This is a genomic window from Nocardia sp. NPDC052566 (assembly GCF_044547285.1).
GTDB lineage: Bacteria > Actinomycetota > Actinomycetes > Mycobacteriales > Mycobacteriaceae > Nocardia.
Genome location: NZ_JBIUAF010000002.1, coordinates 1,204,366 through 1,259,803 on the forward strand (window position 1 = coordinate 1,204,366; position 55,438 = coordinate 1,259,803).

57 protein-coding genes and 1 tRNA gene (2 of these 58 running past the window's edge) are annotated in these 55,438 nt (G+C 67.3%); 29 read left to right on the top strand and 29 right to left on the bottom strand.

Annotated elements, in window-relative coordinates:
• On the bottom strand, window positions 1–954 hold the 5' portion of the coding sequence (locus ACIG5A_RS12495) for a cellulase family glycosylhydrolase (RefSeq protein WP_397240266.1). The gene continues 552 nt to the left of window position 1, outside the view; the window shows 954 of its 1,506 coding nt (coding positions 1–954); the start codon lies at window positions 952–954; the stop codon falls past the left edge of the window.
• A gap of 367 nt (window positions 955–1,321) precedes the next feature.
• Between ACIG5A_RS12495 and ACIG5A_RS12500 the strand changes: the two genes are divergently transcribed.
• Complete coding sequence (locus tag ACIG5A_RS12500; RefSeq protein WP_397240267.1) at window positions 1,322–2,053, top strand: class I SAM-dependent methyltransferase; 732 nt, start codon at window positions 1,322–1,324, stop codon at window positions 2,051–2,053.
• A 4-nt stretch (window positions 2,054–2,057) separates the two neighbouring features.
• Here ACIG5A_RS12500 and ACIG5A_RS12505 read toward each other — a convergent pair whose 3' ends face one another.
• Window positions 2,058–3,320: an MFS transporter gene (locus ACIG5A_RS12505; RefSeq protein WP_397240611.1), complete on the bottom strand. Its 1,263-nt coding sequence runs from the start codon at window positions 3,318–3,320 to the stop codon at window positions 2,058–2,060.
• A 655-nt stretch (window positions 3,321–3,975) separates the two neighbouring features.
• Here ACIG5A_RS12505 and ACIG5A_RS12510 point away from each other — a divergent pair.
• The 4 genes from ACIG5A_RS12510 (at window position 3,976) to ACIG5A_RS12525 (ending at window position 7,099) form a co-directional block, all read left to right on the top strand.
• Window positions 3,976–5,343, top strand: a complete 1,368-nt coding sequence (locus ACIG5A_RS12510; protein ID WP_397240268.1) for an MMPL family transporter — start codon at window positions 3,976–3,978, stop codon at window positions 5,341–5,343.
• Window positions 5,331–6,107, top strand: a complete 777-nt coding sequence (locus ACIG5A_RS12515; RefSeq protein ID WP_397240269.1) for an MMPL family transporter — start codon at window positions 5,331–5,333, stop codon at window positions 6,105–6,107. Before ACIG5A_RS12510 ends, ACIG5A_RS12515 begins: the two co-directional genes overlap by 13 nt.
• A complete protein-coding gene (locus ACIG5A_RS12520; RefSeq protein ID WP_397240270.1) occupies window positions 6,104–6,559 on the top strand; it encodes a nitroreductase family deazaflavin-dependent oxidoreductase in 456 nt (151 codons plus the stop codon). Before ACIG5A_RS12515 ends, ACIG5A_RS12520 begins: the two co-directional genes overlap by 4 nt.
• A 75-nt stretch (window positions 6,560–6,634) precedes the next feature.
• On the top strand, window positions 6,635–7,099 hold the full coding sequence (locus ACIG5A_RS12525) for a GNAT family N-acetyltransferase (protein ID WP_397240271.1): 465 nt from the start codon (window positions 6,635–6,637) through the stop codon (window positions 7,097–7,099).
• A 1-nt stretch (window position 7,100) separates the two neighbouring features.
• Here the strand turns inward: ACIG5A_RS12525 and ACIG5A_RS12530 are convergent, their stop codons facing one another.
• Entirely contained in the window at window positions 7,101–8,159 is a 1,059-nt protein-coding gene (locus tag ACIG5A_RS12530) for an NAD(P)-dependent alcohol dehydrogenase (protein WP_397240272.1), read from the bottom strand.
• Window positions 8,160–8,204: 45 nt separating this feature from the next.
• Window positions 8,205–9,134, bottom strand: coding sequence for a carbon-nitrogen hydrolase family protein (locus ACIG5A_RS12535; RefSeq protein WP_397240273.1), 930 nt, complete (start codon window positions 9,132–9,134; stop codon window positions 8,205–8,207).
• A gap of 100 nt (window positions 9,135–9,234) precedes the next feature.
• On the opposite strand from ACIG5A_RS12535, the gene ACIG5A_RS12540 reads away from it, so the two are divergent.
• Both ACIG5A_RS12540 and crcB read left to right on the top strand, forming a co-directional pair.
• Complete coding sequence (locus ACIG5A_RS12540; RefSeq protein ID WP_397240274.1) at window positions 9,235–9,576, top strand: DUF190 domain-containing protein; 342 nt, start codon at window positions 9,235–9,237, stop codon at window positions 9,574–9,576.
• Window positions 9,577–9,706: 130 nt separating this feature from the next.
• Window positions 9,707–10,156, top strand: a complete 450-nt coding sequence (gene crcB, locus ACIG5A_RS12545; protein ID WP_397240275.1) for a fluoride efflux transporter CrcB — start codon at window positions 9,707–9,709, stop codon at window positions 10,154–10,156.
• A 117-nt stretch (window positions 10,157–10,273) separates the two neighbouring features.
• On the opposite strand, the gene ACIG5A_RS12550 is transcribed toward crcB, so the two are convergent.
• On the bottom strand, window positions 10,274–11,104 hold the full coding sequence (locus ACIG5A_RS12550) for an esterase/lipase family protein (RefSeq protein WP_397240276.1): 831 nt from the start codon (window positions 11,102–11,104) through the stop codon (window positions 10,274–10,276).
• A gap of 41 nt (window positions 11,105–11,145) precedes the next feature.
• The gene (locus ACIG5A_RS12555; protein ID WP_397240277.1) at window positions 11,146–11,430 is read right to left on the bottom strand and encodes a hypothetical protein; all 285 of its coding nucleotides are present in this window, start codon (window positions 11,428–11,430) and stop codon (window positions 11,146–11,148) included.
• Window positions 11,431–11,608: 178 nt separating this feature from the next.
• On the opposite strand from ACIG5A_RS12555, the gene ACIG5A_RS12560 reads away from it, so the two are divergent.
• Window positions 11,609–12,790, top strand: a complete 1,182-nt coding sequence (locus ACIG5A_RS12560) for a low temperature requirement protein A (RefSeq protein ID WP_397240278.1) — start codon at window positions 11,609–11,611, stop codon at window positions 12,788–12,790.
• A gap of 103 nt (window positions 12,791–12,893) precedes the next feature.
• Complete coding sequence (locus ACIG5A_RS12565) at window positions 12,894–14,756, top strand: amino acid transporter (protein WP_397240612.1); 1,863 nt, start codon at window positions 12,894–12,896, stop codon at window positions 14,754–14,756.
• On the opposite strand, the gene lexA is transcribed toward ACIG5A_RS12565, so the two are convergent.
• Window positions 14,753–15,415 carry a transcriptional repressor LexA gene (gene lexA, locus ACIG5A_RS12570; RefSeq protein ID WP_397240279.1) on the bottom strand — a complete coding sequence of 221 codons (663 nt, stop codon included), beginning with the start codon at window positions 15,413–15,415 and terminating at the stop codon, window positions 14,753–14,755. The genes ACIG5A_RS12565 and lexA overlap by 4 nt on opposite strands.
• 29 nt (window positions 15,416–15,444) lie before the next feature.
• Window positions 15,445–16,317 carry a LysR family transcriptional regulator ArgP gene (locus tag ACIG5A_RS12575; RefSeq protein WP_397240280.1) on the bottom strand — a complete coding sequence of 291 codons (873 nt, stop codon included), beginning with the start codon at window positions 16,315–16,317 and terminating at the stop codon, window positions 15,445–15,447.
• Between the two features lie 72 nt (window positions 16,318–16,389).
• Here ACIG5A_RS12575 and ACIG5A_RS12580 point away from each other — a divergent pair, with 72 nt between their 5' ends.
• Window positions 16,390–17,013: a LysE/ArgO family amino acid transporter gene (locus ACIG5A_RS12580; RefSeq protein ID WP_397240281.1), complete on the top strand. Its 624-nt coding sequence runs from the start codon at window positions 16,390–16,392 to the stop codon at window positions 17,011–17,013.
• Here ACIG5A_RS12580 and ACIG5A_RS12585 read toward each other — a convergent pair.
• Together ACIG5A_RS12585 and ACIG5A_RS12590 are read right to left on the bottom strand one after the other, a co-directional pair.
• Window positions 17,003–18,034, bottom strand: coding sequence for an FAD-dependent oxidoreductase (locus tag ACIG5A_RS12585; protein WP_397240282.1), 1,032 nt, complete (start codon window positions 18,032–18,034; stop codon window positions 17,003–17,005). The two genes, ACIG5A_RS12580 and ACIG5A_RS12585, sit on opposite strands and share 11 nt — an antisense overlap.
• Window positions 18,034–18,450, bottom strand: coding sequence for an MmcQ/YjbR family DNA-binding protein (locus ACIG5A_RS12590; protein WP_397240283.1), 417 nt, complete (start codon window positions 18,448–18,450; stop codon window positions 18,034–18,036). The genes ACIG5A_RS12585 and ACIG5A_RS12590 overlap by 1 nt, the downstream gene beginning before the upstream one ends.
• Before the next feature lie 137 nt (window positions 18,451–18,587).
• Between ACIG5A_RS12590 and ACIG5A_RS12595 the strand changes: the two genes are divergently transcribed.
• On the top strand, window positions 18,588–19,421 hold the full coding sequence (locus ACIG5A_RS12595; protein WP_397240284.1) for an IclR family transcriptional regulator: 834 nt from the start codon (window positions 18,588–18,590) through the stop codon (window positions 19,419–19,421).
• A gap of 11 nt (window positions 19,422–19,432) precedes the next feature.
• Here the strand turns inward: ACIG5A_RS12595 and ACIG5A_RS12600 are convergent, their stop codons facing one another.
• Window positions 19,433–19,852: a pyridoxamine 5'-phosphate oxidase family protein gene (locus ACIG5A_RS12600; protein ID WP_397240285.1), complete on the bottom strand. Its 420-nt coding sequence runs from the start codon at window positions 19,850–19,852 to the stop codon at window positions 19,433–19,435.
• A 60-nt stretch (window positions 19,853–19,912) separates the two neighbouring features.
• On the bottom strand, window positions 19,913–21,448 hold the full coding sequence (locus ACIG5A_RS12605) for an AMP-binding protein (RefSeq protein ID WP_397240286.1): 1,536 nt from the start codon (window positions 21,446–21,448) through the stop codon (window positions 19,913–19,915).
• Window positions 21,449–21,512: 64 nt separating this feature from the next.
• Here ACIG5A_RS12605 and ACIG5A_RS12610 point away from each other — a divergent pair, with 64 nt between their 5' ends.
• The 4 genes from ACIG5A_RS12610 to ACIG5A_RS12625 all read left to right on the top strand — a co-directional run bounded on the left by ACIG5A_RS12610 (window position 21,513) and on the right by ACIG5A_RS12625 (window position 24,916).
• Complete coding sequence (locus ACIG5A_RS12610; RefSeq protein WP_397240287.1) at window positions 21,513–22,091, top strand: TetR/AcrR family transcriptional regulator; 579 nt, start codon at window positions 21,513–21,515, stop codon at window positions 22,089–22,091.
• An 83-nt stretch (window positions 22,092–22,174) separates the two neighbouring features.
• Window positions 22,175–23,113 carry an alpha/beta fold hydrolase gene (locus ACIG5A_RS12615; protein ID WP_397240288.1) on the top strand — a complete coding sequence of 313 codons (939 nt, stop codon included), beginning with the start codon at window positions 22,175–22,177 and terminating at the stop codon, window positions 23,111–23,113.
• 103 nt (window positions 23,114–23,216) lie between these two features.
• Window positions 23,217–23,888, top strand: a complete 672-nt coding sequence (locus ACIG5A_RS12620) for a response regulator transcription factor (RefSeq protein WP_397240613.1) — start codon at window positions 23,217–23,219, stop codon at window positions 23,886–23,888.
• A 2-nt stretch (window positions 23,889–23,890) separates the two neighbouring features.
• Window positions 23,891–24,916 (top strand): sensor histidine kinase, encoded by a 1,026-nt coding sequence (locus tag ACIG5A_RS12625; RefSeq protein ID WP_397240289.1) that lies wholly within the window; start codon window positions 23,891–23,893, stop codon window positions 24,914–24,916.
• A gap of 21 nt (window positions 24,917–24,937) precedes the next feature.
• Here ACIG5A_RS12625 and ACIG5A_RS12630 read toward each other — a convergent pair whose 3' ends face one another.
• Window positions 24,938–26,113: a lipase family protein gene (locus ACIG5A_RS12630; RefSeq protein ID WP_397240614.1), complete on the bottom strand. Its 1,176-nt coding sequence runs from the start codon at window positions 26,111–26,113 to the stop codon at window positions 24,938–24,940.
• A gap of 199 nt (window positions 26,114–26,312) precedes the next feature.
• Window positions 26,313–27,272: an alpha/beta hydrolase gene (locus ACIG5A_RS12635; protein ID WP_397240615.1), complete on the bottom strand. Its 960-nt coding sequence runs from the start codon at window positions 27,270–27,272 to the stop codon at window positions 26,313–26,315.
• A gap of 212 nt (window positions 27,273–27,484) precedes the next feature.
• Here ACIG5A_RS12635 and ACIG5A_RS12640 point away from each other — a divergent pair, with 212 nt between their 5' ends.
• Window positions 27,485–28,501 carry a YdcF family protein gene (locus tag ACIG5A_RS12640; RefSeq protein WP_397240290.1) on the top strand — a complete coding sequence of 339 codons (1,017 nt, stop codon included), beginning with the start codon at window positions 27,485–27,487 and terminating at the stop codon, window positions 28,499–28,501.
• A 7-nt stretch (window positions 28,502–28,508) separates the two neighbouring features.
• Here the strand turns inward: ACIG5A_RS12640 and ACIG5A_RS12645 are convergent, their stop codons facing one another.
• A complete protein-coding gene (locus ACIG5A_RS12645; protein WP_397240291.1) occupies window positions 28,509–29,255 on the bottom strand; it encodes a glucose 1-dehydrogenase in 747 nt (248 codons plus the stop codon).
• Between the two features lie 114 nt (window positions 29,256–29,369).
• Here ACIG5A_RS12645 and ACIG5A_RS12650 point away from each other — a divergent pair, with 114 nt between their 5' ends.
• On the top strand, window positions 29,370–30,317 hold the full coding sequence (locus ACIG5A_RS12650) for an alpha/beta fold hydrolase (RefSeq protein WP_397240292.1): 948 nt from the start codon (window positions 29,370–29,372) through the stop codon (window positions 30,315–30,317).
• Between the two features lie 49 nt (window positions 30,318–30,366).
• Here ACIG5A_RS12650 and ACIG5A_RS12655 read toward each other — a convergent pair whose 3' ends face one another.
• Window positions 30,367–31,758, bottom strand: coding sequence for a wax ester/triacylglycerol synthase family O-acyltransferase (locus tag ACIG5A_RS12655; RefSeq protein ID WP_397240293.1), 1,392 nt, complete (start codon window positions 31,756–31,758; stop codon window positions 30,367–30,369).
• Between the two features lie 318 nt (window positions 31,759–32,076).
• On the opposite strand from ACIG5A_RS12655, the gene ACIG5A_RS12660 reads away from it, so the two are divergent.
• The 3 genes from ACIG5A_RS12660 to ACIG5A_RS12670 are packed head-to-tail and all read left to right on the top strand — an operon-like array spanning window position 32,077 to window position 35,871.
• Window positions 32,077–32,979 (top strand): metal-dependent hydrolase, encoded by a 903-nt coding sequence (locus ACIG5A_RS12660; RefSeq protein ID WP_397240294.1) that lies wholly within the window; start codon window positions 32,077–32,079, stop codon window positions 32,977–32,979.
• Complete coding sequence (locus tag ACIG5A_RS12665; RefSeq protein WP_397240295.1) at window positions 32,976–34,076, top strand: PDR/VanB family oxidoreductase; 1,101 nt, start codon at window positions 32,976–32,978, stop codon at window positions 34,074–34,076. The genes ACIG5A_RS12660 and ACIG5A_RS12665 overlap by 4 nt, the downstream gene beginning before the upstream one ends.
• A 13-nt stretch (window positions 34,077–34,089) precedes the next feature.
• Complete coding sequence (locus tag ACIG5A_RS12670) at window positions 34,090–35,871, top strand: SDR family oxidoreductase (RefSeq protein WP_397240296.1); 1,782 nt, start codon at window positions 34,090–34,092, stop codon at window positions 35,869–35,871.
• Here the strand turns inward: ACIG5A_RS12670 and ACIG5A_RS12675 are convergent.
• Entirely contained in the window at window positions 35,864–36,373 is a 510-nt protein-coding gene (locus ACIG5A_RS12675) for a hypothetical protein (RefSeq protein ID WP_397240297.1), read from the bottom strand. The genes ACIG5A_RS12670 and ACIG5A_RS12675 overlap by 8 nt on opposite strands.
• Before the next feature lie 61 nt (window positions 36,374–36,434).
• On the opposite strand from ACIG5A_RS12675, the gene ACIG5A_RS12680 reads away from it, so the two are divergent.
• Together ACIG5A_RS12680 and ACIG5A_RS12685 are read left to right on the top strand one after the other, a co-directional pair.
• The gene (locus ACIG5A_RS12680; protein WP_397240298.1) at window positions 36,435–36,842 is read left to right on the top strand and encodes a hypothetical protein; all 408 of its coding nucleotides are present in this window, start codon (window positions 36,435–36,437) and stop codon (window positions 36,840–36,842) included.
• Window positions 36,843–36,944: 102 nt separating this feature from the next.
• Window positions 36,945–37,940, top strand: a complete 996-nt coding sequence (locus ACIG5A_RS12685; RefSeq protein ID WP_397240299.1) for a zinc-binding dehydrogenase — start codon at window positions 36,945–36,947, stop codon at window positions 37,938–37,940.
• Between the two features lie 226 nt (window positions 37,941–38,166).
• On the opposite strand, the gene ACIG5A_RS12690 is transcribed toward ACIG5A_RS12685, so the two are convergent.
• Window positions 38,167–38,598, bottom strand: coding sequence for a nitroreductase family deazaflavin-dependent oxidoreductase (locus ACIG5A_RS12690; protein ID WP_397240300.1), 432 nt, complete (start codon window positions 38,596–38,598; stop codon window positions 38,167–38,169).
• Between the two features lie 159 nt (window positions 38,599–38,757).
• Between ACIG5A_RS12690 and ACIG5A_RS12695 the strand changes: the two genes are divergently transcribed.
• From ACIG5A_RS12695 to ACIG5A_RS12710, 4 genes are all read left to right on the top strand, one after another.
• Window positions 38,758–38,831, top strand: a tRNA-Ile gene (locus ACIG5A_RS12695).
• A 259-nt stretch (window positions 38,832–39,090) separates the two neighbouring features.
• Window positions 39,091–39,561: a hypothetical protein gene (locus ACIG5A_RS12700; RefSeq protein ID WP_397240301.1), complete on the top strand. Its 471-nt coding sequence runs from the start codon at window positions 39,091–39,093 to the stop codon at window positions 39,559–39,561.
• Between the two features lie 137 nt (window positions 39,562–39,698).
• Complete coding sequence (locus ACIG5A_RS12705; protein WP_397240302.1) at window positions 39,699–40,793, top strand: hypothetical protein; 1,095 nt, start codon at window positions 39,699–39,701, stop codon at window positions 40,791–40,793.
• Window positions 40,794–40,847: 54 nt separating this feature from the next.
• Window positions 40,848–41,192 (top strand): hypothetical protein, encoded by a 345-nt coding sequence (locus ACIG5A_RS12710; RefSeq protein ID WP_397240303.1) that lies wholly within the window; start codon window positions 40,848–40,850, stop codon window positions 41,190–41,192.
• A gap of 317 nt (window positions 41,193–41,509) precedes the next feature.
• Here the strand turns inward: ACIG5A_RS12710 and ACIG5A_RS12715 are convergent, their stop codons facing one another.
• Window positions 41,510–42,955 carry a DUF222 domain-containing protein gene (locus ACIG5A_RS12715; protein ID WP_397240304.1) on the bottom strand — a complete coding sequence of 482 codons (1,446 nt, stop codon included), beginning with the start codon at window positions 42,953–42,955 and terminating at the stop codon, window positions 41,510–41,512.
• A 1,397-nt stretch (window positions 42,956–44,352) separates the two neighbouring features.
• On the opposite strand from ACIG5A_RS12715, the gene ACIG5A_RS12720 reads away from it, so the two are divergent.
• Entirely contained in the window at window positions 44,353–45,609 is a 1,257-nt protein-coding gene (locus ACIG5A_RS12720) for an MFS transporter (protein ID WP_397240305.1), read from the top strand.
• Between the two features lie 145 nt (window positions 45,610–45,754).
• The gene (locus ACIG5A_RS12725) at window positions 45,755–46,225 is read left to right on the top strand and encodes a hypothetical protein (RefSeq protein ID WP_397240306.1); all 471 of its coding nucleotides are present in this window, start codon (window positions 45,755–45,757) and stop codon (window positions 46,223–46,225) included.
• Between the two features lie 258 nt (window positions 46,226–46,483).
• Here ACIG5A_RS12725 and ACIG5A_RS12730 read toward each other — a convergent pair whose 3' ends face one another.
• The 10 genes from ACIG5A_RS12730 to ACIG5A_RS12775 all read right to left on the bottom strand — a co-directional run bounded on the left by ACIG5A_RS12730 (window position 46,484) and on the right by ACIG5A_RS12775 (window position 55,271).
• Window positions 46,484–47,254 (bottom strand): hypothetical protein, encoded by a 771-nt coding sequence (locus tag ACIG5A_RS12730; RefSeq protein WP_397240307.1) that lies wholly within the window; start codon window positions 47,252–47,254, stop codon window positions 46,484–46,486.
• 172 nt (window positions 47,255–47,426) lie between these two features.
• Window positions 47,427–48,323, bottom strand: a complete 897-nt coding sequence (murQ, locus tag ACIG5A_RS12735) for an N-acetylmuramic acid 6-phosphate etherase (RefSeq protein WP_397240308.1) — start codon at window positions 48,321–48,323, stop codon at window positions 47,427–47,429.
• Window positions 48,324–48,339: 16 nt separating this feature from the next.
• Window positions 48,340–49,203, bottom strand: coding sequence for a MurR/RpiR family transcriptional regulator (locus ACIG5A_RS12740; protein ID WP_397240309.1), 864 nt, complete (start codon window positions 49,201–49,203; stop codon window positions 48,340–48,342).
• Window positions 49,204–49,206: 3 nt separating this feature from the next.
• Window positions 49,207–50,367 carry an anhydro-N-acetylmuramic acid kinase gene (locus tag ACIG5A_RS12745; protein ID WP_397240310.1) on the bottom strand — a complete coding sequence of 387 codons (1,161 nt, stop codon included), beginning with the start codon at window positions 50,365–50,367 and terminating at the stop codon, window positions 49,207–49,209.
• Window positions 50,367–51,896 carry a sodium:solute symporter gene (locus tag ACIG5A_RS12750; RefSeq protein WP_397240311.1) on the bottom strand — a complete coding sequence of 510 codons (1,530 nt, stop codon included), beginning with the start codon at window positions 51,894–51,896 and terminating at the stop codon, window positions 50,367–50,369. Before ACIG5A_RS12750 ends, ACIG5A_RS12745 begins: the two co-directional genes overlap by 1 nt.
• 89 nt (window positions 51,897–51,985) lie before the next feature.
• On the bottom strand, window positions 51,986–52,912 hold the full coding sequence (locus ACIG5A_RS12755; RefSeq protein ID WP_397240312.1) for an N-acetylglucosamine kinase: 927 nt from the start codon (window positions 52,910–52,912) through the stop codon (window positions 51,986–51,988).
• A gap of 46 nt (window positions 52,913–52,958) precedes the next feature.
• Window positions 52,959–53,198, bottom strand: a complete 240-nt coding sequence (locus tag ACIG5A_RS12760) for a glutaredoxin family protein (RefSeq protein WP_397240313.1) — start codon at window positions 53,196–53,198, stop codon at window positions 52,959–52,961.
• A gap of 40 nt (window positions 53,199–53,238) precedes the next feature.
• Window positions 53,239–54,198, bottom strand: coding sequence for a TolB family protein (locus ACIG5A_RS12765; protein WP_397240314.1), 960 nt, complete (start codon window positions 54,196–54,198; stop codon window positions 53,239–53,241).
• 85 nt (window positions 54,199–54,283) lie between these two features.
• Complete coding sequence (locus ACIG5A_RS12770; protein ID WP_397240315.1) at window positions 54,284–54,586, bottom strand: hypothetical protein; 303 nt, start codon at window positions 54,584–54,586, stop codon at window positions 54,284–54,286.
• Between the two features lie 133 nt (window positions 54,587–54,719).
• Complete coding sequence (locus tag ACIG5A_RS12775; RefSeq protein WP_397240316.1) at window positions 54,720–55,271, bottom strand: PadR family transcriptional regulator; 552 nt, start codon at window positions 55,269–55,271, stop codon at window positions 54,720–54,722.
• 91 nt (window positions 55,272–55,362) lie between these two features.
• Here ACIG5A_RS12775 and ACIG5A_RS12780 point away from each other — a divergent pair, with 91 nt between their 5' ends.
• Window positions 55,363–55,438: the start of a hypothetical protein gene (locus tag ACIG5A_RS12780; protein ID WP_397240317.1), read on the top strand. 482 nt of this gene lie beyond the right edge of the window; 76 of the gene's 558 nt are visible here — the first part of the coding sequence; its start codon is at window positions 55,363–55,365; its stop codon lies beyond the right edge, outside the window.

The following is a 55,438-nucleotide window of genomic DNA, read 5'->3' on the forward strand; positions in this document are numbered from 1 at the left end:
CAGTTCTTCGGGTAGGCCGAGGTAGATCGCCAGTTGGCTGGGGACGCAGTAGTCGTGTGGTGCGAAGACGATGTCGGGGGAGGCGATCGGCGGGTTCTTACCGAGGTTCGATGGCATGGTTTCGTTCCATGTCACGTTCGGCTCCCAGAAGACCGGGATATCGGCGTTGCGGGCACGGACCGCGTCGGTCAGCTTCTGCATTGCCGCTTGGTATTTGGTGTCGAAGCGCGGGCAGCCGTTGGGGAAGCAGGTGAGGAACGCGGAGCCGGGCCACGGCTCGTTCATCAGCTCGATGCCGAGTACTCCGGGGCGTCCGGCCGTTTTCGCGGCCAGCGCCGCGAGTGCTTCGCCGAGATAGTCGAGCACCTTGTTGCTGTTGTTCCACACCTCATCCCAGCCGCGGTTCATGCTCGGCATCAGGTAGTAGAGCGGGAATCCGGGATTCGGCTCTATGACGCTCGGTCGCGCGCGTATCGACCATTCCGGGAATCCGTTGCCGCCCCAGATCTTCGACAATCCGTCCTGATGGTGGTCGAGCAGGGTGTAGATGCCGTGTGCCGCAAGCGTATCGATCACCTTGCCGATGCGTTCGAGGTAGGCGTTGTCGATGGCGCCGCGGGTGGGCATGAGCCCGTCGAAGCTGACGCCGAGCCGCACGGTGTTGAACCCGTGTCGCGCAAGGAGAGTCGCATCCTCGTCGGTCAGGGTGAAGCCGTCGCCGGGTTCGACGTACGGTGCTTGCTTGTCGACGTTGTTGACCCCGTGCAGCAGCACCTTGCGACCCGTGGCGTCGACGAGGTAGCTACCCTCGGCTCGGATCCGGCTGATCGGCGCGTCGGTCGGCGCGGCTTGCGCCGGAAGTGCGATCAACGCGGAACACGCGATCGCGGCGACGGCGGCTCCGGCCAGCCATCGCCGGCTGCGCGCCAACGCCGCCGTCATCGTCGTTTTCATGGCTCTGTGCATCGGAATCCCCGCTCAGGTGGTCGCCAGGAGCTATATGGTCACACGTCCAATTCGCGGGGAAGTTCCCCAGTCGTCGACTGGGGACTGCCCTCAGTGGGCCGAAGGCACGCTTCCCATGGCGGATTCTCCGGGGCGACGAGCGATCGTTGGTATTGTCGTCCGTGCAGGTCACCGGCCATTTTAGGAATAAAGGGCAGGTCGAGAGGATTGCTGTGGACGACACCTACTCCGCCGACTACTCCTACTACTTGCACAAGGTGCGCCACAGCCCGAGCTGGAACCCCTTCGAGGGCATCTTCCGCGCGTAGCGAAAAACCCTGTGGCGAGGGCCTTTTGCTGCGGATATGGTCGCTGGGTGCCCGACACCGCTTTCGCTCATCCTCGCCTGGCGTCGATCTACGACCACTTCGAAGGAAGTCGCGGCGATCTGCCCGCCTACCTCGGCATCGCCGAGGAGCTGGATGTGTACCATGTGCTCGATATCGGTTGCGGGACAGGATCTTTGGCGATACTGCTTGCCGAATGCGGCCGCGCGGTCGTCGGTGTCGACCCGGCCGAGGCGTCGCTCGAGGTCGCGAAGTCCAAACCCACCACGGCGAAAGTCACCTGGATTCATGGTGATGCGACGACAGTGTCAGGGCTCGGCGCCGACCTGGCGATGATGACAGGCAATGTGGCGCAAGTCTTCCTCACCGACGACGACTGGGCACGGACACTGCGCGCCATCCACTCCGCGCTTCGTCCGAGTGGTCACCTGGTGTTCGAAACCAGGCGCCCCGAACGCCGGGCGTGGGAAGAATGGGCCGCCGATCCGGCCCATCTCACCCTCGACATCCCCGGCATCGGGCCGGTGGAGCAGCGTCGAATGGTCACCGATGTGCGCCTTCCGTACGTCTCCTTCCGCTACACCTACCGATTCCTGGCCGACGATGCCGTCGTCACCTCCGACTCGACTCTCCGTTTCCGCGACCGCGACGAGGTGGAATCCGGTCTGGCCGCCAACGGCTTTCGCGTGCTGGATGTGCGCGAAGCCCCGGACCGCCCAGGCCGCGAGTTCGTATTCGTCACGGAATCCGTAAACACATAACAACTTACGTTTTGGCCGCGGCGAAGACCGGTTGCTGAGCATCGGGAACTTCCGTCCCGCGCAACGACGTTCCCGCGGTTTCCCGGAGGAAGGCGCAGGCGATCAGGCCGATCACGGAGGCGGCGACCATGTACGCGGCGGGGAACAATGCCCAGTGGGTCGAATCGATCACCGCCTCGTTGATCAGTGGCGCGGTGCCGCCGAAAGCCGCGGTGGCCACGTTGTAGCCCAATGCGAAGCCCGCGTAGCGGACGTGGGTGGGGAAGATCGCGGGGAAGGTCGCGCTGATGGTCGACAACTGGGGTACGTACAGCAGTCCGAGCACGATGAATCCGATGATGGCCCAAGCGGTTCCGCGGCCCATCAGCCAGTACATCGGCAGGGCCAGCACGGTCAGGCCGGTCAGCGAGAACAACCACATGGGGCGGCGGCCGACCCGGTCCGACAGCCTGCCGAAGAACGGCAGCGCCACCATCATCACCAGCTGGCCGATCAGCATCATCGCGGTGGTGGCCGATTCGCCCATGCCGATGGTGTTCTGGAGATAGGTGGGCTGGTAGGTCAGCAGCGTGTAGTTCACCACGTTGAGCGCGATGACCAGGCCGCCGAGCGTGAGCAGTTCGCGGCGATAGGTCGTCACGAGTTCACGCAGGCCGCTCGGCGGATGATCGTGCTCGGCGACCTCTTGGAAGACGGGGGATTCGTCCAGCTTGGCGCGCAGATACCAGCCGGTCAGGCCGAGCGGCACCGCGAGCAGGAACGGGATGCGCCAGCCGCCGTCGTGCATCGCGTCCGAACCGAGCACGAGCTGGCAGGCGAGCACCACCGTCGAGCCGCCGACAAAGCCCGCGAGCGTGCCGAATTCGAGGAAGCTGCCGAGGAAGCCACGCCTGCGGTCGTTCGCACATTCGGCGAGATAGGTTGCGGCGCCGCCATATTCGCCGCCGGTGGAAAATCCCTGGATGACGCGCAACGTGATGAGCAGCACCGGTGCGAGTGCACCGGCCGTCGCGTGCGTCGGCAGCAGGCCGATCGCGCCGGTGGCGGCGGCCATGAGCAGAATCGTGGTCGCGAGCACCGCTTTGCGGCCGACCCGGTCACCGAGTGGACCCCACACCATGCCGCCAAGAGGCCGCAGCACGAACGACACCGCGAATCCGAGCATCGTGCCGAGTGTGCCCAGCTCGCCGGGAAAGAAGGCGTCGGTGAGGTAGGTCGCCGTCGCCGCGTATACGCCGTAGTCGAACCATTCGGTGGCGTTGCCCATCGCGGCGGCGGCGACCGATCGTCGTAGCGGATTATCCGAATTTCGGTCCGTCACGTGCACGTCCTTTCCAGCCGTCGGACGGACCTGATCCGGCACCGATCCGAAGGCTTTCGCACGAAAAGGACCGTTACCCACGTTTGCTGGAGGGCAAACAACAGCCACCTGCCGCCACCCCCCGACACGCCGACGCCCACCTGGGACAAAGGCGGCAAATGTGATTGCCGCCACAGAGTATGGAATTCGCTGGTTATCCGGCCTTGCTCAGCGGAGCTCGACCGCATCGAAATTCCGCTCGAATCGAGGTGCGGCGAGGCATCGAATGCGCAGGGTCGCGCCGGTCTGGTGCTGGCCCGGACGCGCCCTTCGCCGCGCATCCGTGCGACTCACCGCGGATCTCCTTCTCGCGGACCATGAATGGGCGCACGGCAGACGGTCGCTGAAACTGAAGGTGCCGGACGCACTGACCGTCGTGACGTCCGGATCGGCGCGAATCTCCCATCTGTTCGCCGAGTCCGGTCGGCTCGCGATGGTTTCGAGGCAACACACCGCAACCCCGGTGCGTGCACTTGACGCGCGGGTCCGGCCTCCGCATACTGCGTTCCGGTAGTTGTGCAGCAATTCTCCCGTACGGCAATACCTCCCGATCAGAGGGGCAATGCGACGTTGGGCACGGCTGGTCACTTCTCATCCGCGGATCGTCACGGCGCTGGTGATTTTCGCGATCGCGGCGAGCGGACTCTGGGGCGCGGCGGTACTCGATCGGTTGAATCTGGCAGGCTATACCGATCCGGCATCCGAATCCGCACTGGTGGAAACGCTGATTCGGCAACGGTACGGGCGGCAGACGCCCGATGTCGTCGTCATCTACACCGCGCCGGCGGGTAAGACCCTCGAAGACATCCGAGAGCCGGTTGTCGAACGGATCTCGCGAACAGATTCACGCTTCCTCGCCAAACCTGTTGAGTCGTACTGGACTTCGGTTCCGGCGTTGCGGGATGCCATGGTGTCGGCGGATCACCGCAAGGCGCTGGTGGTCCTGACGCTCACCGGTGATGAGAATCAGCGGTTGCATACCTTCGAGAGCGTTGCCACGAACTTCGAGATTCCGGGGATCCAGACGCGGTTCGCCGGGTTCACCGCGACGACCCGGGGCTACAACGAAGAATCCACGCGCGATCTACTGCGCGTCGAATCGATCGCCATCCCACTGACATCGGCGTTGCTGATCGTGGTCTTCGGCGGTTTGGTCGCCGCAGCCGTCCCGGTATGTGTCGGCGCCGCAACGGTTCTCGGGTCGCTCGCCGCCTTGCGGGTGTTGTCCTACCTGACCGACGTCAGCGGATTCGCGGTCAACATGGCCACTCTGCTCGGTTTGGGCATGGCCGTCGACTACGGCCTGCTCATGGTCTCGCGGTTCCGGGAAGAGCTGCGCACGGGATACGCCGCGAGCGATGCGGCCCGGCGAACGATGTGCACGGCAGGGCGGACGGTGCTGCTCTCGGCGTTGTTGCTGGCCGGTGGGTTCGCCGGGATGACGGTGTTCCGGCTGGCCATGGTTCGCTCGCTCGGGTACGGCGCTATTGCGGCGGTCGCGATCGCCGCGCTGCTGTCGCTGACGGTGGTTCCCGCCGTGCTGGCGCTGCTCGGCCCTCGGGTGAATGCGCTGGCCTGGCGGCGCGGCGCGGTCCAGCGCGGTGAGATCCGCGCCTACCGGTTCTGGGGTCGCCTCGCTGTGCGGGTGGCGGCCCGCCCGGTGACGTCCGCGGTGGGCATCCTCGCCGCGCTCGGTATCGCGGCTGTCCCCATCGCCGGAATCGAGATCGGTGGGTTCGATATGACCGGACTGCCCTCGGACAACCCCGCTCGGGTGGCGCAGGAGGTGCTGACCAAGGAATTTCCCTTGGCCAACAATGGAGCAACCCTCATCGTTCGGGCGGAAGGCGGGGCTGTGCCCGCCGACGCGTGGCCGCGGTCGGTGACCAGGTTCGGGCGACGCCCGGTGTCGCTCAGGTGTTCCAGCTGAGCAGCACACCGGATTTCGTTGTTCTGCACGCGGTTCTGACCAACGACGACTTCTCGAACGCCGCGGCGGCCACCATCGGTGCGCTGCGAATGGTGTCGGTACCCGACGGGGTTCGAGTGCTGGTCGGTGGTGAGAATGCGGCCAACGCCGATACCAATACGGCCGTCGCAGACGGAATTCCATGGATGACAGCCGTGATGATCATCGCCACCCTGGCCGTGTTACTCGGTGCGTTCCGGTCCGTCGTCCTGCCGTGCAAGGCCGTCGTGATGGCCGGGATCAGCGTTGCCGCCACGCTCGGCATTCTGACTTGGATCTTTCAGGACGGCCACCGGGCCGCCACGCTGGGTGTCACCGCCGCCGCGCTGCCCGCGACGTCGGTGACCATGGTGGTGGCCATGATATTCGGACTGTCCACCGACTACGAGGTGTTCTTGATGTCCCGCATGATCGAAGCCCATCGTGCCGGTGCCGACACCGCGCAATCGGTTCGGCAGGGCATGGCCGCCACCGGGCGCGTCATCACCGCGGCGGCGTCGCTGTTGGTCATTGTCACTGGGGCGGCGGCACTTTCGCAGATGAGCCTGATGAAGATCGCCGGTTTCGGCATGGCGGTGGCCATCGTCCTCGACGCGACAGTGGTGCGCATGCTCCTGGTGCCCGCGGTGGTCGTCCTGATGGGGCGCGCCAACTGGTGGTTTCCCGCGCTCGGCCCGCTCGTGATTCGGCGAAATGGTATCGACTGCCAGGGAATTCGCTCGTGACCGAGCCGAATCGACGCACGTTCGTACGAGCAGCCTCCGCCTTCATGGACGCCATCGCCGCACCGGTATTCGGCACGCTCGGCGGCACGGTACGTCTCGGCCCGGTCGGACTCATCGCGGTAACTACGCGCGGCCGCCGCTCCGGGCAGCCCCGCACTGTGCTGCTCTCGCACTACAGCCGCGCCGACGATGGTTACGTCGTCATCGGCACCCACGGCGCGTCGCGCCGCCAACCCGCCTGGTACTACAACATTTCCGCCGACCCGAGGGTCACCGTCACCGCCGACGGCCGAACCCGCCCCATGCTCGCCCACATTATCGACAACCCGGAACGTCGACACCTGCTGCGCCGATATGCCTTGCGCGGCTACGGAATCCCCGCCCTGATCATCTCCAACGCCCTCGTCGATACTCGCACGGTCCCCATCGTGTCCCTTCGAACACCGAGCTGAAACGCGCAGATCGAAAGTCATAGACGAGGCTCGCGGTATGAGGCCTTGTCTATCCCGCCCTGTCAGACTCTTCGCATGATGGTCAGACTTGCACGAGAGGAAGACTTTCCGGCTTTTCTCGGACTGGCGACGCAGGTCGAGCAGTGGTTCGGTCCGATGGTCGAGGAGCCTGGGTTTCACAGTGCGGTGGAGAGGCACATTCGCCGGTCGGCGGCGCTCGTGGCTGTTTCATCGGAGTCGGACGTTCTCGGTGCATTGCTGTTCGGCGGGAAGGCTCCGGCATACCACGTTCATTGGCTTGTCGTCGCGAAGCGGGAACGGGGGAAGGGAGTTGGCCGGGCGCTGATGGCAGACGCTGTCGGCAGGTTCGTGCGGGGTCCGGGCAGTATCGAGGTGGTCACCTTCGGAGCCGACCATCCTGGGGCAACCGCCAGTGGCGCACGTGCTTTCTACGAGAGGCTCGGTTTCACGCCCGCCGAGGCCGCGGCCGCGGGGCCGGAAGGTGGTTCGCGGCAGGTGTTTCGGCGGGCTATTGCCTGATTCACACGGTGATGGTGACTTTGGCGCGGGCGTGTTCGGCTTCTACGTAGTGGATGGCCTTGGGGGTTTCGTGGAGGGGATAGGTGCGGTCGATGGCCGGGGTGAGTTTGCCGGATTCGATGAGGTCGCGGAGGGTGGCGAGGTTGTGGTTGTTCGGTTCCTGGGTGAATTGGAGTAGGCGTTGGCGGGTGAAGCGGGACAGGAGCTGGGCTTTGATGAACAGGGTCATCGGGCCGATCAGGCTGCCGCCCGTGAAGGTCCGGCCGCCGGAGAGGACGAGGGTGCCCTCGGGGGTGAGCGCGCGGCGCAGGGCGGACAGGGATCGGTTACCGACCAGGTCCAGGACGGTATCGTAGCGAGTTCGATTGGCGGAGAAGTCTTCTCGGGTGTAGTCGATGACGTGGTCGGCGCCGAGTGAGCCGACCAATCCCGCATTCCTGGCACTGCATACCGCGGTGACCTCGGCGCCGAAGAGTTTTGCGAGCTGAACGGCGAAGGTGCCGACGCCGCCCGAGGCGCCGTTGATCAGAAGTCGCTGCCCCGCACGAACTTTCGCGATGTCGCGCAACCCGATGAGTGCCGTCGTTCCGGCGAGCGGTACCGCCGCCGCCTGTTCGAAGGTCAGGTTGATCGGCTTGGGTTCGACCGAATCCGCAGGGGCGCGGACGTATTCGGCGAAGGCGCCGTCGGCGTTGCCGAGATCGCCGAACACTTGGTCGCCGACCGCTATTCGGGTGACGCCCGGGCCGACGGCTTCGACCTGGCCCGCGAAATCCCGTCCCCGGATGGGTTGTTTGGGCCCGCGTAATCCCCACGAGGGAGCGAGGAGACGCACCAGGTAGGGGTCGCCCTGCATGACGTGCCAGTCGTAGGCGTTGACCGAGGCTCCGCGCACCCGCACCAGCACCTCGTTGTCGGCGATCGCCGGCGTGTCGACCTCCCGGAGGCTCAGGACATCCGGTGAGCCGTACCGCTCCTGCACGATCGCCTTCATCAGGTCTCCGTAACGGGCGAGCCCGGCACCGGAAGCGGCTGCGATACCGCGTTCCAGCGCCCTCACGGTGATGGTAGCCCGGCGTACGGTCCGGCGGCCCGGATCCGGGCCCTAGTCTTCGAGGAAGGTCGCCGCGGTGCGCCGCCGGCGGTCGACGGTCACCGTGAAGATATCGGGCCTTGCGTAATGGCCGGTCGGGTCGAAATTCTGGCGTGCACGCGCGACCTCGCCCCGATCGATGTCGGCGATGAGGAGGCGCTCGTCGCCTGCCACCGGCTCGATCAGCCACTGCCCGTCGGGATGGGCGAGCGCGGAGCCGCCGTTGTAACCGGCGGGAGTGTCGAGCGCGAGCAGTTCGTCGCGCAGCGGGAAGTCGGACGGCACGTCGGCGTAGTCGAGCACCGCGCCGACCGCCAGTGAGTACACGCGACCCTCCATGGCGATGAAGCGAGTGATGTCCTCGGTGTTGCGGACCGCTCCTGGCCAGGTGGAGATGTGCAGTGTCGTGCCGTCGGCGTACAGGGCATGGCGGGCCTGCGGCATCCAGTTCTCCCAGCAGGACAGGCCGCCGACCCGGAATTCGCCGACATCGTGCGCACGCAATCCGTGCCCGTCGCCGATGCCCCAGACCATCCGCTCCTCGTGGGTCGGCATCAGCTTGCGGTGGGCGCCGACGAGCCCGCGGGCCGGATCGATCGCGACGAGGGTGCAGTACACGGTGCCGCGCACTCGCTCGGTGATGCCGAGGTAGCAGAACACCCCGAGATCGGCCACCGCCTCGCGCACGGCGGCGAGGTGCGGACCGTCGAGGGTGACCGCGGCGTCCAAATAGTATGCGTAGGCGGCCTTTTGGGCCGGATCGTCGAACCGCGCGCCGCCGGTCGGCGCGAGCCAGATCGGATAGCCGGACAGGAAGGTCTCCGGGAACGCGACCAGGTCGACCCCGGCCGCGGCGGCCTCGGTCAACCGGTCGATGACGATCTTCGTCCCGGCGGCCGGATCGAGCCAGGCCGGACGAGCTTGTGCCGCAGCGATTCGCATGCCCCATGCTAGGGCGTATCGAAATGCTCGACGTATCGAAATGCTGGGCGGATCGAACGTGCGGCGGCCCCGATCGCCCACACGGAAGGGGTGACGCGGAATGCGGCTGGTAGCCAAGGCATTACGGTTGACGGTCCTGATCGGTGACGGCGACGTCTGGCACCGTAAACCGCTCGCGCGCGAGATCGTGCACCGCGCCCACCGGGCCGGGTTGGCGGGCGCCTCGGTGTTCCACGGCGTCGAAGGCTATGGCGCGCACTCGCAGATCCACAGCAGCCGCCTGCTGTCCCTGGCGGAGGGGTTGCCGGTCGCGATCGTCATCGTCGACAGCGAGGAGCGGATCCGCGCATTCCTGCCGCAACTCGACGAGATCATCACCGAGGGACTGGTAGTCCTCGATCCGGTCGAGGTCATCCGCTACGGCGCGGGGCCCGTCGGCTAATCTGGGGAGCGCGGCGGTGGGGCTCGCCGCTCCGATACTCGGAACAACCGGGTACTTCGGAACAACCGTGGCGTCGCCACCAACAGTCCCTACTCGACCAGTTCGTGGATCGTGTAGGGAGACGTGTGGGATGAGCCGGGCCTGGGAGTACCTCGTGATCGCCGTCGGCGGCGGTCTGGGCGCGGCGGCCAGATACGGTGTGGCGCAGCTGTTCCCGGTCCAGCGCGGCACCTTTCCGCTGGCCACCTTCGCCACGAACATGATCGGCTGCTTCCTCATCGGCGTGCTGATGGTGGTGATCAGCGATATCTGGGTCGCACACCGACTGCTGCGCCCCTTCCTCGGCGTCGGTGTGCTCGGCGGCTTCACCACGTTCTCCACCTACGTCGTCGAGGTGCGAGATCTGCTGCGGCCCGGCACCTTTCCCCTCGCCGCAGCCTACGCGGTGGCCACCGTGGCCGCCGGGCTGTTCGCGGTCGTCGCGGCCGTCCGGTGCACCCGCGCACTACTTTCCCTGCGCCGCACTAGATTTCGGTCGCGGCCAGACGCAGCCCGAGCGCGATCAGCGCCGCGCCGGTGACTCGTTCGAGCCACCGGCAGCGCCGCGCCGACGACCTGGAACCATCGCCGCCGAGGTCACAGCGATCACGAATCCGCCGAGCGGCGACCATGTCGTCACCCGAGTACGGCACGAACGCTATGGCCCGGCGAGCGCCTGTTTCGTAAGGGTCGCGACGGCAGGGGAATTGGGCAGATCGGCGTGACCGGCGCTGTCGTCCGGATCCACGTCCTGCACCCACACATTGGCGACCGACGCGCCGGGACCCGCGGTGAGGAAGGTGGCGCTCGGCGGCTGGGAGGCGTCGTCACGGGTGCTGGCGATCGCGGTGTAGCGGATTCCGGGGTCGGTATCGCCCGCGGCGTTGAGCGTGCGCAGGAACTCGCTGCCCACCATCTGCTGTGCCGCGGCGACGCCGACGGCGCGGGAGATCAGATCGGCGGCCAGCGGTCCGCTCCCGGACAGCTGAGCGAAGGTGCCGTGATTGCTGCCCGCGATGCTGACCAGCCTGGCGACCTTGCCGTCGGCGCCACCCGCGAAGCGCAGGTACTGGCGTGCGACGAGGGCGCCCTGCGAGTGTCCGACGAGATCGACCTGCGCGGCGCCGGTTGCCGTGCGCACCCGGTCGACGAAGGCGCCGAGCTCCACGGCCGATTTCGTGATGTCACCGGTCGCGTACACGCCGGGCACGGCACCGTACGGGCTGCTGCCGTCCTTGCCGTAGTTGAGCGAAAAGACGCAGTAGCCTTCGGCTTTCAGCCGAGGGGCGAAGACGTCCCACGCGTTCTGATTGTCCCAGGTGCCGTGTACCAGCACGACGGGCCGTGGGTGGCTCTCGGTCGGCGCGCAATCCCATTGGTTGGTGCCCTGTGGCGATTGGCTGCCGTCGGGCCTGCCGAGGCCGGGGATGCCGGGAATCGCCGCCGCATCGGGCAGGCCGAACAGTAGACCGGCGAGGATCACCGACATCGCGGATCCGAGCCGAAAGGTAGATCTGATCACAACAAAGCCTATCTGAGCTCGGGATAATCGCTGTCCAGATAGGCGCTGCGCACGATCCAGGCGGGCGCGGTGGGCAATTCGGATACCGAACCCGCGGTGTAGGCGGCCACCGGTGTGCCCGCGCTGTCGTAGACGGGTAACTGCGCGGGAATGGCGCCGCCGTCGCTGAGGATCAGCACCGGGCGGCCGTCGCGGTACACCAGGCACAGCGTGCCCATGCCGCATGGCAGCGTCTCGTCCGCCGGAAGGGTGGCCGCCTCGGCCGTGCCTGTCGTCGATTCCGTGCCGTACATGAGTGCTCCTGAGTGAGCTCGGTTGACCGCATCACTGTCGACATCGGCGCCCTCCCGCACGGGCCCCGGACCCATCGTGCCACTCGCTCCGCGGCGCGGCGATCCGGGGAGCGGAACAGTGCGGCACGCGGGGGTTCGGCTCCGGCTGAGCGCCCTGCGCTGCTGTTATCGTCCCGATGTGTCCGAGGTGATGCGGTCCCCTGCGGTGCTTCGACCGGGCGTACTTCGACCGGCCGGGGATGAGGCCAGGGTCGGCGCCGTCGAGCTGTTCTTCGATCTGGTCTACGTCTTCACCATCGTCCAGCTGTCGCACTTCCTGCTCGAGGACGTGTCGTGGCTCGGCGCCGCGCGCACGGCAGTGCTGTTCGCCGCGGTGTGGTGGGGCTGGAACTACACCGCCTGGGCGATGAACTGGCTCGACCCGGAGCATGTGGTGGTGCGTGCGCTCGTCGCGGTGCTGATGCTGGCCGCGCTGGTGATGGCGGTGGCGATTCCCGAGGCGTTCACCGGTCGTGCGGGCGTATTCGTCGGCGCGTACCTGTTCCTGCAGTGGGTGCGCAGCGCCTTCATGGTCGGCGCGTTCCGCGGGCAGCCGGTGATGCGCCGCAACTACGCCCAGTTGCTGGCGTGGAGTGTGCTCGCGGGCGTGGTGTGGACGATCGGCGTGTTCGTGCCGGAGAGCGCGCGGCTGCCGGTGTGGGCCTGCGCGGTGCTCATCGACTACGCCGCACCGCGCGTGGGTTTCTGGCTGCCGGGCGTCGGCACCTCCGACATGTCGACGTGGCCGCTGGCCGAAGGCCATCTCGCCGAACGCAACCGGCTGGTGTTCATCATCGCGCTCGGTGAATCCATTCTGATCCTCGGCACCACGCTCGGCGGCGTCGAATGGACGCCGGGGGTGATCACCGCGGCGGTGGTGGGTTTCGTGGCCATCGTGCTGCTGTGGTCGCTCTACTTCAACTATCGCGGCGGCAATGCCGAACACGAGGACGCGGAGCGCACCGAGGCGACCCGGCTCGCGCGCGGCGCCTACGCTTATGCGCATGGCCTGATGGTCGCGGGCGCGATCGTCGCCGCGGTCGGCATCGAACTGGTGGTCGCGCATCCGTGGCACCACACGACGTGGCCGGTGGCCCTGACTGTGATCGGTGGGCCCGCCATCTATCTGCTCGGCAATATCGCCTTCAACGTCTCACGATTCGGCCGGATGCCGTGGTCGCGCCCGCTCGCGCTGGCCGCGCTCGCGCTGCTGCTGCCGCTGGCCCCGCACGTCTCCGCACTGGTGTTCAGCATCTTCGCCACACTGATCCTTGCGGTGCTCGGCGTCGCGACCGGCGAACTGCGCGGACATCCCGGCTAGTGTTTGCCGCGTGATTACGACGCAGGAGCGCTCGCGCTCGCCCTTCACCTCCTGGCTGCTGGAGGGCGCCGCCGACGAGCGGTACTCGCAGCACGCCGGTCCGATGCGCAAGCCGGGCGATGTCGAACATGAGCGCTCGTGGTGGAAAGTCATGTGCCTCACCGGCGTCGACTATTTCTCCACGCTCGGTTATCAGCCCGGTATCGCCGCGCTCGCCGCGGGCGTGCTGTCGCCGCTCGCGACGCTGGTACTGGTAGCGCTGACGTTGCTCGGCGCGCTCCCGGTGTATCGGCGGGTGGCCAGGGAGAGTCCGCACGGCGGCGGCTCGCTGGCCATGTTCGCCCAGTTCCTGCCGCGCTGGACCGGCAAGATCTTCATCCTGGTGCTGCTCGGCTTCGCGGCCACCGATTTCGTCATCACGATGACGCTCTCGGCCGCCGACGGCGCCGCACACATCGTCGAGAATCCGTTCGTGCCTTCGGCATTGGAGCACCACAACCTGCTCATCACGCTGGTGCTGCTCGCGCTGCTCGCCGCGGTGTTCCTCAAGGGTTTCGCCGAGGCGATCGGCATCGCGGTCACGCTCGTCGGGCTGTACCTGTCGCTGAATCTGGTGGTCGCGGCCGTCGGGCTGTACCACGTGTTCACCGCCGGTGATCTGGTCGTCGACTGGGCACACGCGCTGACCGCCCAGCACGGCAACGTCTTCGCCATGATCGGCGTCTCCCTGCTGGTGTTCCCGAAGCTCGCGCTCGGCCTGTCCGGCTTCGAGACCGGTGTCGCCGTGATGCCCCAAATCAAGGGCGGGCCAGGCGAATCCGAGGACAACCCGGTGACCAGGATCGCGGGCGCGCGCAAACTGCTGACCACCTCCGCGCTGATCATGAGCGGCTTCCTGATCGTCACCAGCTTCATCACCGCGGTGCTGATCCCGGAAAAGGAGTTCCAGCAGGGCGGTTCGGCCAACGGGCGCGCACTGGCCTTCCTGGCGCACCAGTATCTCGGTGACCTGTTCGGCACCGCCTACGACGTGAGCACCATCGCGATCCTGTGGTTCGCCGGCGCCTCGGCGATGGCGGGTCTGCTGAACCTGGTGCCGCGCTACCTACCTCGCTACGGCATGGCGCCGGAATGGGCGCGGGCGGTGCGGCCGCTCGTGCTGGTGTTCGCGGTGATCGCGTTCGGTATCACCTGGTATTTCGACGCCGACGTCGACGCGCAGGGCGGCGCGTACGCGACCGGTGTGCTGGTGCTGATCACCTCGGCCGCGGTCGCGGTGACGCTGTCGGCGGCGCGAAAAGGCGAGCGCACCAAGGTGATCGGATTCGGCGCGGTATCGGCGGTCTTCGTCTACACCACGATCACCAACATCATCGAGCGCCCGGAGGGTGTGCAGCTCGCCTCGCTGTTCATCCTGGCGACCATCGTGGTGTCGTTCGTCTCGCGTACCCGCCGCTCGTTCGAATTGCGGGCGCTGACGGTGACTTTCGACGACGCGGCGGCCGCGATGATCGACGAGGCCGCGGCACAGGGCGTCATCCGGATCGTCACGCACGATGTGGATCAGCGCCAGCCGGAGGAGTACCTGGAGAAGGCGGCCGAACAGCGGCTGGAGAGCCACATTCCGGACGACGCCCCGATCCTGTTCCTCGAGGTGATCGTCGGCGACGCCTCCGATTTCAGCACCGACCTGCGGGTCACCGGTATCGAGCTGGCCGGGTACAAGATCCTCGGCGTCGACGCCACCGCCATCCCCAACTCGATCGCCGCGATCCTGCTCGCCATCCGCGACCGCACCGGCATCAATCCGCACGTGTATTTCGAATGGACCGAAGGCAATCCGCTGGTCAACCTGATGAAGTTCCTGTTCGTCGGCGAGGGCGAGGTCGCGCCGGTGACCCGCGAGATCATCCGCCGCGCCGTACCCGACCCGATGGAACGCCCGCACGTGCACGTGGACAGTTAGACGCGGCGCATCACCGAAACCACCTTGCCGAGCACGACCGCCGCGTCACCGTCGATGACGTCGTAGGCCGGGTTGCGCGGCTCCAGGTAGACGTGGCCGTTGCGGCGCCGATACACCTTGACGGTGGCCTCGCCGTCGATCATCGCGGCCACGATCTCCCCGGAGTGCGCCTCGTGCTGCTTGCGCACCACCACGATGTCGCCGTCGCAGATGGCGGCGTCGATCATCGAGTCGCCGCGCACGCGGAGGCCGAAAACCGTACCGCGCCCGACTAATTCGCGCGGCAGCGTCATCGTGTCGTCGGTGTGCTCTTCGGCGAGGATCGGCACGCCCGCCGCGATGTCGCCGACCACCGGCACGGCCACCGAATCGTCGCGCTGCTCCTGCGGCGCACTCGCCTGCAGGAACAGCCGCACATCGATCGGGCGCGACATGGCCGGGCCGCGGCGCAGGAAACCCCTGTCCTCCAGACTCTTCAGATGTTTCGACACCGACGACGATGACCGCAGCCCGACCGCGTCGCCGAGCTGCCTGGTGTTCGGCGGATAACCGTGGCGCACCACCCAATCCCGGATGGTGGCGAGGATCCGCTGCTGACGTGGCGGCAGGGTCGAGGTGTCGAGGTGCTCGAACGTGTCGAGGTGGTCGTATCCGGTCACCTGGCGAATCGTAGAGGCAGCGCTGCCTGTCAGCGCAGCGACTCGGCGGCCGCCGCGGCGATCGCGGCGGCGACGGCGACGAGCGCGGGGGAGTCCAGGCGCCACTGCTGCCAGTACAGCGGCACTTCGATGAACGTGTCCTCGACGAGCGTCAGCCGAGCGTCCCCGCGCATCGCTTCGGGAATCATCCCCCAGCCGAGGCCGAGCCGGACCGCGTCGGCGAAGCCCTCGGAGGACGGAACATAGTGGCGCGGTGGGTCGATCGGCTGCCTGGTGCGCCTGCGCAGGTGGCGATGCTGCAGGTCGTCGTTGCGGTCGAACAGCACCATCGGCGCGACCGCGTACGCCTTGACGGTGGGTCCGTCGCGGAACCAGGTACGGACGAACTCGGGGCTCGCCATCGGGGAATAGCGCATGGCGCCGAGCTTTTCGACCTTGCAGCCCTGCACCGGCGCCGCGGTGGCGGTGATGGCCGCCATCACCGTGCCGTCGCGCAGCAGGCGGGTGGTGTGCTCCTCGTCCTCGCGGTGGATCTCGAAGCAGATCCCCTTCGCCGCCGCGGCGAGCGCGGGCATCACCCAGGTCTGCAGCGAATCGGCGTTGATGGCGAGCGGCATTCGGATCGGCCGGTCGGTGGGCTGATGGGCGTCGCCGAGTTCGCGCGCGGTATCGCCCTGGAGCAGTTCGATCTGGCGGGCCAGCCGCAGCACCGCGAGCCCGGATTCGGTGGCGCGCACCGGTTTCGTGCGCTGCAGCAGGATCCGGCCCGCCGCGTCCTCCAGCGCCTTGATGCGCTGGCTGATCGCCGACGGGGTGACGAGCAGCCGTCTCGCCGCGGCCTCGAAGGTGCCCTCGGTGATCGCGGCGTTGAGCGCCCTGAGCTGGTCGAGCTGCAGATCCATGGTAAGAGATGCTAATGGTAGTTCAGAATATTTAGTTTGGCTGGCGATTATTTACGGCCTACGTTCGAAGGCATGACGGCTTCCTCTGCGGCACTGGCGGCCGTCTCCGGTTTGGGTTTCGCGCTGTCGCTGATCGTGGCGATCGGCGCGCAGAACGCGTTCGTGTTGCGGCAGGGGTTGCGCGGGCAGCACGTGCTCGCGGTGGTCGCGGTGTGCACGCTGTCGGACGCGGTGCTGATCGCGGCGGGTATCGGCGGCTTCGGCGCGCTGGTCACCTCGATGCCCGTGGTGATGACGGTGGCGCGCTACGGCGGCGCGGCATTCCTGTTCGGCTACGCGCTGCTAGCGGCGCGCCGTGCGCTGTCGGCGTCGGCGCTCACCGCGGATTCGGCGGGTGCGACGGTCGCGCTCGGCGCCACCGTCGCGACCTGCCTGACGCTCACCTGGCTCAATCCGCACGTCTACCTGGACACGCTGGTGCTGTTCGGCTCCTTCGCCAGCACCTACGCCGGCGCGGACCGGTGGTTTCTCGGCGTCGGCGCGATATTCGCCAGCATCATCTGGTTCAGCTCGCTCGGCTTCGGCGCCCGGCTGCTCGGCCCGCTGTTCGCCCGCCCCGGTGCGTGGCGGATCCTGGATTCGGCCATCGCGGCGGTGATGTGCGCGCTCGCCCTCGGACTGGTGCTCACCGCCTAGGCCCGCTGAACATCCGCGCGGCGAACGCGTGCTCCTCGGCGACCTGTGCGCGCCGTGCGGTGATCGCCGCGGCGGGGGATGCGCCGGTGCGCAGCGCCTCGAACAGGGCGGCCGCGTCCTCGATGGCGTCGCGCGCGCCGATGCCCGCCGCCGGGGTGATGGCATGGTCGGCATCGCCGATCAGGACGATGTCCTCGCGCGCGGGCGCGGCGTCGTCCAGCGGGACATCGCGCGCGTTGGAGACGTGCACGGATTCGGTATCGCGCAGCGCCATATCGATGATCTTCGGGATATCGGGCACCGCGGCACGGACCGCGTCGGCCCACTCCTCGACCGGATGAAACCCGATGTCGCCCAGCGGGATCGGCGGGCGGTTGATCCTGGCGAACCAGACGACCCGCCGGTCGTGCCACAGGTGCCCGAAGGCGTTGTGCGGCGGCGCCGGTGTGGCACGGTCGATCTGGAAGTGCAGCACCGACTGTTCGGTGGGCAGGACGACCATCCGGGTGGTCGAGCCGTAGACGACGACCTGACCGGTGTGCACCGGGGTACGCTCGGGCTCGAGCCGGGCGCGGACGATCGAATCGATGCCGTCGCACCCGACGATCAATCCGTCGGACCGCACCGTATCGTCCCCGAAATGCAGTGTGGCCCTGTCGATATCGATGTCGGTGAGCGCCATGTCGTACCGGATGTCCGCGCCGGCCGTGGTGGCGAAGTCGGTGAGTATCGTCATCAGGTCGGCATAGTGGTGCAGGCGGCGGCCCGCGCCGGGCGTGGTGCGGTGATCGCCCGCGTTGTCGTCGACCCGCATGCCGTGCACCGGCGACGAGTAGTCGCGCAGTAGCTCGCGCGAGACGCCGAGCCCTTCGAGGGCGGTGTGCGCGCGCTGATCGAGGAACAGGAAGGCGCCCGTGCCCGCCCTGCTCTGCCGTTCGTGTACGGCGACCGGAATCTCTTGCCGCGCAAGTGCTCCCGCCAATACCGTGCCCGCGATGCCGCCGCCGATGATCGTGACCATCACTGCTCCTGTGCCCTCAGCCAATCGGTCGCCCGCTTGCGGGATGCCTGCGCCAGCCACGCATCCTGGATCACCTCGGTCAGCTCACGCAGTGTGAGCTCGCCGATTCGGCTGCCGCGCACCAGCACCGACAGATGGCCGTCGAAATGCGGTGTCGTGAAGAACGGCGAATCCGGATCCTGCACGAGCGCTTGCTTATCGGATTCCGAGGGTACCCAGAACACGATCACATCCGGATACCTTTCGCCGGTCTCCGGATCGAACGCGTCGGGGCGCGGGGTGCGGAAGAAGACGAACGACTTACGCCCCACCTGATAGATCGAATTGCCGGACGGGCCATCGATCCTGGTCACATACGGCATACCGGTGGCCAGTGTGTGCACGTCGGCGATCCGGGCGCGCCGCGAAGTCGGCATGGCACCAGCGTAGGCCCGAACCCCGGCCCGGGTGCCGGGATACCCGATCGACCAGTCGGTACGGACACGCCGAATTCCTCGATGCGGATTCCATTCCTCCAAGACAACGGCGGGCCGGATCGGCGAGAGTGGATATCGTGACGGATGCGGTGATTCGGCGCGAGCCGGAAGTCGACGAGCTATGGGGTCCGAACGGGGCGGGCGACGACGGCACGGTGGTCGGGCGCACGGTCGCGATTCTGGACGCGGTGGAGGGTGCCACGGCACCGGTTCCGCTCGCACTACTGACCCGGCGGACCGGGATTCCCAAGCCCACCGTGCGCAGGATCGCCAACGCGCTGGTGGAACGCGGCATACTGACGCGGTCGACACAGGGCTATTCGACCGGGCCCCGGCTGATCCGCTACGGCATGCGCGCGGTGCGCCAGCAGCGGATCGCGCTCACCGTGCAGCCGTATCTCCAGGACGCGCATGCCGGATCGCGCGGCGGGATGGCCTGGTTCGCCACCGTCGACGCGGGCGAATTGCTGGTCACCGGTTCGGTTTTCGGCCGCGGGCATCGCACGGTGTTCGATCGCACGCCGTGGCCGAACCTCGGCGATTTCGGGCCGAGCGTCGTGCTCACCGCGGTCGGCAGGCTGCACGCCGCGCACGATCCGCAGCGGGCCGACCGGATATTCGACACCGGCTTCGCGCCGCTGACCCGGTATTCGGTGACCAACCCGAACCGGCTGCGCGTGCTGCTCGACGAGGCATACGACACCGGCTATGCCGAGGAGAACGAGCAGGTCCTGCTCGGCTGGGGCTGTATGGCGGTGGCGCTGCGCGATGCCGGCGGCCGGATGCACGGCGCCTTCGGCGTACTCGGCCGCCGCGATCACATCGCCACCCGCGGCCTGCGCGCCGGACTCGAACGGCTGACCGGCGACCTGGGCCGCCAGCTGACCGGCCTGCACCCGGAGCAGTCCTAGACGCGAGCAGCCTAGACACTGGCAAGGGCCACAACGAGTTTGGGTGTGATCGTGATCAGCACCCGCGCGCGGCCCGCATCGCCGAGCGCCGCGCGGGCGGGGGAGTACTTCTCGCGGATCCGCTGTGTCCACCGGCCGTCCGGATCGGCGGCCAATTCGGCGTCGCCGATGACTCGCAACTGCCGATTGGGCCGCTGCCCGTCGGCCCGCGGCGCGGCTTCGCGATCGATCACCAGCCCGACCCGCGGATTCGCCAGGATCCGCCGCAGATGCGGCCGCCCCGCAAAGCTGGTGAGCCGGAAGATCCCGTCATCCCAGAGGAACCAGATCGGCGTGACATGCGGATATTCCGCCGCGTCGATCGTGGCCAGATGCGCGACGATATCGGTGGCGAGCAGCCCGGCGACCTCGGCCGGGCGTAGCGTCCGCATACTCCGCCGATCCCTCCTGTTCGAACTTATGTTCGATTATATCGGAGGGTGATGTGCTCGTCAGGTGTAGTGCGCGCGCAGCTGGCGCTTGTATACCTTTCCCGACTCGTCGCGCGGGAGTTCGGTGACGATCCGGATTTCGGCCGGGACCTTGTAATCGGCGAGCTGTCCGGTAAGCCGGGCGCGCACCTCGGCCGCCGTCACCGTCGCACCTGGACGCGGGACGATATGGGCGGCAACGGTTTCGCCGAGATCGCCCGGGTCGGGGATGCCGAAGGCGGCCACATCCTCGACGCCGTCGAGCGCGCTGATCGCGGCCTCGATCTCGGCGGGATAGATGTTGACGCCACCGGCGATGACGATCTCGCTCGACCGGCCGGTGAGATAGAGGTAGCCGTCGGCATCCAGGTAGCCGGTATCGCCGACGGTGATGAATCCCGGTAGCGGACCCGGGGATTCGGCCTGGTGCAGATAGGTGAAGTTCGGCCAGTAGTCGGCGCCGCGCACGAAGACCCGGCCGACTTCGCCTGTGGGCAGCGCGATTCCGTGCTCGTCGGCGACGACCGCGGCGGACCCGTCGACGCCGCGCCCGACGCTGCCCGGGTGCGCCAGCCACTCCCGCGCGCCGATCCAGGTGATGGTGCCCGCCTCGGTGCAGCCGTAGAACTCGATCAGCGCGTCGCCGAACCAGTCGATGGCGGCGCGCTTCACGGCGGGCGGACACGGTGCGGCGGAATGGATCAGGTGGGTGAGGCTGGAAATGTCGTAGCGGTCGCGCACCGCGACGGGTAGCGAAAGCAGTCGCGACAGCATCGTCGGCACCACCTTCGCGAGGGTGATGCGCTGCTCGGCGATCAGCTGCAGAAAGCGTTCGGCGTGCCAGCGCGGCATGATCGTGATGTCGGCGCCCATCCGCAGCGCGAGTACGGCGAGCGCGTTCGGGCTGGTGTGATAGAGCGGTCCTGCGACGAGCATCCGCGCGCCGGGGGACAGGCCGATCCGCTGGGCGGTGGCACCCGCGATGGAAAGCAGCTGGTGCGGTGTCATGCGTTCGCGGGCAACACCTTTCGGTGTGCCCGTGGTGCCCGAGGTGTAGATCAGTCCGAGTGAGTCGGCGATGGCGCCGTCGAGGTGGCCGAGCGGCTCCGGCTGCGCATCGATCCAATCGTCCAGCGTGGGATGCCGATCGGTGAGTTTCGCGAGCGCGCGATCGAATCCGCCCTCGCCGAGCATTTCGGCGGGCATGGCGACCTCGAGCACCGGTGTGTCGACGCCGGTGCTCGCGACGGCCCGCTCGATCCGGCCGATGAATTCGGTGTGCGCGATGACGAGCCTGGCGCCGCAGTCGCGCAGCACGTGCGCGACTTCGGTTGCCTGCCAGCGGGTATTGACCGGCACCGGATTCGCGCCGCAGGCCGCGATGGCCAGCGAGACCTCGAGGAATTCGATGTCGTTGCGCAACATGACCACCACCCGTTCGCCGCGGGAGATGCCACGGGCGACAAGCGCGGCGGCCAGCCGGCCCGCGCGTCGATGGGCTTCGGGTTGCGGGCGCACCCGGGCGCCGCAGGTGATGGTCGGCGTGGCGTCGGTCACGGTCCGAGTCTGCCATGGCGCGGAAAATTTGGAATGATCGGTCAAGTTGACGTAGCGTGGGGTGGTGGGCAGGACAAAGGAATTCGATACCGACGCGGCGTTGCGCACGGCCATGGACCTGTTCTGGCGCCAGGGCTACGAGGCCACCTCGATGCAGGATCTGGTCGACCATCTCGGGCTCGGAAGAGGCAGTATCTACGGTGCGTTCGGCAGTAAACGCGAGCTGTATCTGCGGGCATTCGAGCGCTACGTCGACGACGCGCGCGACGGGTTGCTCGGGCAGTTGTCGGTGCCGGGATCCTCGATGGCCGCGGTGCGCACGCTGGTGCGCCACTATGCCGAGATCTCCCTGGCCGACGCGGAACTCAAGGGCTGCCTGGTCACCAATACCGCCGTGGAACTGCCTGCCGACGCCGACGCGGGCCGACTGGTCGCCTCCGGTCTCGAGACCATGGAGACGGTGCTCGCCGGCGCGTTGCTGCGTGCGCGGGCGCAGGGTGAGCTGGCCGCCGATCGGGATCCGGTATCGCTGGCCAGATTCCTGGTGACCCTACTCCAGGGGATCCGTGTCGTCGGCAAAACCCCGGTGCGGCAACGCTTCCTGGACGACACCGTCGACCAGGCGCTGGCTTTCCTGTCCTGAGTCCATATTTCGGCCGCCGCCACCGTGTGGCGGCGTTTTTCCGGCCCATTTTCTGGATCGAACGTTCAAGAAAAGAGAGTTCTGTGAGTGCGACGATCATGGTCCCGACCGATGCCGAGCTGGCCGCTTCGCTGCCCGGCGATTTCCGTAGCGCCTACGCCGAGGTCAACGGCGTCCGCCTGCATCACGTCACCGGCGGTGCGGGCGAACCGCTCATCCTGCTCGGTGGCTGGCCGCAGACCTGGTGGCAGTTCCGCAAGATCATGCCGGAGCTGGCGCGGCACTATCAGGTGACGGCCGTCGACCTGCGCGGGATGGGCGGCTCGGCGAAACCCGTTGGGGGATACGACAAGAAGACGATGGCACGCGACATCCACGAGCTGATCCGGCACCTCGGTCACGACTCCGCCTACGTGATCGGCCACGATATCGGCGCCTCGCTCGGCTACCACCTCGCCGCCAATTTCCCCGCGTCGGTACGCAAGCTGGTGACCGTCGACCTCGGTGTCCCCGACGCCAGCTGGCAGGTCATTCCGATGCTGCCCGGCTCCGACGACCAGGCCGCGGCGCTCGAGGTTGGCCGTGGCGGCTATCCGTGGTGGTTCGCCCTCAACCAGCTGCGCGAACTGCCCGAGGCGCTGCTCACCGGCCGCTTCCGGCCGCTCATCGATTGGCTCTACGGGCATATGCTCACCGACCAGGCCTCCGTCGACGAGCAGGCGCGCGAGATCTACGCGCACGCCTACGGCACCGCCGAGGCCATCCGCGCGGGCAACGGCTGGTATCAGACCATGCGCCAGGACATCGCCGATCTCGCCACCTACGCACCGGTCACGCTGCCGATCCTCACCCTCTCGGGCGAGAGCTCCTATCCGGCGCTGCGCGAACAGATGTCGGCCGAGAAGGGCACCGATATCCGGGTTGTCATGATCGAAGGCAGCGGCCACTATGTGCCCGAGGAAGCGCCTGCCGCGATGGTTCGGGAGCTGATCGCGTTCTTCGGTCCCGGCGCCGAGGCGTGACGAAACGCTGACGGGTGCGCCCGGCGCGGGTGGCGGTCGATGCGGGCGGCCTAAGGTGAGGGTCGGGTAATGCCCGCCTGAGACCGAGGAGTGGGTGACCGCCATGATCCTGATCGCCGACGACGACCCCGTCGTCCGTGAGGTGGTGCGCCGCTACCTCGAACGCGACGGCCTGAGCGTCCTGGAGACCGGTGACGGCGCGAGCGCCGCCGCCGCGCTCGCCGAACACGGTGCGGAGATCGAACTCGCCGTGCTCGACGTGATGATGCCCGCTCCGGACGGCATCGAGCTGTGCAAGTCGGTGCGCTCGGGCCCGCGCCCGGACACCCCGATCATCCTGCTCACCGCACTCGGCGACGAGGACGATCGGGTGATCGGGCTCGAGGCAGGTGCCGACGACTACGTGACCAAGCCGTTCAGTCCGCGCGAACTCGCCCTCCGGGTGGCCTCGGTGCTGCGCCGGGCGCGCCCGCAGGGCGACGCGGCTCGGGAAGTGTTGCGCGACGGCATGATCGAGGTCCGCCCTGCCGCGCGGCTCGCGCTGATCGACGGTGCCGCGGTGGAATTGACGCCGCGCGAATTCGACCTGCTCGAGTTCCTGCTTCGCCATCCGCGTGAGGTGTTCAGCCGCGAGGATCTGCTGGCCAAGGTGTGGGGCTGGGAGTTCGGTGACCTGTCGACGGTCACCGTGCACATCAAACGCCTGCGCGCCAAGCTCGCCGATCACCACCGGATCGAAACCGTCTGGGGCCGTGGCTATGCGTGGGGGCGCTGACCATGGCCGACCAGACCGTCGATCTGATCACCTTCACCCTGGCCGGTTCGATACCGGTGGTCGCCATCGGCACGCTGCTGTGGCGGGCCACCCGCAACCGGTCGCTGGTGCTGAGCATGGTTGTGCTCGTACTGATTCCGATCCTCGCCGCGCTGGCAGGCATGGTGGTGGTCAGCGGCCGGATGTTCACCGAGGAACTGCACCGGACGCTGGTTGTGCTCGGGGTCGTCGCCGCGGTCGCGGTGCCGACCGCTGTCCTGCTCGGTCGGCAGCAGGCGCGAAAGACGGTGTGGGAAAAGCAGATCCGTGAGCAGGAGCGCGCGGCCGAGCAGTCGCGGCGTGAGCTGGTCGCCTGGGTGAGCCACGATCTGCGCACACCGCTCGCCGGTATCCGCGCCATGGCCGAGGCGCTGTCGGACGGCGTGGTCACCGAGGGCGCCGATGTCGCGCGCTACGCCGATCAGATCGGCAGGGAGACCAACCGGCTCGCCGCCATGGTCGACGACCTGTTCGAAATGTCGAAGATCAGCGCGGGCGCGCTGCGGCTGACGCTGGAGCCGGTGGATTTGCGCGAGATCATCGACGAGGTGTTCGCCGCGAACCGCCCGACCGCCGAACGCGCGGGCGTCGTCTTGCATGCCGAGCAGCCGCCCGCGCGGATCACGGTGTCCGCCGACGACCAGGCCCTGGGGCGGGTGCTGACCAACCTCGTCTCCAACGCGATCGCGCACACACCGCCCGGCGGCCGGGTGGCGATCTCCGCGGGCACCGCCGACGGCCAGGCATGGGCCCGCGTCGACGACACCGGACCCGGCATCGCCGAACAGGATCTGCCCCGCATCTTCGAGATCGCCTATCGCGGTACCGCCGCCCGCTCGCCGGTCGCCGCGGGCGGCGTCCCCGCGGGCAGCGGTATGGGGCTTGCCATCGCCGCGGGACTCGTCGACGCACACCACGGAGAAATCACCGCCGAAAACCGGGAGCAGGGTACCCGTTTCGAAGTCAGGCTGCCGCTGGCGCAGCACTGATCGGCGACTGCTCGGCGCCGATCAGCAATTGGTCGGTGCGGGCTCGCCACGGAAACGCGCATCGATCCAATTGACCGCCGAGGGAATACCGAGTACGGCGGTGGTCAAATGGTCGGGACTCGGAAAGAGTTCGGCCTGTACGGTGACGCCCGCAGCGCAGTAGCGGTGCATCGTGTTATCGATCGAATCCGTCGGGATCAACGCGTCGACCGGTGCGTGCCATTCGAAGATCGGCATCTTCGGGGTGCCGTCGAACAGCTCGAGGCTGTTCTCCTCCACCACCGCGCGCGCTTCCGGCGAGCCGACCAGCGTGGTGGAATTCGCGAGATCGAGCACGCTGCGCCCGGCGCCGGCAGCCAGGATTTCATTGGTGCAGCCGTTGGCGATTTGATCGCGCAGCAGCAGGCCGAGCGGGTTCATGTATTCGCTGACCGGTAGCTGCTTAGGGTATTCGCGCTCGAGACCGATGGCGGCGGCCAGTGCGAGACCGAATACCGGATGCCGCTGATAACCCAATCCCTCGGTCATCTTCACCAGATTCATCGGCACACCGCCCTCGGCGGCGCCGACGATCGGTAGCTCCGGCGCGTACTTCGGCGCGAGCGCCGCCGCCCACGAGGTCGCCATGCCGCCGCCGGAGTAGCCGAGCATCGCGACCGGGCTCGCGGCCAGCGTGAGCTCGCCGACCTTGCGCACCGCGCGGATGCCGTCGAGGGTGATCAGGCCGCCGAGTTTGGCCGCGCCGTAGGCGAAGGTGGGGCCGAGATGGTCGGGCAGCGCGATCGACCAGCCGCGCGCCAGCACCGCGTTCAGCGCGACCGCCTCGCGCACCTGCAGATTCGGATCGCTGGTGTAGAGGACGCGGGAGACGGCGCATTTGCTGCCGAGCCCGTTGATGATGTGCTGGTAGGACAGCAGCGGCCCGTCGGGGCGATGGCCGCGCGGAGTGAGCACGGTGGTGGTCGCGGCGATCGGACTGCCCGCCGAGTTGGTCGAGCGGAACTTGACCATGGTGACGGCGGTGTCCGGGAAGGCCATGATCGGCGGCATCGGCCGCACGCCGAGGATGTCACCGGGTTCTGCGCGCTCCAGATCCGGTGGCGCGGCATAGAACGGATCCGGATCGGGGATCGGGTACAGGGGTTGCGCCGCCGCGGTGGTCGCGGTGCCGGTGACCACGGCCGCCGCCGCGGCCATCGCCACCAGAACTTTCGCCGCACCTGCTCCGAATCGAACGATTGTCGAGCGCACCGTCTACCCCTCCTCGCACCGAATAAAAGTGGAATTGCTGCAAAGTTGCCGCGTGCATTCTCGATGTGCGGCGAATAATTGACGGCGTGCGACACGCCGAGTTTGCTTAGAATTCACGACACGCCGAGTGGCCGGGCTGACCTGGTCATTCGGCCAGCGCGGCCGCGAGCATCGGCCATGACTGGTGCAGATCGTGCTGCCAGTACGGCCAGGAGTGAGTGCCGCGCTCCCGGTAGACGAAGGTGGCGGGCAGCCCGAGCCGGCCGAGCCGGTGCTCGAATTCCACGGTGCAGACGTGGGCCAGGTGTTCGAGCAGCGCGCCGAAGGTGACCGCCGCGGGCATCTGCGGATCGCCCAGGCTCTCCGGTCCGGGCGTTCCGGTGCCGACGGAGACGTAGATCGCCATGCCGCGCAGCGCTTCCGCGTTCGTCATCGGATCGTGGTGCAGCCAGGCCGGATCGCCATCCGGTCCCCACATGTTGTCGGGATTGCCGCCGACCCAGCTGATCGAATGGCGGATCGCGAGGCGGGCGTCGGGCGCGACCGTGTTGATGCAGCCGCTGAAGGTGGCCAGCCCGCGATACAGCGTCGGATGCCTGGTCGCCAGGATCGCCGCGGACGCCGCGCCCATCGACAGCCCGCCGATCACATTGCGCCCGGTGCCGTGGAATGTCGCGTCGATCAGCGGCGGCAGCTCCTCGGTCAGGAAGCTCTCCCAGCGCAGCATCCCGCCGAGACCGGGATCGGGGCGCTGCCAATCGGTGTAGTAGCTGCCCTCGCCACCCACCGGAAGCACCACGTTGACGTTCTTGTCGGCGAAGAACGCGACGATATCGGTATGCCTGGTCCAATTCGTTTCCGGCGGGCCGGAATCGATACCGTCCAGCAGATAGTAGGCGGGCCGGGATTCGTTGCCGACGGGATGGAGTACATGCACTTCGATCACGCGCTGCATGGCGGCGGAGAATACGAAAACCGCCGATCTGGTCGGGGTCAGTTCATCGATGCGGATAATTTCGGCGGGCGATACCGGTTGGGCCGTCGCCTGGCCGATCGCCGATATGAGTAGCGCACAGCTCGCGACCGTCGTGGTCAGTCTTCGCAGCACTCCCAATCCTCGACTCCATTCATCACGTGCAATGCCGGACGTTTGCGAGGTGGTATTTCAACGGCCGCCACACTATGTGAAAGTCCGAAAAGTCCGAAGGAGCCGCGCCGCATATCCGGCGTCGTCTCGGTTGCGATCGGATATACCGCGACGACGCGGCCGCGGTCCGTCGCTGGAAGGTTGCCGAAAGCCCGGTTACCGTGGGTCGAGTGATCCTGCTGGTGATCGGCCTCATCCTGCTCGGTGTCTTCGGGATCCGGTTCCGCAAGGACCGGCGGCGGCTGAGCAACGGGGTGTACCTGCTGCTCGGCGTGATCTTCACCGGCGTGTGGCTGCTCGGCTCCGGTGTGCACGGCGATCTGCCGGTGGTGCTCGCCGGTCTGCTCGTCGCGCTGTCCCCGCTGCTCGTGCTGGTGCTCGCGGGTTTGCTGATCGCCAACGGTGTGCAGATGGTGCGGCGCGAGGGCCTGCGTATCGCGAACCTGTTGTCGATGGGACTCGGTGTGGCGCTGCTGATTCCTTATGTGCTGCTGGCCGCGGCACTGTTCACCGACAACCTGTGGATCGTGGTGCTGCTCGCGTCGGTGACGATGGTGATCAGCTACGTCGGATTCGTCTTCGTCGCTTTCCTTTTCTATTCGCTGTTCTACGGCGCGCTGCCGTATCGGGCGGGTATGGACGCGATCGTGGTGCACGGCTCCGGGCTGCTGGGTTCGCGGGTGCCGCCACTGCTGGCGAGCAGGCTCGACCGCGCGATCCAGGTCTATCGTGCGGAGGTCGCCGCGGGGCGCCATCCGCTGATCGTCACCAGCGGCGGCAAGGGTTCCGACGAGTCGATCTCCGAGGCCGCCGCGATGGCGGGTTACCTCGCCGAGCGCGGCATCCCCGCCGACAGCGTTGTGCTGGAAGACCGTTCGACCACCACCCGCGAGAACCTGCTCTACACCAGGGAATTACTCGGGCAGCGCGGTGCGAGCACCCGAATGGTGCTGGTGACGAGCAACTTCCACATCCTGCGCACGGCCATCCTCGCGCGCGGCCTCGGCCTGGACGCCGAAGTGACCGGCGCGCGCACCGCCTTCTACTACCTGCCGAGCGCCATCCTGCGGGAATTCGCCGCGATCCTGGTCGCCAACAAATGGGTCAACGCGATCGCCTGCGTCATTCTGTTCGCGCTACCCCTGCTCGCCGTCATCGCCTCGCGCGACCTGTCCGGCAGCGGCTAGCGGCTGATCAGGAGAATGTCTTGTGCGGCACGCCGACGGTGAGGCCGCCGTCGATGACGAATTCGGCGCCGGTGGAGTAGGAGGATTCGTCGCTGGCGAGGTAGGTGATCAGCGCCGAGACCTCGACCGGGTCGGCGGCGCGGGCCAGCGGGATCTGCAGGAAGTCCGCGGGAATGGCCTCGGTCATCGGGGTGCGGATGAGCCCGGGGTGGACCGAGTTGACCCGAATTCCGTACTGCGCCAGCTCGAGTGCACCGGATTTGGTGAGGCCGCGCACCGCGAATTTGGTCGCGGTGTAGCCGTGCAGGCCCGGGCTGCCGCGCATGCCCTCGACCGAGGAGATGTTGATGATCGAGCCGCCGTTGCCCGCCTCGATCATGGCGCGGGTGGCGGCCTGCATGCCGAGGAAGGTGCCGGTGAGGTTGATGTCGATGATCCGCTGCCACTCGGCCAGCTCGAACGCGACCAGCAGATTGCCGTTGACGATGCCCGCGTTGTTCACCAGCACGTCGAGCCTGTCGAAGCGCCGCACCGCCTCGGTGACCGCGTCGGTCCACTGCTGCGGTTCGCGCACGTCGAGGTGAACGTAGGCGGCCTCGTCACCCAATTCCTCGGCGACGGCCGCGCCGTCGTCGTCGAGCACATCGCCGAGCACCACCTTGGCGCCCTCGGACACCATCGCGCGCGCGTGCGCGGCGCCCATGCCCCGCGCCGCACCGCTGATCAGTGCCACCTTGCCGGTCAACCGCCCCATCGCGACCTCCACAGTCTCGTAACAGAATCTCCGTCAACCTACTGCGAACGGGTAGCATCGTCTAGAACGCGTTCTAATTTCTTGTCCGGCGGGTGGCGCTGCAGGAGGCTGACGATGGCGAACCGGAACGGAAGCGAGGCCATGCTGCGGCGCTTCGGCAGGCGCAGCGGCATGCCCGACATCACCGAGGTGCCCGGCGGCAGGGTCATCGATCTACCAGGCCGCGGTCGCACCTACGTCGCCGACATCCCGGGCCCCGCGGGCGCCCCGACCCTGATCCTGTTGCATGGCACGGCATGTACCGCCATGCTCAACTGGTTCCCGGTGCTCGGCGCGCTGACGAAGAACTACCGGGTGATCCTGTTCGATCAGCGCTGGCACGGCCACGGCATTCGCTCCGAGCGATTCCGGTTGACCGATCTCGCCGACGACGTCATCGCGGTCGCCGACGAACTCGGCGTCGAAAGTGCCACCTGTGTCGGCTATTCCATGGGCGGCATCGTCGGACTGCTTGCCGCGCACCGGCATCCGGAGCGGGTGCGCGGGCTGGTGCTGTGTGCCACGCCCTACCGCTTCCAGGAGAAGTGGCGCGAGCGCGCCTTCCATCTGAGCTTCGGCGCGCTGGCCGACGCGCTCGGCCCCTATTCGTTCCGGCGTGCGGAGGAGCGGGCATGGCGGTTACCCGAGCTGCCGGAGCACACGTGGGCGCCAGGGCGTCTGGATCAGTGGGCGCTGACCGAACTGCGCAGTACCAGCGGATGGGCGCTGGCCCAGGCGATCGCCGAGATCGGCCGCTTCGACGCGACCGAGTGGCTGGCGACGTTGACCGCGCCGACCGCGGTGGTCATCACGACCAAAGACCGGGCCATTCCGGTGTATCGGCAGCTGGAGATGGCCACCATGATTCCGGGCGCGAGCATCCACCTGCTCAAGGCGGGGCATGCGGGATGTGTGACGGCGGCGGACCGATTCGCTGCGGTCCTGCGCGGCGCCTGCGCGGATGTCTTGGCGCGGCAGCCTGATTCGGCCGTCGGGAAGTCTGATTCGGCGGTCGGGCAGTGACCCTGTTCGACGCCGATGGCGAACAGGGCGGCCGGCTCGGGGCGGTATCTCAGCCCAGTGCGCGTGCCGCGGCGACCAATTCGTCGACCACCTCCGGCACCGCGTCGGCGAGTTGTGCCACGTCGGGGACGAGCTCCTTACATGCGATGAAACCGAAGTCCAGATCACCGTTGTTGGACAGCACGGTGACCGTCAGCCCGGCGCCGTGGAAGACCGGCCCGAACGGATACATCGCGTCCACCCGGACGCCGAGGAAATACAACGGCATCGGTGGGCCGGGCACATTCGAGACGACGAGGTTGTGTACCACCGGATGGTGCTCGGCCAGTTTCAGCGACGAGTACACCCGCGCCGCCAGCTGAAAGGTGTTGGGCGGCGCGTACTTCGACCAGTCCTGGAGGAAGTCGGCGCCGATCAGGTCGTGCTCCGCCTTGGCGCCCCGGTTGGCCTCCGCGACCTGCTGAAGCCGCTCCACCGGGTCGGCGATATCGGTGCCGAGCGTGGCGAACAGCGTGGACACCTTGTTGATACCCGCCGTGTGCCTGGTGGATTCGTGCGTGGAGACCGGAACGGAGGCGATCAGCGAACGGTCGGGCAGCTCGTCGTGCTTTTCCAGATAGCTGCGCAGCACGCCGGCGACGATGGTCAGCACCACGTCGTTGACCTTCACCCCGAATGCCGCCTTGATCTCCTTGATGGCATCGAGATTCGTCTCGGTGAACGCCACCGCGCGGTGCGGGGTGATGGCCATGTTGAACGGCGTGCGCGGCGCCGTCAGCGGTAAGGCCATGCCCTTTTTGTTGTTCCGGCGCCGCTGCGCGAAACCGGCCAGCATGCCAACGGTTTTGGGCACCATGCCGACCATGCCCGCCTTGGCCGGGAACCGGAGCAGCGCCTCGGCGGTGAGCCGTAGGTCGTTGGGTTGGGGTTCCGGTTGCCATTCGGGGGCCGAGGTGTCCTGTCTGGCACCGGGTTCCAGGTCGCACAGGTGCATCATCATGTTGGTTCCGGTGATGCCGTCGACGGCGGCGTGATGGTATTTGCAGATCACCGCGACCTTTCCGTCGTCGAAATCCTCCACCACCGACATCTGCCACAGCGGCCGGTCCCGATCCATCGGCCTGCTCGCGATATCGCCGACGAGCGCGGCCAGCTGTTCGCGTCCGCCGGGACTCGGCAGTCCGATGCGCCGAATGTGGTAGTCCAGGTCGAAATTCGAATCCTCCACCCAGACCGGATGATCGAGGTTGAACGGCACCTCGTGGATCCGCCGCCGCATCTGCGGTACCAGCGGTAGCCGTCTGCCGAGTTCTGCCTTGAATGTGTCGAATGAATAGTCCCCTTCGGCGGGATCCAGGATCAGCAGAGCGCATACGTGCAGGTGCTGAGTACCGGTCTCGAGATAGAGGAAGCTGGCGTCCAATCCGGTTAATCGTTCCATAGCCGAAGACTACTAGAACGTGTTCTATTTCTCCGGCCGTTCGCAGGGGTGTGGGTCACAGTGGCGCGGCCCGTTGTCAACCCCCCTGGCATCGGCGGCTGTATTCCGAATGGGCGTTCGCCTGGATGACTTGAACGGCGTTCAAGTCCGTTGCTATGGTGCGAATATGCCAGCGCGACTCGACGATGCACGCATGTGTGTTACCAGAGGTTTCATATATGTGTATGATCATTGCTACGGCCATGCAGGAAGGTACGCAACGTCGCGATCGTGGTCCGCCGGGGCAGCGGCGCGGCCGGTGAGAAGTGAGGAGTATCGATGAAGCTACTTCGCAGGGCGCAGCCCCGACCGGAGGTCGATCCCGGTGAGGTGGCGTTGAACGCCCGCAACGTGCAATTCGATTGGACCGACACACCGCTGCACTGGATGTCGGCCGAGCCGATCGCGTCCCATCTGATCAACGCCTTGAATCTCCTGCTGCCCGAGGGCGAGCGCATGTTCTGCGCCGCGTACTCCGAGGCGCTGCCGTATGTGAAGGACGAGAAGCTGCGCGAGGCGATGCTCGGCTTCATCGGCCAGGAATCCATGCACGCGGAGACGCACGACAAGGTGCTGCACGAGGTGCTCGCCGTGCACGGCATCGATCCGGAGCCGTACGTGCGCCAGGCCGAGTACCTGTTCCGGAAGACCCTCGGGCCCAAGGGAGTCGAGGACGCCACACAGCGCCAAGAGATGGTGGAGCGACTCACCTTCATCGCCTGCCTCGAGCACTTCTTCGCCTACCTCGGCGACTGGGTGCTCAATGCCGATCTGGAGAAGTTCGGCGCCGATCCCCGGGTCGCCGACCTGTTCCGCTGGCACGGCGCCGAGGAGGTCGAGCACCGGCACGTCGCCCACGATGTGGCCGTCTACTTCGGCGCGGGCTATGTGCGCCGCGCCGCCGTGATGACGCTGGTGTTCCCCATCTTCATCACGCTGGTGCTGCGCGGCACCAAATTCATGGTGCACCAGGATCCTTCGCTGCCCGACCTCGGCTATCCGCGGCTGATCAAGCGGGTCTTCGGCTCGATGTGGCGCGGTGCGCTGCCCGGTGTGCCCTCGCTGCTGTGGAGCGCGCTGACCACCTTCAAGCCCGGCTACAACCCGGAATCGGTCGGCTCGACCGCGCAGGCGGTGGCCTACCTGGCGCAGTCGCCCGCGGCGCGCGCGGTGGCTTCATGAGAACTGTTCCGCAGGATATCCCGGCGGATCTGTTCGGTAAGCGCGCCAAGGATCGGGCGGTCCGTGCGCTCGACGCGCTCGCGACGGCGCGGCTGCGCTGGACCACGCTGATCAACCGCAAAGACCTCGCACCGCGCGTCGACGACCGCAGGCTGACGGTGGTGGTGCGCGAACGCCGCGTCGAGGCGCACGACCAGGACGTGGTGAGCCTGCGCCTGGAAGCGCCGGACGGCAGGGAACTGCCGCCCTGGCGGCCCGGCGCGCACCTGGATATCGAACTGCCGTCGGGCAAACTGCGCCAGTACTCGCTGTGCGGCGATCCCGCCGACACCCGCGCCTACCGGATCGCGGTGCGCCGCATCCCGGACGGCGGCGGCGGATCGATCGAGGTGCACGACGCATTGCCGGTCGGCACGAAGGTGGTGGTGCGCGGCCCGCGCAACGCCTTCCCGTTCGCCGTGCCCGGTCACGGATCACCGGCCGCCCGTTTGCATTTCGTCGCCGGCGGCATCGGGATCACGCCGATCCTGCCGATGATGCGACTGGCGCACCGGCTCGGCATCGAATGGACGATGGTGTACACCGGCCGCAGCCGCGACACCATCCCGTTCCTCGACGAGGTCGAGAGCTTCGGCGGCCGGGTCACCGTGCGCACCGACGACGAACACGGCCTGCCCGACGCGGCCGCGCTGTTGCCCGGCGTCACCGCCGAGACCGCCGTGTACTGCTGCGGGCCGGTCCCGATGACCACGGCCATTACCGACGCCATTCGCGAAATGCGCGGCGTCGAGCTGCATTCCGAGCGGTTCTCGCCGCCGCCGGTGGTGAACGGCGTCGCGTTCGAGATCGAATTCGCCTCCACCGGTGCGGTTGTCGAGGTGCCCGCCGACAAGTCGGCGCTGGCGACGATCCTGGAGAGCCTGCCGGACCGGCCGTACTCGTGCCGTCAAGGCTTCTGCCGGACCTGCAAGGTCCGGGTACTCGCCGGTGAACCGGACCATCGCGAAACCGTGCTGACCGCCGACGAGCACGCCGCAGGGGAGCTGCTCGTGTGCGTATCCCGTTCGGCGGGTGGACGTTTGGTGCTCGACCTATGACAACTGAGGAGCCATGTCGATGACGACGACCGACAACGCCATCCCGGCGGCCGAACGCACCGTGCGCAGCGGCGATTTCGATATCGCCGTCTACGAATACGGCGATCCGGGCGCGGAGACCGTGGTGCTGGTGCACGGCTGGCCGGATACACATCATCTGTGGGATTCGGTGATTCCGCTGCTGGCCGGGCGCTTCCACGTCGTCGCCTACGACACACGCGGACACGGTGAATCCACGAGGACCCGCCGCACCCGCGACTTCCGGCTCGACGAGCTGGCGAAAGACTTCTACGCCGTGATCGACGCGGTGCGCCCCGACCGCCCGGTGCACGTGCTCGCGCACGACTGGGGGTCGGTGCAGGTGTGGGAGGCGGTCTGTGAGCCGCAGGCCGCCGCGCGGGTCGCATCGTTCACCTCGGTGTCGGGGCCGAACCTCGACCACGTCGCGAAATGGATGCGCGACCGGCTTTCCCGGCCGACCCCGCGCAACGTCTGGCAGCCGTTCACTCAGCTGTTGTCCTCGGCCTACACGTTCTTCTTCATGACACCCGGTCTGCCGCGCGCCACCTTCGGGCTGGTCGGCACCGAGCCGATATGGCAGCGCGCCGTCGCGCTCATGAACGACACCGCGCCGTCGAATGTGAAACTCGGCCCGACCTTCCGGCAGGACATGGTCGACGGGCTGCTCATCTATCGGGCGAATATCGTGCAGCGCATCCTGTCGCCGCGCGAGCGCCACACCGAGGTGCCGGTGCAGCTGATCGTGGCCGGTCGTGACGTCGCGGTCCGGCCCGCCGGCTACGACGACGAGGGCAAGTGGACCGCGCGGCTGTGGCGCCGCGATGTGCCGGCCGGGCACTGGATGCCGTTCTCCCACCCCGAGTTGCTGGCCACCGCGGCCACCGAGCTCATCGACACCGTCAACGGCGCGCCCGCGCCGCGCGGGCTGCGGCGCGCCGAAACCGGCCGCAGCAGAGGGGCGTTCGAGGATCAGCTGGTGGTGATCACCGGCGGCGGCAGCGGCATCGGGCGCGAGACCGCGCTCGCCTTCGCGCGCCGTGGCGCCGAAATCGTGCTCTCCGATCTCAATCTGGTCGCTGCCAAGGAGACCGTCGAACTGATCGCCGCCGAAGGCGGAGTGGCGCACGCGTATTCGCTGGACGTGGCGAACGAGGAGGAGGTGACCGCGCATGCCGAGGCCGTCCTCGCCGCGCACGGTGTGCCGGACATCCTCATCAACAACGCGGGCATCGGCCAGGCGGGCGACTTCTTCGATACGCCCGCCGCGGAATTCGACCGCGTCATGCGGATCAACCTCGGTGGCGTGGTGAACGGCTGCCGCACCTTCGGCGCCGCCATGGCCGAGCGTGGGCTCGGCGGGCATATCGTCAACCTGTCCAGCATGGCGGCCTACAGCCCGCAGCGCGGATTCAGCGCCTACTCCACCTCCAAGTCGGCGGTGTTCATGTTCTCCGACTGCCTGCGCGCCGAAATCGCGGGGCGCGGCATCTCCGTGCACACCATCTGCCCCGGCATCGTGCACACCAATATCGTTGCCAACACTCGATTCTCGGGTGTCAGCGCGGCCGAGGAGAAGCGCAAGCAGGAGCGCTACGACAACCTGTACCGCAAGCGCAGCTACGGTCCGGAGAAGGTGGCCGCGCAGATCGTGCGCGCGGTGGAGCGCGACCGCAGCATCGTCCCGGTCACCCCGGAGGCCAGGTTGCAGTACCACTTCAGCAGGCTCGCGCCCGCGGTCGGCCGGTTCTTCGCGGCTCGGGTGAAGCTCACGTAAGCCGTTGTAGTTCGGCTTCGACGGCCGCGACATGGTCGGCGCCGATACCCCACGGGGTGTCGACGCCGACCATGCGGTCCAGATCCCACAGCACGCACCGCTCGCCCGGCTCGGCGACCATCGACCAGGCGACCACGGTGCGGCTCAGCTGCTCACCCATGGACCCGTGCGAATTGCCCTGCGGCGCTGCGCCATCCGGGAAGTGATGCAGGAATCGGCCGTAGGCGGTCGCGCAGAATCGGGCGTACCGCTCGGTGCACAGGATCAGCCCGTGCCAAGCCTCGTCGACCGCGTGCGACGGCATGCCGATCACCTGGTCGTCGCGCATCGCGGCGCCACAGCAGCGCAGCCACTGCCGCAGCCCGGTCTCCACCAGGTCGCGCGGTTGCCACGGGCAGGTCTTGAAGACCGGTTCGGGGAGTTCCAGTGCGCCGACGGTCGCGGTGACGGTGTCGAGATCGATTCCGCGCTGTCGGAATTTGCGGAGGCTGAATAGCGGCACAATTCACTGTACGGCGGGTCGATCCCTATACGCGGGCCGTGCCGGGCGTTAGTGTGCGGTCATGCTGGAAATCCTCGTCGGCCTGCTTTTTCTCGGCGGACTGGTATTCGCCATCGCCGTGCCGATCGTGGCGATCGTGCTGGTGATCGTGCGGGCCGGGCGTAATCAGCCGCGCCGCGACCGGCGCTCGGCGTGGGCGGCGGGATCGAGCGATTCCGGCGGATACGTCGATGAGAACGGCAACTACGTGCCCGGCAGCGGTGGCGAATACAGCGGCGGCTACGACCCGGGCAGCGGTGGATATTCCGGTCATCACGGCCACCACCACGGCGGGTCCTACGACCACGGCAGCACCGGCTACTCCAGCGGCTCCGATTCGGGGAGCAGTAGCAGCAGCTGTGGCGGCGGGAGCAGCAGCAGTAGCTGTGGCGGTGGCAGTAGCAGCAGTTGCGGCGGCGGCAGCTCCTGAGAATTCAGCGCTCGGCGTAATCGCGCCCGCCGCATTGACCTCAACACTCCTTCAGGTTCCAAGCTTGTGGCTGTTCGAGCAAGAGCAACGATGGAGGATGTCATGCGGGCTGTGTACGCAACGGAATTCGGTGGACCCGAGGTGCTCACCGTGCGCGAGGTGCCGGAACCCGTGGCCGGGCCGGGCGAGGTGGTCATCGAGGTCGCCGCGGCCGACGTGATGTTCCTCGACACCCAACTGCGCAGCGGATGGGGCACCAGCTTCTTCGATGTGCGGCCGCCCTACGTGCCAGGCGGCGCCATCGCGGGCGTGGTCACCGCGGTGGGCGCCGACGTCGATCCGTCCTGGGTCGGCAAGCGGGTATCCAGCCAGACGGCGGCCAGCGGTATCGGCGGCGGCCTGCCCACCGGCGGCTACGCCGAACAGGCGCTCGCCAAGGCGGAAACCCTTGTCCCCGTGCCGGATGGGCTGACGCTCAGCCAGGCCGTCGCGGTCGCCCACGACGGCAAGACCGCGCTCGCGGTGTTCGACCGTGCCGCCGTCCGGCCGGGGGAGTGGGTGCTGATCACCGCCGCGGGAGGTGGCTTGGGCACCTTGTTGATTCAGCTCGCGCGTGCCGCCGGTGCGAACGTTATCGCCGCGGCCCGGGGCGGCGCCAAACTGGAATTGGCGGCGCGACTGGGCGCTTCGGTCGTTCTCGACTACTCCGAAGCGGACTGGGCGGCGAAGGCGCGTGCGGCCACCGGCGATGCGGGCGTGCAGGTCGCACTCGACGGCGCGGGCGGTGGCTTCGGCACCGCCGCGCTCGGTGCCGTGGCCGATGGCGGCCGGTTCATCGGATACGGCGCCGCCGCAGGCGAATTCGCCGCGCTCGACCAGGAGGCGGCCGCCGCGCGCGGAATCGCCGTGACCGGACTGATGGACCTCACCGCGGGCGACACCGATTGGCACGCGCTGGCCGAGCGGGCGCAGAACGAAGCTGTCGCCGGTCGGCTCGAAGTCGTGATCGGCCAGAGCTTCCCGCTGGATCAGGCCGGCCGCGCGCATGCCGCGATCGAATCGCGAACGGCATTCGGGCGCACCGTCCTCACTGTCTGATCACCATCGGATCATCTCTGACACAGGAACATTCACAACTGTCTCAGGATGTACTGCGTGCGTGGATCCGCGGCGCTAGGGTGCGTGCGTGATTATCGTGCTCGTGGTCATCGGGATACTGATTCTTGTTGCCACAGTTGTGCATTTCGCCAGTAGACCGCCCCGGGACGAAAGGCGATGGGACCGGGGCGGTTACGGCGACAGCTGGGATGATGACGACTGAGTCTCAGCCGATCGGCGTCAGCACCACGACCGCGATCGGCCGCTTGGTCAACGTCTGGTACTGGGCGTAGCGGCCCTTGTTCACCTTGTCCGCGATCGCGAACCGCCGCGCGTAATCCGGGTCCGCCGGATACGTGGCCCGCGCGACCACCGGCACCCGCCGACGGCCCACCTGGATCTCGACCTCCGGCTCGGCCTTCACATTCGCCAGCCACCCCGGCGGCCGCGGCGACCCGCCGTTCGACGCGGTCACCAGATAATCCTTCCCGTCCTGCGCATAGGTCAGCGCCGACGTCCGCTGCTGTCCGCTCTTACGCCCCACCGTCCGCAGCAGCAACGTCGGATTCCCGAACAGCAGCCGGTGCCCCACCAGGCCGCCACTGTTCTCGTACACCCACTGATGCACCTTCAGCACATTCGTGAACACACTGGACATGGCCAACCTTCCAGTACCGTTACAGGACCATCCCACCCTAACGGCAACCGGCCCTCCAAGCCCGCCGACAACCCACCCCTAACCACTACCCCGGGTCCGACTGGTGCCCCCGCCCCCCGACCCGGTAGCATCCACCAAGCTGTGGCCCCGCCACAGCCCGGGGCGGTAGCTCAGTCGGTTAGAGCCGTGGACTCATAATCCATTGGTCGCGGGTTCGAGCCCCGCCCGCCCCACAAACCCCCTCTGAACTGCTGAGATGCAGATTTGGATAGACGTTCTGCGTCAGAAAAGCTCATATACAGCTATGGATTTCGGGCGTAGCCCAGTCGGCCGGGCTGGTCGACCTCGATGACCTATACGAGTTGAAGAACGGCTTCGCGGCCGGACTGCGCCGTAGGACCTGGTCGAGAACGAACTACTGATCGTCGCGCCCGTCATCGCGCCCGAGGGCGCCATCCGTTGAGGCCTCGGTGTCCCTGCGTCAGAAGTTCAATGCGTCGCCTGTTCGGTCTCCGCATCACCGTCGGTGACGGAAACCCGATCGATGCCATCGCGCCGGGGTTGATCACCTGCATGGTGCAGGTCTGGCTGATCTCGGATCGCCTCGACCGACAGGGCCGTCACTCACCTCGAAGTATGGCTTGTAACGCGATGATCGATTTCGTGAAGCAGCACCCGAAAGGGAGTGCGTGGTCAGGTTTGGTGTTCGGCGTACTCGGATTTGCGGGCGGCATCATGCAGATCATCAGCCCAGATCCTGCCAACCCGGAGAACCCAGCAGGCGGCATGGTTCTGGCTGCCGTGATCGCCGCGGGGTGCGGGTTCTTGCTGTTGCGCTGGCGAACACAGGAGATCGCGGCCAAGAGCGCCGAGATCGTGGCGCGCGCCGATGCCCAGCATCAGGCCTACCTCGCAGGCGACGACTTCGGCTTGTACGGCACGCGGGATAGGCCAGAGCTGTAGCTGCGCGCGGTCATGCGTCGTGGCCGGTGCCGACGTCTCTGCCTTGTGAAACGGTGAAAACTCTGAAGGGGACCCATCAGCGGGTGGGGGCGTACCGAAATACATAGCGGTATATCGGTTTTGAGCAGAGGCTGAGGATGCGGGTCACGGTCGGGATTTCATCGGAACGCGAGGTGGCTTATGCGGAGCTGGTCTCGTTCACGGAACTTGGTGCGGAGACGGTTCGGCGCGTCGAGTTAGTGGCCAACGGGGCGGCGCTCGGGTCGGTGCTCGACCATCTGGCGGCCGGTGTCGTGGAGGACATCGAGGACGTCGCGGTCGTGTACCGGACCGTGGAGCAGCGGCGGGCCATGGTCGCTGAGCTGGCGGAGGGGCCGTGGTGTTCGTCATCGATGGTCTCGGTGCGGTCGGCGCTGCTGGCTGCGGTGCAGAACGCCAGGGAGCTCGATGATTTCGCCACGGTGGCCGCCTTCGAGCTGTCCGGGGAGCAGGTGACGTTCGTGGTCGTCGGGCCCGAGCGTGACCGGGCATTGGTCGGCGATGCTCTGCGTCCGGGCGCCGCTACCACTGCGGGCATAGTGGAGGCGATCGCGCACGTGTGGCGGAAAGCGAACGTGGACGACATCCAGCTCGATGCTGCGCTGGTATGCGGTGTGCTCGTTGATGATTCGGTCGTCGCTGCGATTCGTCGTCTTGGACCACCGAACTCGCAGATCGCGATCCATCACGTCGCGGGGGCGGCCTTGCGTGGTGCCGCCGTCGTGGCGGCGAGTGAGCATCACGATACGAATATCGCTGCCCCCGAGGATACTTCGCACACGGCGCGTGGCCCGCTGCTCGTGTTCGGTTTGGCCGTGGTTGTGGCCGTGGTCGGAGCTGTCGTCGTGCGCATGGACACTGGCATGCGGGAGGCCAGTGCGTCGGCGGGGCCAACGTCCACGGATGCTCCGCCCTCGCTGTCGGTACCGGAAACACCGGCTGCGGCAACCGAGTCGGCGTCGGAATCGACATCGCCCACTACTTCTGAGCCCGCACCGATCACGGATTCATCCACGCAGGACAGCTCGCCCGAGATGCCACCGCCCATGCCTTCGACGACTGTCAGCGCACCGAACGGTGAGGGACTGTTCCCGGGTGAGACCCTGCCGCCGATCGGCGCCGACCAGGCCGCGTGGGATGCATGGTGGGAGAACCATACGAAGCTGAAAAACCAATGGTTGAACGGTGGTTGAGGCCGAGAACCGCCAGGCGACCGCCAATCCTCGGTCACCGGAGATAATTGGGATGTGCGTGATCAGGATCCGACGCTGGACGAAGAGCGATTCTTCGCTGCGTTGAGGGCACAGGTTGCCGACATAGACGAGTGGTATCACGCCGACGCGGACGGCGCACTGTGGGTGATCGCCTCGCTGGACTTTGTCGATGGCGAGAACGGCATCCACGACACGCTGCGCGTCGACTACGACGGAGTCTCCCTCCGCGGCGGTTTAAGCCCGATGTGCCTCAACGGGGACGATGGCGTCCGAGCTGCGGATGCGGGCATCGATACCGTGCCGCCGGACGGGCTCTGCCTCGACAACATTGGCCCGCTGCCAGCGGCATCGGCTGCGGCGGAGTGGTTTCTACGCTAGCCGCTGCTGGGTAGGGAACTCGGGGGTAGGAACGGGGGCTGCATCACCGTGGGTGAGATGGCTGGCTGGGTGTCGTGCAGTGGCCAGGCCAGCGCCGGGGCGGGGGTCTCGTGGCTGGCCAGTAGCAGCGTGACGAGCCGGTGGTGGGTTGCGGGGCAGTGGGGTTGTCGCTGAAGGGGATTGGCTGTCGGGAGTCGGGATGAGTAGCTTGGCAGGGCATTTCGGGTCTGCCTTGTTGAGTTCGGCTGTGGGTGTGGCCGGGCGACATCGTGTCGCCCGGCTTATGTCGGGGTGAGGTGCGATCGGGTGATACGCCGCTATTCGGTTGGGTGTGGTGGTGTTTGGTTTTCGCGTCGTCTGGTTTCTCGGGCTTCGGTGATTAGTTCGTCGGGGTGGTGGCGGTGGTTGACTCGTGGTCTTTGATGAGGGTCGACGTGTTTGGGTGCGATCCATCCGACCCTGCCGGGGTAGTCCGAGGTTCGGTCCATGACAACGGTTTTCCATCCGTTCGGGCCGTCGTTGACCAGCGCATGGCAGGCGTCGCAGGCGAGGGTGAGGTTGTCGATTCCTGTTGGTCCGCCGCGAGCCCATTCGGTGACATGATGCACCGCGCACATGCTCGCAGGTGCGTCACAGCCCGGGCGGGAGCAGCCGCGCAGGGTCGCGGTCAGCACGCGGCGTTGGTCGGGTGAGGCCAGGCGTCGGCGGCTGAAATGTAAAGGCTGGCTGTGGGTGTCGAAGATCAGCAGATATGGTTTCGCATGCGCGGCGAGTGCGAGTGCTTCGCTGATGGGGACGGTGCCGCCGGTGGCGGTGGTCGCGACCCCGGCCGCTTCCTCCAACTGGTCGATGCCCATGGTGAGGATCAACTCGACCGGCAGCCCACGATGAGTACCCAAGTGGTCGACCTTGGTTTCGGGGTGCAGCAACGCCAATATCGCGTCGTGGTTGCGTTGCGCGGTGGTGCGGGTATCCCTGGACGCGGCAGCGACCATCGCCTTGCGGTCGACGTGTTCGCAGTCCCCGCGTGGGGAGTCGGGGTCGTCGGGGTTGTTCATGCCGGGTCGTGCCCATTTGGCGAGTACGGGTTCCAGCAGTGCGGTCAGTTCCGGGGTGAGGTCCCCGGTGAGCCGGGCCATCTCGTCCACGCCTGGCTTGGCTAGGTGCAGGCCGCGGCGGCGTTGCCGTTCCCGGTGATCGGGTGCGGGGCCTTCCAGATCGAGGTAGGACAACAGTTTCGCGCCGACCTTGCTCATGTCGTCGACGTGCACGGTGCGTGCGTAGTCGGCCAAGGCGGTTTCGGCGGCGACATATTTTTCGGCCAGGGTGTGGCGCGGGATTTTTTTGAGGATCTCGGAGATCTTGCGGGCGTGCTCGGCACAGATCGCGCCTTCGGCCAGTGCGTTCGCGGTTTCGGGGTGTTGAGGTTCTCGCTGGTCGCCGTGGAGATTGTGGAAGGTCCCCAATTCCGTCACCGCGGTGTTGCGCTGGGCGGCGTCGCGGTGGGAGATCCGCAGGGTGTGCATCAGAAACTTCGGTAGCGTGCCCGTGCCGGTCTTGTCCGGGATGGAGCGTTCACAGACTTGTACCAGGACTCGATGTTCGGCGGCGTCCAGGATCCGTCGGGCGTGTTCGATATCGTGGACGGTGTCGATGATCTCGTCGTCGGTTAATGGCAGTAGTGGGGTGTCCAGCAGCGTGTTGACGCCATGCAGCAACGGGGTGGTAACCCGTTGCGGGGCAGTCGCTTCGGCTGGTGTCATACGTTTATTCTATCGAATCAGTGTTCGATTGTCACGAGACAATAACGGACAAATGCGACCGTATCGATGGTCGCTTGTCCATGTAATAGGTTGTGGTTCTTGGGTATTCGGTGGTTGGGGTCGGTCAAGTTTGCTGCGGTGGGGGTGCGGGGCTTACCCGTCTCACGGCTCACAATTTCGGTGATGCACTGCGGCTACAGGGTTTACCGGGAGCATTGCTGGGCGCGTCGCCTGCCGTTCCCGGCTTACCTCCCGCAATTGGGTGGGGGTGTTCGGCTTCCGGCCCGGTCGTCTGGCTGTGGTGCTGTTCTAGAGATCGAAAAGATCAAAAGACGAAAAGACGAAAAGACGAAAGAGATCCGGTGCGGTGTCGAAAAGCGGTGAGACACGCCGGAGTTGGGGTGGCATATGGCAACGGGTGTCCGGTGCTGTCGAGCGCAGTCGAATGGCCCGGCGACACGCCGGGAAGGGCCACCATCTGACTGCGCTCGACGACGGGCCCGGACCTGATCCGGGTGATGGTGCGACACGGCAGGGTTCGCCGGAATACGGCCGCCGGGCACGGGGAGTTGGTCGAGCGCGGTCGAATGGCCGCACGACACGCCGTAGCAGGGGGCCATTTGACTGCGCTCGACCTCCGCGACTGGTCGAGGGTAGTCACATTGCGGTGCGGCACGCTGGGAAGGGCCACTATCTGGCTGCGCTCGACATCGCATTGTGCCCCAGTGCAGTCCGATGGCGATGTGACACAGCGGGGCTGGTCGCGGTACTGAGTGCGGGCGTAGAGGGTAGTCATCTTGCGGTGCGCCACGCCGGGGAGAGCCACTATTGGACTACGCTCGACGCCGAACCGAGCCCGAGCACGCGCGGATGAGGGTGCGACACACCGGAAACGGCCGTGGCCGACGCACTCACTCGCCCCGTCGGGACCCACCGGCGCAGCAAACACCTTCCGCCCCTGGACATCACCCCAAGAGAAGGAAATACCAGGAGAGGGTAAGTGGGCTGGAAGCCGAGATGATGCACCTGACAGCGGGAGGCAAAGCAACCCCGTCCAGGACGCAACACGATAATCCGTCCTTCAACCCCGCCGAAAACCGCACCTCTGCCCCGCCGAGGACCAGACTCCGAGTATCCGCCCCTACACCGACAAGCTTCGTCGGCTGCCAGCTCGCACCAACTGGATGCGGCCTCACAACCAGAGGCTTTCGACGAGGGCAGGGTTCCTCGCCCACGCCGCCGTCGTAGCTTCCACCAATAGCGCGGATGTGATTGTGCGAGCGATGCTGTTGACCAGGCATTCGCCCGCTACCACTGGTCGGCCGACCCGGGCATCTGCTTGATCCGGACCACGGTCGGATCGGAATCCTGAGCGGATAGGGGCAGCTTTGAGAGACGTGACGCGCGGGCTGGCGAGTGCGCGGCTCTTGGGTATCTCGTTTCTGGCCCGGCTGCCTGCGGCGTTGTGTCCGACGGGGACGTTGATTCTGGTGACCGATCTCGAGGGGATCGGGCGGGCCGGGGTGCTCGCGGGTGTGTTGTGGCTGGGGCAGGCGATCGGTGGGCAGACGATCGGACGGCTGGCGGATCGGAGGGGGCATCGCACGGTACTGCTGGTGGCGTCGATCTTGAATGCGGCGGCGATCGTGGGGCTGATCGGTACGGTGCTCGGCGGCGCGCCGGTTGTGGGGCAGGCGGTTTTCGCCGCCGCTGTCGGTGTCACGGTTCCGCAGGTGGGGCCGCTTTCGCGGACACGGTGGGTCGCGATGGCGAAAGGGCGCGATGGCGGTGCCGAAATCATCAGTCGGGCAATGTCGTTCGATACCACGATGGATGAGGCAAGCTTCTTCGCTGGCCCGGCGTTGGCCGGTGCGGTCGGCGTGCTCATCCATCCGGCGGGGGCGCTCGGCCTCGCCGCGGTGCTCATGGTGGTGTTCGGTGTGCTGTTCGCGGTTGATCCTTCGGCTCCGAAGGGGGTCGGCGCGGTGCGTGCGGCGGGCGTGCCGCTGCTGTCGTCGGGGCTGATGGTGTTGTTCGTGCTGACTGTGCTGCAGGGTGGGATCTGGGGTGCGGCGAATGCGGGGGTCAATGCGCTGGCCAAAGATCTTGGTGATCAGGGAATCGCCGGTTTCATCTGGGCGGGTATGGCGGTGACGAGTTCGATTGCGGGCCTGGTTGTTACGGCTCGCCCGAGTCGGCGCGATCTGACGGTCCGTGCGGCGCTCGCGGTGGTCGCGGAGGCGGTGTTGATCGTGCCGCTACTGGCGGTCGAGGGGTTTGCCGGTGCGGCCGTCGTTATCGCGGGCATCGGTGTGGCGGTGGCGCCCTATTTGATTACCTTGTTCAGTTTGGGGGAGCGGGTCGCGCCCGCGGAGCGAATGGGTGAGGCGATGGGGCTGCTCGGTAGCGGGCTCATTCTGGGGGAGGCGATCTCCGCGCCCATCGCCGGGACGCTGGCTCAGCGGTTCGGATTCGCGTCGGCGTTCGGGATCAGTTGTGCTGCTGGGTTATTGGCTGCGGTTGTGACGGTTGGGCTGGTTCGCGGGCGTCGCTTTGCTGTCGATCCGGTGGTAGTGGAAAGCAGTCCGGTAGCCACCGGAGGTGGACTGCCGGGGCCGGAGCGTTCTGTGGCATCAGGTTCCCCTGAACGATGAGGGAGGGCTCTGCTCAACGGCGCGCTCATTGCCATATTTGATCGCCGCAGCGGTAGCGGCGATCGGGGAGATATGCGGTCGATCGACATGACGCGCCTATTGCATTACCGCTACCGCTCATGGGGAATGCGGAATACCGTGGAGTATGCGCACTTTCGTACACCTATTGCTGTTCGCCTGTGCTATCGCGATCGGCGTCGGCGCATTCGGTCCGCTCGTCGGCGCGGTGGGCGCCCGTGACGTCGGGTTTGCCGATCTCAGGAATGGATTCGCGTCCGGAAGTTCGCTCGAGCAAGTCGGTGACCATTCGGCCGCGTTCTTCACATCGCTGACTATCGGTCTGCTGGGGGTGGCCTTGGTGGTGCTGCTGGCCGCGCTGTTCGGGGCACGTTCGGTCGGCTGGCTCGGTGTGCTCGTTGGGCTTGCTGGCCTCGGCGTACTCGCGTGGCGGTTGGATCAGCGGTTCGACGACCAACTGCGGGCGGACTACCGGCACCTGTTGTCGGGAACCTGGGGGCTGTATCTGGTCGGCGGCGGTCTGGTGCTTGCGCTGCTGTTGCTGCTGGTGCCGCGGGAGCGCTTACGGTCGACGTCGCCGCTGTCGAGACGCGGGTAGTCGCTGTCCGGCGGCAGAGCCGAGGGTTGCCCGGCCCTGCCGCCGTATCAGTTCTCGCATCGTGTCGGTCATATCCGACCCCGAGCGGAGTGCACACCCCCTTTGTCCGTACTGCACACCCATCACAGGGGGTTGCCGCAAAGGGCGTGGAGCAACGCTGGTCGGTGCGGGGATGCGGCCGTCGACGTGGTGAGGCCTCCGCGTTCGTGCGGTTCGTCCGGGTTCCGGATTGGCCGGCACTTGGTCTGTGCGATGGGTTTACAGCGTTGGCCGCTGTTCTTCGGTGATGATCGGTGGTGCGAGGTAGCCCTCGACGGCGCCGACGGCTGCTCCTACCGCCGCGCCGACCACCGCGGCGGGGACGGCGATCGCCGCGTAGCCCAGTGCGGCGCCGACCGGAGTGATGACGAACAGGCCCGCCGGAGCGAAGGGCAGGCCCGCGACAAGACCCGCGACGGCGCCGATGACCGCGCCGGTGGCGGCGACCGGGCTGACCACGGTGGCGCCGACGGCCGCGCCGATCGCGGCGGTACCGACGACATCGCTGGCGATGCGGTCGGAGCGTGCCGGTTCCATGCCGGTCGAGTTGAGGGCCTGGGCGATTGCGGTTTCGGCGCTCGCGGCGGCCTCGTTGATCTGCCTGCCCTGCTCCGGATCCAGCCAGTCCGGCCGGTCGATCTGGACGTCGCCGATCCGAATGCGGTTGTCCGGCACCACAGGAAGCGCGACCGGTGCGGGGCGCGAGTCGGTGATCGGAGTAGCCGCGACGACCTTATACGCCTGCGCCACTGCGTAATTGGCGACAGCAAAGTCAGCGTTGTCCGCGCCGGATGCCACGGCAGGCGAGGCGGCCGCTGGAGTATCGAGAACGACTAGCCCGTAAGCGGTGAGTAGCCCCGATGGCTGCTCGGCCGCGGCGGGGTTGACGCCGATCACGACAAGGGAGAGGGGGATGGCTCCGGCGGCGACGAACGATGCCGCGCGGCGGGTGAAGGGGCGAACGGGAGTGGTGGGCTGATGTGTGCCCATGGATGGCCTCATTCCGAAACATTGATTCCTACGTACGAGGATTCGGATCCACCTGCCGTTCGGATGATCACCGAATGATCCCGAATGCTGTATGTCCTTGGAGTACGTCACCGGCGCCGCACTGCTGGTCGGCACGGGCTCCGTCGCCGCCGAACAGTACCTTCCTGCTGATTCAGCCGCGCACGGCGGTGCGGACGAATCCGTTCGCACCGTCGAGCAGCCTGCGCGCCGCCGCCGCGTCGACACCGGCCAAGCGCATCACGATCGCGGTTTTCGCATGACCGCCTGAGGCGTCGAGAAGTGCTGCGGCGGTGGCCGAGTCGACCCCGGTTGCCTCGGCGACGATGCGCCTGGCCCGGTCGACGAGTTTGGCGTTGGACGGGTTCACGTCCACCATCATGTTGCCGTACACCTTGCCGGACCGGACCATGGTCGCGGTGGAGAGCATGTTGCAGACCATCTTCTGCGCCGTGCCCGCCTTGAGCCGGGTGGATCCGGTCAAAACCTCGGGGCCCGTCTCGATTTCGATACCGACGTCGGCGTGCGCGCTGAGTTCGGCACCGCGATTGCACGAGACCGCGACGGTCGCAGCGCCGTTCGCGCGTGCGTGCTGTAATGCGCCGATCGCGTACGGTGTCCGCCCGCTCGCGGCAACGGCGACGACGACATCGTTCGCGGTGAGTTCGATCGCGGTCAGGTCGAGCGCGCCGCGCGCCGGATCGTCCTCGACGCCTTCCACCGCCTGCCACAACGCTTCCGGGCCGCCCGCGATGAGACCGATCACCTCGCCGGGAGCGGTGCCGAAGGTCGGCGGGCATTCGACGGCGTCGAGCACGCCGAGCCTGCCGCTGGTGCCCGCGCCGAGATAGATCAACCGGCCACCGCGCCCGCGCGCCGCGACGATCAGCTCGACCGCGCGCGCGATCTGCGGAATCGCCTGTGCCACCGCCGCGGCCACGGCCGCGTCCTCGGTGTTCATGGTGCGCAGCAGCTCCTCGATCGGCATGGAGTCGAGGGTGGCGGAGCGCGGGTTCGCGGTCTCCGTGCTCAGTGATCCGATCTCGTTCACGCAGCCTCCTGGATAGTCACTCTGTGGGTTCTGTCCGGCGATCCGATACCGCGTCGTAGGTTCTGCGCAGCGCCGCCGCTGCCGACGGGGTGCGCTGCAGCACACCGACATACAGCGCGTCGACGATGAGCAGCTGACTCATCCGGCTGGCCATCGCGGCCGACCGGAAGCCGTCCTCGCGCCCGGCGACCAGGATCGTGTGCGCCGAAATCCGGGCCAGCGGCGACCTGGCGCCCGCGGTCACCGCGACCGTGGTCGCGCGCCCGGCGGCGGCCTGGCGCGCGGCTTCGACGACGGAGGTGGTCTGCCCGGAGTGGGAGAACGCGATGATCACGTCGCCGGCGATGAGCAGGCTGGACTGCACCAGCGCGTCGTCCTCGGAAGTGCAGGCGCGACACCACATTCCGATCCGGGTGAGCTTCTGCTCCATATCCTTTGCGACCAGCCCGGAGGCGCCGACGCCGACGAGTTCCACTCGCCGCGCGCGCACCAGCGCGTCGACGACCGCCGCCATGGTCGCCGGATCGGCGAGTTCGGCGGTCGCCAGCATGCCCTCGGTCTCGAAGGCGGTGAGCTTGTGCAGCACCTTCGACAGCGGGTCGTCGGCGGCGATATCGGTGGCGAATACCGGCGATCGGTCCTCGGTGCCTGTCGCCGCCAGTGCCAGCCGCAGCTGCGGATATCCCTCGTAGCCGAGCGTTTTGGCCAGCCGGACGACCGCCGAGGTGCTGGCTCCCGCGCGCTCCGCGAGCTGGCTCACGGTCAACTGCGCGACACCGGAAGGATCGTCGCGGATGACACCGGCGACCCGCCGCCCGGTCGGGGTGAGCTGCGGTAGTGCGGCGAGCAGGCGGGTGCGCACGTCCTCACTCTCGGCCATAGCTCACCGGGCCAGCGTGAGTCGCAGGGGGATGGTGTAAGGCGTTGGGGGAAGGGCGAATCCGGCGCTCCCCGGTGTGATCGAACCGAGTATCGATGGACGCGCCGCGCCAGTGCATGCCGGGTGGCTGCCGGGGATGCCGTTCGCGGTGAGGAAGCCCAGGACGGCGAACGCCGCGGCTTCTTTGGCGCCAGAGGGCAATCCGAGCTCATCGGAGGTGCGCAGTGTCGCGGGGCGCAGCAGTTCGCGCAGCATCGCGAGCAGCGTGGGATTGCGGGTGCCGCCACCGGAGGCGATGACCTCGCTCGGTGCGTAGGGCGCGAGCGCGTCGGCGATGGTGTGTGCGGTCAGTGCGGTCACAGTGGCGACGATATCGTCGGGCGCCAGCGTGCGGCCCGCCAGCGTGCGCTCCAGGTAGGTGCGGTGGAACAGCTCCTTGCCGGTGGTCTTCGGCGGCGCCGCACGGTAGTACGGCTCGGCGAGCAGCGCATTCAGCAGCTCGTCGTCGACCTGCCCGCGCGCGCCGCGCACACCGTCGCGGTCGACGTGTTCGCGCCCGCCGGTGACGAGCTCGACCGCCGCGTCGATCAGCGCATTGCCGGGCCCGGTGTCGAAGGCGACCGGGATAACGCCCGTGACGGTCACGTTGGCGATGCCGCCGATATTGAGCGCGGCGGCCCGCCCCGGCCGCCCGGCCAGCCACAGCACGTCGAACAACCCGACGAGCGGAGCCCCTTGTCCGCCCGCCGCGACGTCGCGCGGCCGGAAGTCGCTGACCACCGGCAGTCCGGTGCGTTCGGCGATCCAGGCGGGCTGGCCGAGCTGCAGGGTGCCGCGCACCGTCCCCTCATCGACCCAGTGGTAGACCGTCTGCCCGTGTGAGGCGACGAGATCGGCTGTGCCGTCGAAGAGTTCGGCTACGGCATCAGCCGCCGCGGCGGCGAAGGCCTGTCCTATCGCGGTATCCAACCGGCAGACCGTCGCCATATCGATCGCGCCCGGCGGCAAGGCGGCGATGAGTTCGGCGCGCAGCCGATCGGGATAGGGCCTGCTGAGCTGTCCGGCGATGTCGACCCGAAGTGTGCTGTCGCGCAGGACGATCTCCGCGCCGACCGCGTCGATCGCATCGTGGGAGGTACCCGACATCAACCCGATGACGCGCACTAGGCCACCGCCGCAACGTGTTCCGGCGGCGCCGGGGTCGGCGCGGGATGCAGGAGGCTGCTGAGGCCACCGACGACAAGGGTGACCAGCACGCCGATCGGCACCAGCCACTGTGCGGCGATCCCCTTTTCGACCATCTTGCCCGCCACCGTGACGTCGATCTTGACGACCCGCACCACGAAGGTCATCACGAGCACGGTGACCACGAAGGCCACCACCGCGTCGATCTGGTTGGCGCGCTTGATGAATTTGCCGAGCAGGAAGGCGCCGAGCAGCGCGCCGTAGGTGTATCCGGCGATGGTGAGTGCGGTGAGGTACACATTGCCGGTCGTCGCGCTGAAACCCATGGCGAACAGCGCCATGAGCACCGCCCACACCAGCGTCATCACCCGGGCGAGCCGCAGCATGGCGTCGTCGGGGATCTCGCGGCGGGCGAAGCTGCGAATGATGTCGGCCACGGTCGAGTTCGCCATCGAATTCAGCGCCGAGGACAGCGAACCCATCGCGGCGCCGAGTATGCCCGCGACGAGCAGTCCGGAGATCACCACCGGCAGCCCGTGCAGGATGAAGTTGGGGTAGATGCCGTCCGCGCTGGTCAGGCCGAGCTCCTTCGGCGACTTGCCGCCGTTGTAGGCCCACAGCAGCGCGCCGACCAGCGAGAAGGCGGCGAACTGCACCGCGACGAAGATCCCGGAGCCGATTATCGCCTTCTGGCTGTCACGCAGCGAGCGGGTGGCCAGGATGCGTTGCACGATCAGCTGATCGGAGCCGTGCGATGCCATCGCGAAGATCGCGCCGCCGAGGATCGCGGTCGGCAGGGCGAAGGTGTTGGTGAGGATGTGCGGCAGGGCGAAATCGGTGTCGAAGACGCGGAACTTGCCGCCGTGCAGCGCATCCGACCAGCCCGATGCGCCGACGCGGCCGGTGAGCACGCAGATCGCGATGATCGCGCCGGTGAGGTAGAGGCCCATCTGCAGCGCATCGGTCCAGATGACCGCCTTGATGCCGCCGAGGTAGGTGTACACCACGGTCAGCAGCGTCAGCGCGACGATGATGACGTCGTAGCCGATGGTCAGCCCGAATTCGCTGAGCAGCAACTTGATCGGGATGGCGGAGGCGAACAGGCGCACGCCCTCGGCGAGCAGCCGGGTGAAGACGAAGGTCACCGAGGCGACGCCCTGCAGATACCGGCCGAAGCGCAGGTCCAGATATTGGTAGGCGCTGACGAATCCGCCACGCTTGTACAGCGGGATGAGCGCGATGGCGACGATGGTGCGGCCGATGATGTAGCCGATGGCCAGCTCGACGTTGCCGAAGGCCTGATCGGTGTAGGCGCCGCCCGGAATCGAGATGACGGTGAGCACACTGGTTTCGGTCGCGACCACCGAGAAACACACTGTCCACCAAGGCATTCGGCCCTCGCCGACGAAATAGTCGGTGCTGGACTTCTGCTTTCCGGACAGGCGAAGACCGACCCACGCGACGATGACGAGGTAGGCGACGATGACGGCCAGGTTGAGTGCGTTCATCGCAGCTCCCGGTGACGCGACGGACTGAATGAAAACTAGTGTCAGTCGTCACAGCGAAGCTGTCAATGATTGTCAGCCGATTCGTGTCATCAGCCGATTCGTATGACCAACGCCTCCAACGCGGTTGCCGTATCGAGGGCGAGCAGCGCCGCGCCGTCGATCGGCTCGCCGCGTGCTTCCCGGTGGGTGACCGCGTGGGCGATCGATCGATTGAGCGGATCGAGCAGGGGCGCACCGAGTTTGGCCAGTCCACCGGTGATCGCATACGGCACCGGCCAGCGCAGGCCCGATCTGTCGATGGCGGCGAGGACGGTGCGCGCGAGCGCGTGCCCGGCGGCGGTCATGATGGCCGCGGCGGTCGCGTCGGTGGCGGCGGCCGTGGCGACGAGGGGTGCGAGCCGAGCGGCGACCAGTGCCGGATTGTCGTGCTGGCCGAAGTATTTCGGCAGTTCGGTGGGTGGGACGCCGTAGTGCTCGGCGACCAGCTCTGCCAACTGGGTGCGCGGCCCGCGTCCGTCGAACGAACGCAGCGCGGCCCGCACCGCTTCGATCCCGATCCATCCGCCGCTACCCTCGTCGCCGAGTAACGGACCCCAGCCGTCGACCCGGGTGAATCGCCCGGCCGCATCGACCGCGGTCGCCACCGCCCCGGTGCCCGCGGCAAGCACGATGCCCGGCGACCCACCGAGCGCGCCGGCATGCGCCGTGACGGCGTCGGAGGTTACGACAACCGCTGTCGCACCAGGAATATCGGCCAGTTGCCGCGCGAGCAACCCAGCGGCCTCCGGCGCCGACGCGGCCCCCGCCGCACCGACCGCCAGCGTGAAAGCGGCGTCCTGACCCGCGATTTCGTCGACAACAGCGCGAATCGCCGTGTCCGCAGCGCCGACTCCACCGGCGCTTGCCAGTCCAGGCGCACCGGCCGCCTCGGCGTGCCGGGTCTGCTGTCCGCCGATCCGCAGTGAGCCACGGCATCCGGTCTTCCCGAGGTCGATCGCGAGCACATGGCTGATCATGGGATCACTGTGCCCCTTCGACGCCCCGCTGTCATCCGAAGAACGGTTAGAGCACGGCGCGTATCTCCGCCACGCTGGGATTGACCAGCTGGTGCCCGTTCACGATCACCGTCGGAGTGATCTCGTCACCCCCGGTGATCGCCCGCACCTCCGCGGCGGCGGCCGGGTCGCGAGTGATGTCGATGCGCTCGAACGGGATCCGCGCCAGCCGCAACCCGGCCGCGAGCCGCAGACAGTAGGGGCACCACGGCCGCCAGTACACGATGATCGGTGCGGCGTCGCTCATGGCTCGAGCCTAAGCCGGGCCGAACAAGACCGCCGGGTTTTCAGGAGAGCGCGGGGACGCGGACGCGCCAGATCTGAGTGGGCAACTTGTCGCCCGTGCCGGATTCGAAGACGATCCAGGCGCCGTCGGGAGACCAGCTCGGGGCGCCGTCGTAGCGGTCGGAGTTGGTGACCTGGATGGGTTGGCCGGTGCCGTCGGAGCGGGTGATGTAGAGCCGGGCGTTCTTGGCGCCGCCGTGGTTGGTCGAGTAGACCACCCATGTGCCATCGGGGGAGAAGCTCGCGTCGGTGTCGTCGTCCGGGCCGGTGAGCAGCGGTACCCGATTGGTGCCGTCGGGGGACATCACGATCAGGTCGGCTTGGTCGGCATCCTTGGCCCGCGACTGGAAAATGATCTTGTCACCGCGCGGGGACCAATTCGGCTGGCGGTTATCGGTATTCGTGGCCGGTCCGTCGACCAGTTTGGTCAAGCCCTCGCCATTCGGGCGGATCTTCCAAATGCTGCCACGCGCGGCGGGAGAGTTCTGATCGGTGTTCTCCTGGAAGACGATCCAGTCGCCGTTCGGGGAGAAGGTCGGCTCGGTGAAGGGGAGCGCGTGCTCACCTGCTTTCACCTGCTGCGGCGCGCCGCCCGGCGCGAGGGTCCAGATCTCGGCCCGGTCGGTGATGTCGTAGGAGAAGGTGATCAGGCCGGTCGGGCCGTTCCACGCCGAGCCGGGCATGTTCACCGCGGATTGGTCGCCGTCGCGTACCAGCTCCTCCCGTGCGCCCCCGGTGCTCGGCATGCGGTTCAGGCTGGCGCCGCCGGCGTTGTAGCCCTTGAAGAACTCGGTGAATATCAGCGTCTTGCCGTCGGGGGAGTATGCGGGGTTCTGTGCGCTGGCAGGGCCGGGCGGCGTGTACAGCAGCTCGGGTGCGTTCGGCTCGGCGTTCGCGTGCGCGGCCAGTGAGATCAGAACAACGGGCACGATGAACAGCACCGCGGGTGTCTTCTTGATCATGAATTCACCGTAGTGAAGTCGAATGCCACCGCGGCAGCCCGGCAAACTGCCGTCTCGCGCGACGGCGGACCACCGTGACGCCGGATCACTGTGGAGCTTCGGTGAACTCCACATCCGTGCCGTTGAACGTGAGTTCGCCCGCGGCATCGTGATGCAGCGTCAGGAAGGCCACGCAGCGGCCCGCGATCCAGTTCGCGAGTTCGGCGGAGGCGACGCCGTCGGCGACGCGCAGCGCGGCCTTGGTGAGCGGGTCGGCCGAGGCGACGGTCGCGTAGACGGTGAAGCCGCTCTTGGTCGGCGGCCCGGCGAACACGGCGACGACCTGATCGGCGCGCACCCAGCAGGTTCCGTGCGCGGCCTGCCCACGCAACCACAGCATGCCACTCACGCTGGTACCTTGCCCGCGTTCGGCTCCATGCGGCTCTCCCGAAGTCGTCATCCCATCCGAGGATGCTAGTCAGGATCGGCGAGATTGCGACCCGATCGACGAGTCACTGTGCGAGCGAGGACGACTCGGTGATCTATTTCTTACGCGCGGTACGCTCCGTCATCTTCTGACGCTCGGCCATCTCATCGAGCGCCCACTGCGCCCACTGCTGGTTCATCGCATAGAAGCGCTGACCCCATTCCATCGCGATACGGCCGTACAGGGAGAAGTCGTCGTCGTCCCACTCGATGCGCGCCTCGAGCTCCGCCAGCTCGGCCTGTGCCTTGGCGGTGCCCGTCTCGATGCCGGTGAAATAGTCGCGGGCCTGTGCCTGGCTGACCACGCCGAGGAAGAACACCCGCAGCAGCATTTCGTTGCGCTGCACGCGTTTCGGCTTGGTTTCGGTGAGCCACTCGCGCAGCTGCGTGCGCCCCTCGTCGGTGAGCGCGTACTCCTTGCGCCCGCGCGCGCCTTCTTCGCGCACCACGATCAGTCCGGTGTCGGCGAGTTTGGTGAGCTCGGTATAGATCTGGCTCTGGGTGGCGGGCCAGACGTTGGCCAGTGAGGTCTTGAATCGCTGCAGCAGGTCGTAGCCACTGGCCGGACGATCGGCCAGCATCCCGAGCAGGGCGTTCCGGAGGCTCATACCCAGACTCTACATTCCAGTATTGACATGTCGAGAGACGAGGCTCTACATTCGACATGTCAAAACAGGAATATCGAGGAGCTCGTCGAACATGTCTTACCTGCGTACCTTCGCCCCCTGGATCGCCTTCGCGGTGATTCCCTCGCAGCAGTGGCAGTGGGCGGCCC

Coding starts and splice junctions, on each gene's coding strand:
- ACIG5A_RS12505 (WP_397240611.1), bottom strand. CDS start 3,320: ATGGGCAACGCCACCGAATGGTTCGACTACGGCGTATACGCGGCGACG.
- ACIG5A_RS12510 (WP_397240268.1), top strand. CDS start 3,976: ATGCGACGTTGGGCACGGCTGGTCACTTCTCATCCGCGGATCGTCACG.
- ACIG5A_RS12525 (WP_397240271.1), top strand. CDS start 6,635: ATGATGGTCAGACTTGCACGAGAGGAAGACTTTCCGGCTTTTCTCGGA.
- ACIG5A_RS12535 (WP_397240273.1), bottom strand. CDS start 9,134: ATGCGAATCGCTGCGGCACAAGCTCGTCCGGCCTGGCTCGATCCGGCC.
- ACIG5A_RS12540 (WP_397240274.1), top strand. CDS start 9,235: ATGCGGCTGGTAGCCAAGGCATTACGGTTGACGGTCCTGATCGGTGAC.
- crcB (WP_397240275.1), top strand. CDS start 9,707: ATGAGCCGGGCCTGGGAGTACCTCGTGATCGCCGTCGGCGGCGGTCTG.
- ACIG5A_RS12550 (WP_397240276.1), bottom strand. CDS start 11,104: ATGTCGGTGATCCTCGCCGGTCTACTGTTCGGCCTGCCCGATGCGGCG.
- ACIG5A_RS12555 (WP_397240277.1), bottom strand. CDS start 11,430: ATGTACGGCACGGAATCGACGACAGGCACGGCCGAGGCGGCCACCCTT.
- ACIG5A_RS12565 (WP_397240612.1), top strand. CDS start 12,894: ATGCGCAAGCCGGGCGATGTCGAACATGAGCGCTCGTGGTGGAAAGTC.
- ACIG5A_RS12575 (WP_397240280.1), bottom strand. CDS start 16,317: ATGGATCTGCAGCTCGACCAGCTCAGGGCGCTCAACGCCGCGATCACC.
- ACIG5A_RS12580 (WP_397240281.1), top strand. CDS start 16,390: ATGACGGCTTCCTCTGCGGCACTGGCGGCCGTCTCCGGTTTGGGTTTC.
- ACIG5A_RS12585 (WP_397240282.1), bottom strand. CDS start 18,034: ATGGTCACGATCATCGGCGGCGGCATCGCGGGCACGGTATTGGCGGGA.
- ACIG5A_RS12590 (WP_397240283.1), bottom strand. CDS start 18,450: ATGCCGACTTCGCGGCGCGCCCGGATCGCCGACGTGCACACACTGGCC.
- ACIG5A_RS12600 (WP_397240285.1), bottom strand. CDS start 19,852: ATGCGGACGCTACGCCCGGCCGAGGTCGCCGGGCTGCTCGCCACCGAT.
- ACIG5A_RS12620 (WP_397240613.1), top strand. CDS start 23,217: ATGATCCTGATCGCCGACGACGACCCCGTCGTCCGTGAGGTGGTGCGC.
- ACIG5A_RS12625 (WP_397240289.1), top strand. CDS start 23,891: ATGGCCGACCAGACCGTCGATCTGATCACCTTCACCCTGGCCGGTTCG.
- ACIG5A_RS12630 (WP_397240614.1), bottom strand. CDS start 26,113: ATGGCCGCGGCGGCGGCCGTGGTCACCGGCACCGCGACCACCGCGGCG.
- ACIG5A_RS12645 (WP_397240291.1), bottom strand. CDS start 29,255: ATGGGGCGGTTGACCGGCAAGGTGGCACTGATCAGCGGTGCGGCGCGG.
- ACIG5A_RS12650 (WP_397240292.1), top strand. CDS start 29,370: ATGGCGAACCGGAACGGAAGCGAGGCCATGCTGCGGCGCTTCGGCAGG.
- ACIG5A_RS12655 (WP_397240293.1), bottom strand. CDS start 31,758: ATGGAACGATTAACCGGATTGGACGCCAGCTTCCTCTATCTCGAGACC.
- ACIG5A_RS12660 (WP_397240294.1), top strand. CDS start 32,077: ATGAAGCTACTTCGCAGGGCGCAGCCCCGACCGGAGGTCGATCCCGGT.
- ACIG5A_RS12665 (WP_397240295.1), top strand. CDS start 32,976: ATGAGAACTGTTCCGCAGGATATCCCGGCGGATCTGTTCGGTAAGCGC.
- ACIG5A_RS12670 (WP_397240296.1), top strand. CDS start 34,090: ATGTCGATGACGACGACCGACAACGCCATCCCGGCGGCCGAACGCACC.
- ACIG5A_RS12680 (WP_397240298.1), top strand. CDS start 36,435: ATGCTGGAAATCCTCGTCGGCCTGCTTTTTCTCGGCGGACTGGTATTC.
- ACIG5A_RS12685 (WP_397240299.1), top strand. CDS start 36,945: ATGCGGGCTGTGTACGCAACGGAATTCGGTGGACCCGAGGTGCTCACC.
- ACIG5A_RS12690 (WP_397240300.1), bottom strand. CDS start 38,598: ATGTCCAGTGTGTTCACGAATGTGCTGAAGGTGCATCAGTGGGTGTAC.
- ACIG5A_RS12700 (WP_397240301.1), top strand. CDS start 39,091: ATGCGTCGCCTGTTCGGTCTCCGCATCACCGTCGGTGACGGAAACCCG.
- ACIG5A_RS12705 (WP_397240302.1), top strand. CDS start 39,699: ATGCGGGTCACGGTCGGGATTTCATCGGAACGCGAGGTGGCTTATGCG.
- ACIG5A_RS12715 (WP_397240304.1), bottom strand. CDS start 42,955: ATGACACCAGCCGAAGCGACTGCCCCGCAACGGGTTACCACCCCGTTG.
- ACIG5A_RS12725 (WP_397240306.1), top strand. CDS start 45,755: ATGCGCACTTTCGTACACCTATTGCTGTTCGCCTGTGCTATCGCGATC.
- ACIG5A_RS12730 (WP_397240307.1), bottom strand. CDS start 47,254: ATGGGCACACATCAGCCCACCACTCCCGTTCGCCCCTTCACCCGCCGC.
- ACIG5A_RS12740 (WP_397240309.1), bottom strand. CDS start 49,203: ATGGCCGAGAGTGAGGACGTGCGCACCCGCCTGCTCGCCGCACTACCG.
- ACIG5A_RS12750 (WP_397240311.1), bottom strand. CDS start 51,896: ATGAACGCACTCAACCTGGCCGTCATCGTCGCCTACCTCGTCATCGTC.
- ACIG5A_RS12755 (WP_397240312.1), bottom strand. CDS start 52,912: ATGATCAGCCATGTGCTCGCGATCGACCTCGGGAAGACCGGATGCCGT.
- ACIG5A_RS12760 (WP_397240313.1), bottom strand. CDS start 53,198: ATGAGCGACGCCGCACCGATCATCGTGTACTGGCGGCCGTGGTGCCCC.
- ACIG5A_RS12765 (WP_397240314.1), bottom strand. CDS start 54,198: ATGATCAAGAAGACACCCGCGGTGCTGTTCATCGTGCCCGTTGTTCTG.
- ACIG5A_RS12775 (WP_397240316.1), bottom strand. CDS start 55,271: ATGAGCCTCCGGAACGCCCTGCTCGGGATGCTGGCCGATCGTCCGGCC.